We start from the raw sequence: 55,419 nt of genomic DNA, 5'->3' as shown, positions 1-55,419 counted from the left end.
CACACGGGGGTGCGGACCCTGAAACCATTCACCAATAAAATAAATAAATTGGTATCAACAAACTTGGCACACTATTGAGTTCTCAAACAACAGACAGCTCCCGGTTCGGCGTCCGCTTGATTCAAAGGAATCGGTCGGCGTTTCTTCCGGGGTGATGTTTATAATTTATTGTTTGATTGTTACAATGTCAAATCGAACTCTAAGTCGATTTATTTGTAGCAATCAAACAATATTCTTTCAACGATTCAACGTTGTAAAAAATCTGATTTGTCTTTGCGGCTAGAAGCTTTTCGCTTGCCTTGGCCGCGGCGACTTAGAAAACAATACACACGTTTGCTCCTCCCGGCAAATCTCCTGTAACCACCCAGGTCCCCGCTGCGATTCCCGGATTCACGCGGAAAATGGGGGCGAATAGGCCCGGAAGCAGGAAGGGCCGGCGCGGGTAAGTGTCGTGAATCACAGCACTTGCCCGCTCCGGCCCTTCATTCACATCCGATAAACGATGTGGTGAAGCCTTAGTTAGGCGACTTCAACAACAGCCAGGTTCTTCTTGCCTCGGCGAACCAAAAGGTACCGGCCGTGGAGCAGTTCTTCACGGCTGACTACTGCATCCAAATCCGAGTACTTCACGTTGTTGATGTAGGCGCCGCCTTCGCCAACCGTTCGGCGTGCGGCCGACTTGGATTCGGACAGCCCCGAAGCCACCAATACCGAAATGATGTCCAGCTCTTCGCCGTCGACGGTGGTGCTTTTCAGTTCCCCGGTGGCCGCGCGCAGAGTCGCTTCGTCCATGTCGCGCAATTCGCCCTGGCCGAAGAGTGCAGCGGAAGCGGCAATGACCTTTTCGGTTGCTTCGACACCGTGAACCAGCGAGGTCACAAGGTAGGCAAGTTCCTTCTGGGCCTTGCGGGCAAACGGACGCTCTGCGGTTTCCTTTTCCAAGGCTTCGATCTCTGCGCGGCTCAGGAAGGTGAAGACCTTCAAGCGCGAGGCGACGTCGGCATCGGAGGTGTTGAGCCAGAACTGGTAAAACGTGTACGGGCTGCACATCTCGGCGTCCAGCCAAATGGCGTTGCCCTCGGACTTGCCGAACTTGGTTCCGTCCGAGTTGGTGATCAGCGGAGTTCCGTATGCGTAGGCGCTCTTTCCCTCGACCTTGCGGATCAGGTCCGTGCCGCTGGTGAGGTTGCCCCACTGGTCCGAGCCGCCGGTCTGCAGGGTGCAGCCGTAGAGCTTGTGCAGCTGCAGGTAGTCGTAGCCCTGCAGTACCTGGTAGCTGAATTCGGTGTAGCTGATGCCCTCGTCCGAGTTCAGGCGGGCCGCAACGGTTTCCTTCTTGATCATGGTGCCGACGCGGAAGTACTTGCCGACCTCGCGCAGGAAGTCGATCGCGCTCAGCGGCGCCGTCCAGTCAAGGTTGTTGACCATGCGAGCGGCGTTGTCCCCCTCGAAGGAGAGGAAGCGTGCGACCTGGGCCTGCAGCTTGCCGACCCACTCGGCCACGGTCTCCTTGGTGTTAAGGACGCGCTCCGCGGTCTGGCGCGGGTCACCGATCAGACCGGTGGACCCGCCAACCAGGCCGAGGGGCTTGTGGCCGGCCAGCTGCAGGCGGCGCATGTTCAGCAGCTGGACCAGGTTGCCCAGGTGCAGCGATGGAGCGGTGGGGTCGAAACCGCAGTAATAGGTAATGCTCTCCTCGGAGAGGACCTTCTCCAGCTCGGTTTCATCGGTGGAAACGTGGACCAGGCCACGCCACTTCAGCTCCTGCCAGACGTTTTCAAAGGACGGATCATTACTTTGTCCCGACAGCGCGGGATTCTGCTCAATTTCAGACACACTACTAAATTAGCAGTCTCCGGCGATCTTTTCCCTTAGGAGTCGATCCCGGCCGGGAGCGCTCCCTCGGCAAGGATGCGCAGGCGCTGGGTCGTACGCGTCATGGCAACGTACAGGTCGCCGACGCTTCCCTCGACCTCGTCAACCAGTTCCTGGGGCTCCAGGACCACGACAACGTCGAATTCCAGGCCCTTGGATTCACGCGCGCCGAGCACCACGATGTCCTGGCTCAACCCGCCGGAGCCTGTGCCCACGCGGCGTCCGAACTGCTCGACGACCGCCGAACGCACCGAGCGGAGCATGGATTCGGGAACGATCACGGCCAGCAGGCCGCCGTCGGCGATTTCCACCTCGCCGGGCAGGATCTCGCGGAGCTTTTCCAGCATGGTTCCCTGCGGCAGGCGGTCCACGATCGGCGGCCATTCGCCCTCGCGCACGGCCTTGGGCGTGGAGATGGTCAAGCCCGCAGCGTGTGCTACGCGGGTTGCGGCCTCGGCGATCTGCATCGGCGTGCGGTAGTTGACCGTCAGTTCCTCGAGCGTGAAGCGCTCCGCCACGAACGGGCGCATGGCCTGCTCCCAGCTGGTGGCGCCGGAGGCCGAGGAGGTCTGGGCGATGTCGCCGACCACGGTGAAGGACTTCAGCGGGCAGCGGCGCATCAGCAGGCGCCACTGCATCGGGGAAAGCTCCTGAGCCTCGTCGACCACCACGTGCCCGTAGGCCCAGTTGCGGTCCGCGACCGCACGCTCGGCCGCGGTCTGGCGGACCTCGGTCTCCTGGTTCATGTCGGCCAGGTCCTGGGCCTCGACCAGCCCGTCGATGCCGGCGTTGAAGAGCATCTCGTTGACGTTGCGCAGCGTCGCCTCGGCGTTCTCGAGGTCGCGCTTCAGCTGCGCCTCGGCTCCGGCTTCCTTGTTGCCCACCGCGTGGAACTCGCCCAGCAGCTCGGCGGCCTCGTCCAGCAGCGGCACGTCCGCCTCGGTCCACGGCGAACCCGGGGCACGGTACAGGGCCTTGAGCTCCGCCTCGCGCAGCTGCGGCGCCGCGGCAGCCAGCAGGTGCGGCTTGGCGAAGAGTTCCTCGAGGAGGGACTGCGGGGTCATTGGCATCCAGCACAGGTTCAGGGCGATGCGCACGTCGCGGGACTCGCGCACCTCCTGCACCAGGTAGCTGCGGTCCACGGCGTTACCGTTGCCCGCCGATTCCTCAAGCTTTTGCTGCAGCTGCTCGGCCAGCTCGCGCACCAGGGTCTTCACGAAGATGTCTCGGGCCTCGTTGTGCGGCTTGTGGGCCGAACGGGCCCGTTCGCGGGCGTGGCGGACCTGGCCGCGGGTCAGCGTCAGCCTGGTGCCCTCGACCACGACGCGGCGGTCCTCGGCGAGCAGGCGCTGGCGGTTGGACACGGCCTTGGCCACGACCTTGGCCATGAGCTGCTTGCCCTTGACGCGGGCGGTCTCGCGGTTGTGTTCCGGGATGGCGCGCAGGCCGGGGTACAGCTCCCCCACCGAGGACATGACGACGCCGGTCTCGCCCAGGGAGGGCAGCACGCGTTCGATGTAGCGCATGAAGGAGCTGGACGGGCCGACCAGCAGCACGCCGGCGCTCTTGAGGCGTTCGCGGTGTTCGTAGAGCAGGAAGGCGGCGCGGTGCAGCGCCACGGCGGTCTTGCCGGTGCCCGGTCCGCCCTGGACCACCAGCACGCCGGCCAGCGGCGCGCGGATGATGCGGTCCTGTTCGGCCTGGATGGTGCCGACGATGTCGCCCATGCGGCCGGTGCGTTTCTGCGTCAGGGCCGCCATCAGCGCGCCCTCGCCCTGGTGGGTGTCCGCCTCGCCGAAGAGCTCGGTGTCCAGCACCTCGTCGTCGATGCCCAGCACGGTGCGGCCGCGCAGCATCAGGTGGCGGCGGCGGCGCACGCCCTGGCGATGCAGCGCGGTGGCCTGGTAGAAGGCCGCGGCTTCGGGGGCGCGCCAGTCGACCATCAGGCGGGTGAGCTCGTCGTCGGTCATGCCGATGCGGCCGATGTAGCGCGGCGCGCCCGGCTCCTCGCCGGCGCGGTTCACGTTGTCGTCAAGGTCCAGGCGGCCGAAGACCAGTCGGTCCTCCACGGCGTTCAGCTGTGCCAGCCGGTCCTCGTAGAGGGCCGCGAAGGAGTCGCGCTCGGACACGTTCTGCAAGGTGCCCTGCGGCCCGGCCGCCCGGGTGCGGGTCAGCTGTTCCTTCTTTTCGGCGCGCAACTCATCGAGCCGGCTGTAAAGCTTCGCAACGTAGTCGCGCTCCGCTTCAAGCTCCCGGTGAACGGTCGTGGACTCTGACATTCAGCACTCCTGATGGAACGAATTCGTGGACAGACAAGTTTACTCTCTTGCGCGCCGGCCAAATGACGGCCGCGCCGCGGCGCGCCTAGACCAGCTGGAGGGAATGCACCGCGTGGCCGTCGAGCCTCTCGCGCCCGCCCAGCCCGTCGAGCTCCAGCACGACGCCCACGCCGATGACCTCGGCGCCGGCCATCTCGAGCAGGCGCACCGCCGACCCGACGGTTCCGCCGGTGGCCAGCACGTCGTCGAGGATCAGCACGCGGGTTCCCGGTGCCACGTCGTCGCGGTGGATCTCGAGGGTTCCTGTGCCGTACTCGAGGGTGTATTCGTCGCGGAACACCTCGCGCGGCAGCTTGCCGGCCTTGCGGACCGTGATCATCCCGGTTCCGGTGGCGTAGGCGCCGGCGGCCGCCAGCACGAATCCGCGGGCCTCGAGCCCGGCGATGACGTCGAACTGCCCCCGGAAGGGTTCGACCACCGAGTCGACGATGCGGCGCAGGCCCTGCGCGTCGGCGAAGACCGGGGTGAGGTCCTTGAAGGAAATGCCGGCGCTGGGGTAATCGGGAACGATCTCGCTCAGTCGGTCAAGCATTTCGGCTATGGTTTCAGGCTCTGGATTCACCCGTACAGTCTAGTGCCCATTAGATGAGCCGCCGACGCGGCGCGGCGCGGCGGTACGGAGAGACGCTGGGCTCCCCCGGCAGCCAATACCTGTATGGGTAGGCCTCACTGCCGCCGGCTCCGGACACCCCGGTGCGCGGGCCGCTGGAATGGGCCAACGGAAATGTGGCCAGGTTCTCCAATCCGAGCGAGGGGCCGGGCGCCGCCGCGGTGCCCGGCAGGTACATGGTTCCGTTCTCGCGCAGGCCGAGCCCCAGGCCCTGGGCCAGGCGCGCCGGTCCGCTGAGCAGCAGCTGCCTCGGCGCCGTGCTGTCGCCGCGGCGCGCGCGGACGACGTCCTCCCCCTCGAGCACCTCCCCGGCCCGCATCAGCACCGCCGAGGCGGTGCCCTCGGACCCGCAGACCACGTTGGCGCAGTGGTGCATGCCGTAGGTGAAGTAGACGTAGGCGGTGCCGGGAGGCCCGAACAGCGCGGCATTGCGCTTCGTCTTCCCGCGGTAGGCGTGCGAACCGGGATCGAAGGCCCCATTGTAGGCCTCGACCTCGGTCAACCTGACGACCACCAGCCGCCCGTCGATGAAGGACGAGACATGGGCCCCGAGCAGGTGCGGCGCAAGGCTCGGCGACGGCAATCGCAGCAGCCCGTCCCAGCCGCGCCGGCCCATGTCCGTCCGCTCCCGGGCTAGTTCTTGGCCTTCAGCTTCACGAACCACGGACCGAGCTCGGGCAGGGCTGCGCCGTCGGCACCGGCGGTGGCCTGGATGGGCCCCAGCGGCTCGCGGCCGGCCAGCCAGGCGGCCAGGTCGAAGGCGGTGCCGCTGAGCACCGTGGCATCGTCCCCGCTGCCCAGCACGATGCGCTGGGCACCGTGCGGCTGCAGGATGTAGCGGCGGGATTCGGGAACGCGGCCCGCGAGCGCCGCGAAGAGGTGGGCGCAGAAATCAGGGTCCCAATCGGCGACCGAATAGGCCAGGGCCAGGTCCGAGGTGTGGATGACCAGCTCGCGCCAGATCGCGTAGAAGAGGTCCTCCACGCTGCCGCCGTCGCGGAACCCGGTGGGCAGGGTCCACTCCGCGGTGCTGATGCCGCGGATGCTGGCTTCGAGCGCGTCAAGGGCCTCGGAGGTCCGGGCCAACAGCGCGTCGGGGCGCATCAGGGCGGTCAGTTCGATGGCCTCGTGGCGCCTGTCCATTCCGCCGTCGTACATCTCGAACGGCTTCTCCGCCCCGGCGGTGTCCAGCTGCCGCGTGGCGGCACGGCTGAATCCGTCGATGTGGGCCAGCACGTGGGCACGGCTCCAGCCGGGCAGCACGCTGGGTTCGGCGGCGGCCGCGTCCACGGAGGACATCGTTTTCCGAAGGGTCGATACGGCGGCAAGGATCCTGGCGGTCAGGTCCTGTTGCGAAAGCTCAGTCATGCCGATCAGCATATCCGCACCGCGGTCCGGAAATCACGAAGGCGGGGCCCGGTTGAACCGGTCCCCGCCTTCGCCCACATCCGGTGCGGGCCGTTAGCCGGCGAAGTCGCGTACCGGCACCAACGCCGCCTTGAGCGCCTCCAGCTGGGCCGCGACGGCCGACGGCGCGGTGCCGCCCTGTGCCGATCGGGAGTTCAACGACCCCTCGGTGGAAAGCACCGTGCGGACCTCCGGGGTGAGGTGCACGGAGATGCCCGCGTAGTCCTCGTCGCTCAGGTCCCAGAGCTCGACGTCCCGGGACTCGGCGAGCTTCACCGCGGCGCCGGAAAGCTCGTGGGCCTCGCGGAACGGAACGCCCTGGCGGACCAGCCATTCGGCGATGTCCGTGGCCAGCGCGAAGCCCAGCGGCGCGAGCTCGGCCATGCGCGGGGTGTTGAACTTCAGGGTGGCGATCATGCCGGAGACCGCCGGCAGCAGCAGCTCCAGGGTGTCGGTCGCGTCGAAGACCGGTTCCTTGTCTTCCTGCAGGTCGCGGTTGTACGCCAGCGGCAGCGCCTTGAGCGTGGCCAGCAGGCCGGTCAGGTTGCCGATCAGGCGCCCGGCCTTGCCGCGGGCCAGCTCGGCGACGTCCGGGTTCTTCTTCTGCGGCATGATCGAGGACCCCGTGGAGAAGGCGTCGTCCAGGGTGACGAAGGAGAATTCCTTGGTCGCCCACATGATGATTTCCTCCGACACGCGGGAGAGGTCTACGCCGATCATGGCGGCGATCCACGCGTACTCGGCGAAGACGTCGCGGGCGGCGGTGCCGTCGATGGAGTTCCAGGCCGCGGAGTCGAAGCCCAGGTCCGCTGCAACGGCGTTCGGGTCCAGGCCCAGCGAGGAACCGGCGAGCGCGCCGGAACCGTAGGGCGAGACCGCGGCGCGGGCGTCCCAGTCGGCGAGGCGCTGGACGTCGCGCAGCAGCGGCCAGGCGTGGGCCAGCAGGTGGTGGGACAGCAGGATCGGCTGTGCGTGCTGCAGGTGGGTGCGTCCGGGCATCGCGGCGTTGGGGTGGGCCTCGGCCTGTTCGACCAGCGCGTCGATGGTTGCCAGCACTCCGCGGGCGATGATGCGTGCGTGGTCGCGCAGGAACATGCGTCCCAAGGTGGCGATTTGGTCGTTGCGCGAGCGGCCCGCGCGCAGCTTGCCGCCCAGGGCCGTTCCGGCGCGTTCGATCAGGCCGCGCTCGAGGGAGCCGTGGACGTCCTCGTCGGAGTCGGAGGCCACGTAGGCGCCGGAGACGACATCCGCTTCAAGGGCGTCGAGGGCCGCGATCATTCCGGCGAGTTCCCCGGCGTCGAGCAGTCCCGCGGTGTGGAGCACGCGCGCGTGGGCACGGGATCCGGCGATGTCGTAGCGTGCAAGGCGCCAGTCGAAGTGGGTGGACTTGCTCAGCGCGGCCAGTGCGTCGGCCGGCCCGCCGGCAAATCGTCCGCCCCAGAGTGCGCCTTCATTCGTTGACGATCCCATATCTTGTCCTTCCGAGCACCGCCAGGGGCGCCGGTTCGCTAGCTGTCCAAAACCACTGTCCATCCTAGTCCAGCGTGTGTGAGCCAGATCTAGTTTTGCGCAGCTTCCTAATACTTATGCATAAGTCTACATAACTATTCAGCATGGTATGTGCGCAGGGGATTCCGGCGGCGCAAACCGGTACGATTTTCCCATGACTGAAACGAACGCCGACGGCGCATTGACCGATGAAGAACTTGCGTTCCTGCATTCCATCTTCGACTTGGCACGTGAGGGTGCAACCGAGAAGCTCATGGCCATCATCGACCAGGGCATTCCGGTGGACCTCACCGATTCCAAGGGCGACACCCTGATGATCCTCGCCGCCTACAACGGACACGACGAAACCGTTGCTGGCCTGCTGGAGCGCGGCGCAGACATCAACCGCCTGAACGACAAGGGCCAGGGCGCCCTGACCTGCGCGGTCTTCCGCAAGAACGAGCCCCTGACCCGCTTCCTGCTCCAAAACGGCGCGGATCCCAAGCTCGGCGCGCAAAACGCGCTGGCCGTCACCGACATGTTCGGGCTGCCCGAGCTCAGGGCAGTCATCGAAGAGTACATCCAGGCATGAAACGCTGGCCGCGCACCCTGGCACGCCTTGTCCTAGGCTGCGCGGCCGGGCTCTGCCTTGCCGCCTGCACGTACCTCGGCGCCGACAACCCACCACGACTCCCCTCCCCCGGCGCCAAGTCCCCCGCAGCAGATGCATCGATGGATGCAGAAGGGCGAAGGCTTCTCCGGGATTCGATGGACGCGCTCCAGATGGCGACCGAAGTCAAGGTGTCCGCCGAGGGTTCCACGGACGGAGTGCCCTTCAACTACGAAGTCGCTGGTGACTACGACTTCGAATATGCGCAATCCTTCGAAATGTGGGACGGCAAGGGCCACGTTCAGTGGCTCGCGGACGGGATGACCTCGAGCTATTTCGTCAAGGCCAACAAATGGCACGGTGACCTGATTGAGCCCACGGACCATGAAGATTTCCTCAACGCACTGAGTGAGGACCGTTGGTTGAGGCTGCCCGAATCCGAGGTCGCGTCCATGATCGTGGTGTCCGATGAAATTGATCAGCTTCTCGACTTCCTTGAAGATTCAGTCGACTACAAGCACATGAAATACCAGGGCATTCTCGATCTGGATGGCAGCCCCGCCCATCGCTTCAGCTCCCCCGAATCAACGCTGTGGCTCAGCACCGACGAATCCCCGCTGCCCATCCGGCTCGAAACCGTTTCCTACGACCCCTATACCCGCATGACGAGCACCTACAGGGACTGGGATGAGGGGTTCTTCCACGATCTTCCTGCCGAGGGCCAATACGCGACCGTCCCGGAACGCACCAACCGCAAAGCCTGACCGCCTTGGCCCGAATGCCCTGATGTCGATCCGCGGGATCGAACCAAACTCGGAGTCCTTCCCCTCCCCCCGATCTACTGCCGGGAGCCCGATATTCGATGCCCCGCTGCCTGGCCGCGAATGCCGGCTGCGGGAATCCAGTTCCCCGACACGTCGTGCCGGCAGCTCGCCTCTCGGGGTCGCGCAAGCCCGCGCCGGCCCGCGATCCTTGCCGCCCGGGGCGGTCCCGCCGTCATGAACTGTTAATAGGCTGAAGGTCCCTCCCCAAGGGGTAGCCGCGGGCGTATGGTGTTGCTTATCAGGAGATTTCGAACACTGACAGGAGCACCGAAATGCAAATCGACATCGTGCAGGGAGACATCACCACTCTGAAGGTTGATGCGATCGTCAATGCTGCAAATACGTCTCTTCTCGGTGGCGGCGGCGTTGACGGTGCGATTCATGCGGCAGCGGGTCCCGAGCTCTTGGCAGAATGCCGCAAGCTCAGGGCGACGACCTATCCTGACGGTCTTCCCTCCGGGCTGGCGGTCGCCACCGGCGCCGGCAATCTCCCCGCGCGTTGGGTGATCCACACCCCCGGGCCCAACCGCCACGTCGGACAGACGAGCACCCGCGTTCTGGCTAATTGCTTCACCAACAGCCTGTACGTCGCATCCCGCCGGGGTGCCACGAGCATCGCGTTCCCGGCCATCGGTGCGGGGGCCTACGGCTGGGATCCGGACGAGGTCGCAATGGTCGCCGCAGAGGCAATCAAGAACTGGTTCGATACCTACAAGCACGTGACGTCGATCCACCGCGTGGTCCTGGTCGCCTACAACACCGATGTCGAGGCCGCCTTCCACAAGGCATTCGACACCCCGCGCACGGAGAGCGAACTGGTCCACGACCACTGATTCGTCCCGGGCCCGATCCAGGCAAGGCGTTGTTTCCCGCAGCAGGCGGGGAACAACGCCTTGAATTCCTTAACCGTCGATCCGGTGCCGGCTGCCGCGCGCGGCAGGGATCCGTCGAGGCCGAGGCCCGACGGATCCGTCGGCTATTTTCCGTCCAGCTACTTTCCTTCCAAGTGCCGAACGGCGGCCTGCATCTCGACCTTCCACCCGAGCGTCCTGGAGGAAATCATGCGGGCATGCTCCTCGGAGTCGAACCCGGCGAAGCCGCTCTCCATGACCCTCAGGCGGACGCCGCCCGAGTTGATCCGCTCCACCCAGAACTCGATGAGCGTGTTCGGCGCGGGGTCGTCCCAGTCGTCTCCCCCAAGAGATCGAAAGGCCGCATACCGTGGCGGGTCAAGGGTGATCGTCTCGAATTCGAACCGCCCGTAGATTGCGTCGTGGACGACGGAGAACGCGCCGTTCGTTTCAATCCGGTGCTTCCCGATTTCACCGCCGTTGATGAACCATCCCGGCTCCCGGATCAGTTCCCACACTGACGAGGTGCTGGCGTCGATGTCGGCCGACGCTTCTATCCCATCCTGAATTTTTACTTCCATGACTTCCTCCCTCGAAGAGTCATCCCCCTGTGAAACAAGATAGTGGCACGTGGGACGGCTCTTCTCAAGGTTTGTTCGCGACCAAACGCCGGATGCGCCAACCCGGTGCCGAAGACACCGGCGGCGCTCCGGCACCGGGTTGGCCGGTCCGGCGGCCGGACTACTGCGGATCCGCCAGCGCCAGGAAACGCGCCGCGACCTCGGCTCCGCCGTCCACCTCGCGGGTCACCAGCATGACGGTGTCGTCCCCCGCGATGCATCCCAGGATCTGGGGCATCGTCGAGTGGTCGATCGACAGCGCCAGGAAATTCGCCGCTCCCGGAGGGGTCCGCAGGACCACGATGTTTCCCGAGGCCTCGGCCGTGATCAGGAGTTCCGCGCACTGCTTGGCAAGCTTGGCGTCGTGGACCTCCTGGCTGACTCCCGCGCGGGGGCTGCGGTCCCCGCCCTCCTGGCGCATGGCATAGACCAGCCCGCCGTCCACGCCACGGACGCGCACGGCCCCCAGCTCGACCAGGTCGCGGGACAGGGTCGCCTGGGTGACCGCCATGCCCTCCTCGGCGAGCAGGGCCACCAGCTCGGCCTGGGAGCGGACGGTGCTGGTCGACAGGATGGAGCTCACCCGCGCCTGGCGGGCGATCTTCGTGGTGGGCTGGAAGGATGGACTCGAGTTCATCGGTTCCCGGTCACCCCTGCGACCTCTGCGAGGTCCGACTTGGCCATCAGCCAGGCCATGATCGCCTTCTGGGCGTGCACGCGGTTCTCCGCCTCGTCAAAGACGACCGACTGCGGCCCGTCGATGACGTCGGCCGAGATCTCGTAGCCGCGGTAGGCCGGCAGGCAGTGCAGCACGATGGCGTCGTCGGCGGCCTGCGCCATGGCCGGTGCGTCCACCGCGTAGTCGCGGAAGAGCTCCATGCGCTGCGCCTTCTCGTCCTCCTGGCCCATGGAGACCCAGGTGTCGGTGGCGACCACGTCGGCGCCGGCCAGGGCGGCGGCGGCGTCGGTGGTCACGAGCACCGAGCCGCCGGTTTCGGCCGCACGCTGCTCGGCCGCGGCGATGATCTCCGCGGCCGGCAGGTAGCCCTCCGGGCCCGCGATGCGCACGTGCATGCCGGCGGTGACGCCGGCCAGCAGGTAGGAGTTGGCCATGTTGTTGGCCGAGTCCCCCAGGTAGGCCATGGACAGCCCGGCCAGCGTTCCCTTGTGCTCGCGCACGGTGAGCAGGTCCGCCAGCAGCTGGCAGGGGTGGTAGTCGTCGGAAAGCGCGTTGATGACCGGGACGTTGGAGTTCTCGGCCATTTCCTCCAGGCCGGCCTGGGCGTAGGTGCGCCACACGATGGTGGAGACCATGCGCTCGAGGACCTTGGCGGAATCGGAGATCGATTCCTTGTGACCCAGCTGGGATTCGCCGGAGTTGATGATCAGCGGGGACCCGCCGAGCTCGGCGATGCCGGCGGCGAAGGACACGCGGGTGCGGGTCGAGGTCTTGTCAAAGAACACGGCCACGGTCTGCGGTCCGGCGTAGGGCTTGTAGCCGTACTTGTCCTTCTTCATGGCCAGGGCCAGGTCGAGGACCTCGGCCTGCTCGGCCTGGGTCAGGTCGAGGTCGGTCAGGAAGTGGCGAACGTTGTTGGTCATGGGTCTTACTCCTTGGTGCTGGAAACGGCCGCGGCGTAGAGCGCCGGCAGGGCCGCAACGAAGGTGTCGAGCTGTTCGGTGGTGACGATCAGTGGCGGGGCGAGGCGCAGCGTGCGCGGACCCGGGGCGTTGACGATGAACCCGGCATCGAGCGCGGCCTTCACCACGCCGGGGGCGACGTCCTGCGCGAGGTCGAGGCCGATCAGCAGCCCGCGGCCGCGGACCTCGGTGACGAACTCGAGGTCGGCGAGCTTGCCACGTACATCCTCGCCGACCGTGTTGACGTGTGCCAAGAGGTTCTGGGCCTCGATGACGTGCAGGGTGGCCAGGGCCGCGGCGGTTGCCACGGGGTTTCCGCCGAACGTCGTCCCGTGCTGCCCGGGGGTGAGCAGGGCGGTGTTTTCCTCGCCGAAGACGATCATGGCGCCGATCGGGAAGCCGCCGCCCAGGCCCTTGGCCAGGGTCATCGCGTCGGGGAGGACGCCGGCCGAGGCGAACCAGGAGCCGGTGCGCCCGATCCCGGTCTGCACCTCGTCGAAGATGAGCAGCGCGCCGGCCTCGGCGGTGATCTGGCGCGCGGCCTGCAGATACGCGGCACCGAGTTCGATGACGCCGGCCTCGCCCTGGATGGGCTCGATGAAGACCGCCGCGGTGGTCCCGTCGACGGCGGCGCGCAGGGCCTCGATGTCGCCGGCCGGGACCCACTCGACGCCACCGGGAAGCGGTTCGAACGGCTTGCGGTAGGCGGACTTCCAGGTCAGCGCCAGGGCACCCATGGTCCGGCCGTGGAACCCCTGTTCCAGGGCAACGATCTTGGTGCGCGGGGCATCGGCGCTGCCCGCGTTGCGGCGCGCCAGCTTGAAGGCCGCCTCGTTGGCCTCGGTGCCCGAGTTGCTGAAGAAGACCTTGGACCCGGCCGGGGCGTTGCTGAGCTCCAGCAGCTTCTCGGCCAGCGCGATCTGCGTGGGGCTGGTGAAGAAGTTGGAGATGTGCCCGAGGGTGGCCAGCTGCGAGGAGATCACGGAGGTCACCAGCGGGTGGGCGTGGCCCAGCGCGTTCACCGCGATCCCGGCGAGCAGGTCCAGGTATTCCTTGCCGTCGGCGTCCCAGACCAGGCAGCCCGCGCCGCGGACCAGCACCTGCTGCGGGGTGCCGAAGACCCCGAGCAGCGACTTGTTGTAGCGGGCCAGCAGCTCGCTGCCGGCCAGGGAGTTCAGTTCACCGATTTCTTCTGCCATGATCTCGTTCATGCTGCGTCCTTTGGGATGACTTGGGTTCCGACGCCGGCGGAGGTGAAGACCTCCAGCAGCATGGAATGCGGTTGGCGGCCGTCGACGATGTGGGCGCGTTCCACGCCCTCGTCCACCGCCTTGAGGCAGGCTGCCATCTTCGGGATCATTCCCGATTCCAGGCTCGGGAGCAGCGCACGCAGCTCCTCGGTGTCCAGCGAGGTGATCAGCGAGGACTTGTCCGGCCAGGCGGCGTAGAGGCCCTCGACGTCGGTGAGGATGACCAGCTTGGAGGCGTTGAGCGCGCTGGCCAGTGCCGCCGCGGCGGTGTCCGCGTTGACGTTGAGCACCTGCCCGGTGGGTTCGTCGTGGTCGTCGACCTCCGGGGCCACCGTGGAGACCACGGGGATCTTGCCGGCGGCCAGCAGGTCCAGGATCTGGTCGGGCTTCACGCCCGTCACCTCGCCGACCAGGCCCAGGTCCACGTGCCGCCCGTCGATGTAGGTCCCGGTGCGCATGGCGCGCAACAGGGCGCCGTCCTCTCCGGAGAGGCCAACGGCGTAGGGTCCGTGCGAGTTGATCAGGCCGATGAGCTCGCGCTGCACCTGCCCGGTGAGCACCATGCGGACCACGTCCATGGTTTCGGGGGTGGTCACCCGCAGCCCGCCCTTGAACTCGGATTCGATCCCGAGCCGGTTGAGCATCGAGCTGATCTGCGGTCCGCCGCCGTGCACCACCACGGGGTTGATGCCCACGTGGCGCAGGAAGACGATGTCCTCGGCGAAGGCGCGGCGCAGGTCCTCGTTGATCATGGCGTTGCCGCCGTACTTGATGACCATGGTGGTTCCCGCGAAACGCTGGATCCACGGCAGGGCCTCGATCAGGGCCTCGGCCTTGCGCTGGGCGGCATCCATCTGGGTGCGCTGGGTGTCGGGCATGTGGGTGTTCCTCACTGAAACATTGGGGGCCGGGTGGTGGTGCCCCGGATGGTGGCGGGTTCAATCCCCGTTACCCATCTCCGGGACTGCGGCCGGCTAGCTGCTGTAGGCCGAGTTCTCGTGGACGTACGCGTGGGTCAGGTCGTTGGTCCACAGGCTGGCCTCGGCTGCGCCCGCGTTCAGGTCGATCTCCACGAGCACCTGGCGGCCGGCGAGGTCCACGAGGTTGCGGTCGTCGCCCACTCCGCCGTTGCGGCAGACCTGCACGCCGTTGATCGACACGTTCAGCTGGTCGGCCTCGAAGGCGGCCTTGGTGGTGCCGACGGCGGAGAGCACGCGCCCCCAGTTGGGGTCCTGGCCGAAGATCGCGGTCTTGAAGAGGTTCGAGCGCGAGACGGTGCGAGAGACCTCGACGGCGTCGTCCTCCGTGGCGGCGTTGAAGGTGCGGATGGTGATGTCGTGGGCGGCGCCCTCGGCGTCGCCGATCAGCTGCTTGGCCAGGTCCACGCAGATCCCGGTGAGGCCCGCGGAGAACTCCGCGAGGTCCGGGACGGTGCCGCTGGCGCCGGAGGCCATGAGGATGACGGTGTCGTTGGTGGACATGCAGCCGTCGGAGTCGGCGCGGTCGAAGCTGACCCGGGTCGCCTCGCGCAGCGCGGCATCAAGCCGCGCGGAGTCCAGCACGGCGTCGGTCGTGATGACCACCAGCATGGTCGCCAGGCCCGGGGCGAGCATGCCCGCTCCCTTGGCCATGCCGCCGATGGTGTAGCCGTTGCCGGCGAAGCCGACCTGCTTGCTCACGGTGTCGGTGGTCATGATGGCGGTGGCAGCGGCCGCTCCCCCGTCGAACTCGTTGCCGGTGCCCAGGGCCGCGGCCGCGGCGTCGACGCCGGGAAGGATCTTGTCCATCGGCAGCTGCTCGCCGATCAGCCCGGTGGAGCACACCAGCACGTCGCCACTGGAAACGCCCAGCACCCGGGCCGCGTGTTCGGCCGTGGCGTGGGTGTTGGCGAAGCCCTCGGGGCCGGTGCAGGCGTTGGCGCCGCCGGAGTTCAGCACCACCGCGTCGGCGCGGCCGTCGCTGATGACCTGGCGGGACCAGTGCACGGGAGCCGCGGCCACGCGGTTGGAGGTGAAGACCGCCGCCGCGTTGAAGTTCGGGCCGAGGTTCTTGACGATCGCCAGGTCCGGGTTGCCCGAGGCCTTCAGGCCGGCGGTCACGCCGGAGGCGTTGAAGCCTGCCGGTGCGGTGATTCCCAGTGGTGCGTTGCTCACGGTGCTACTCCTTCAAGACCCAGTCCTGCGGTTTCGTTCAGGCCAAGTGCGATGTTCATGGATTGGACGGCACCGCCGGCGGTGCCCTTGGTGAGGTTGTCGATGACCGCCGAGACGATCACGCGGTTGGCGTGCCGGTCGAAGGCAAGCTGGATCTGGGCGTGGTTCGATCCCAGGACCGAGGAGGTCGCGGGCCACTGGCCCTCGGGCAGGACGTGCACGAAGGGCTCGTCGCGGTAGGCGGTTTCCCAGGCGGCGCGCAGTGTTGCCTCGTCGACTCCCGGCTTCACCTTGGCGGTGGCCGTGGTGAGGATGCCGCGCGGCATGGGTGCCAGCATCGGGGTGAAGGAGACCGTGACGGGAACGCCCGCGGCTTTCGAGAGGCCCTGCTCCATTTCGGGGGTGTGGCGGTGCCCGCCGCCGACGCCGTAGGGGTTCATCGAGCCCATGATCTCGGATCCGATGAGATTGACCTTGGCGGTCTTGCCGGCGCCGGAGGTGCCGGTCGCCGAAACGATCACCACGTCGTCGGGCTCAAGCAGGTTGGCCGTGAAGCCGGGGACCAATGCCAGCTGGACGGAGGTCGGGTAGCACCCGGGAACCGCGATCCGCTTGGCTCCGACGAGCTTTTCGCGGGCCCCCGGAAGCTCGGGGAGGCCGTAGGGCCAGGTTCCGGCGTGTGCCGACCCGTAGAATTTTTCCCAGGCCTCGGAAGATTCCAGCCGGTGGTCGGCTCCGGCGTCGATGACCAGGGTGTCGGCCGGCAGCTGCGCGGCGATTTCCGCGCTGGCCCCGTGAGGCAGCGCCAGGAAGACCACGTCGTGTCCGCTGAGCTGCTCTACCGTGGTTTCAACCAGCACCCGGTTCGCGAGCGTGTGGAGGTGCGGCGCGAGTTCCCCCAGTCGCTGTCCGGCGTTGGAGTGCGCGGTGATCGCGCCGATGGTCACGTCGGGGTGGTTGGAAAGCAGGCGCAGGACTTCGCCACCCGCATACCCGCTGGCTCCGGATACAGCTACTGAAATCGTCATGATGAAACCCTACTACGTATTTATACATGATGGCTAATAAATATTCACGAGATGGGGGCGCGGCGTCATCCCGCTTCAAGTCTTGATGGAGGACGGCGCAAAACCTATAGGGTAGCCATGAGTCACCTCGTCACCTAAGGAGTTCGCCCATGAGTCCACATGCAATTATCGCCCCCGAGGCCGGCGGACCCGAAGTTTTTGAGTATGTTTCGACCGAGCCGCCCGTCCCGGGACCCGGCCAGCTGCTCGTCAAGGTTGCGGCCGCCGGAGTGAACTTCATCGAGACCTACCAGCGTTCGGGCGTCTACCGGGTCAGGTACCCGTTCACCCCGGGCTCGGAATGCTCGGGCACCGTCGAGGCCGTCGGCGCCGGCGTCAGCGGCTTCGCCACCGGCGACCGGGTGGCGACGGCTGAGGGATCGGCGACCTATGCCGATTACACGGTCCTCGATGCGGACAAGGCGCTGCCGGTCGCGGACGGCGTCTCCCTCGAGGAAGCGGGCGCACTTCCGCTGCAGGGAATGACCGCTCACTACCTGATCAACAACAGCTACAACGTCAAGCCCGGCGACACCGTGCTGACCTACGCGGGGGCCGGCGGCGTGGGCCTGCTGCTGATCCAGCTGCTCAAGCTTCGCGGCGCAACCGTCATCACCACCACCTCGACCGAGGAAAAGGCCGCGCTGGCGCGGGAAGCCGGGGCCGACCATGTCCTGGCCTACGACGAGGTTCCCGAACGCGTCCGTGAAATCACGCAGGGGCGCGGCGTCGAGGTCGTATACGACGGCATCGGCAAGGACACCTTCGATGATTCACTCAAATCACTGAAGACCCGCGGCACGCTTGTGCTCTTCGGCGGGGCATCGGGCCAGGTGCCGCCCTTCGACCTGCAGCAACTGAACGCACACGGGTCGTTGACCGTCACCCGGCCGAAGCTTGCCGACTTCCTGCTCGATCCGGAGGAACGGCGCTGGCGTTCGGGCGAGCTTTTCGACCTGGTTTCGCAGGGCAAGCTCAAGGTCCGGATCGGCGCTAGCTTCCCGCTCGCCGAGGCCGGCGCGGCCCACACGGCACTGGAATCCCGGGCAACCACCGGAAAGGTGATCCTGGTTCCCTGACCCCGGCCGCAGAGGGGCGACCTCCAACGGCGACGGGTCCGCGATCCTTGGATCGCGGACCCGTCGCTGCGTTGCGTTCCGGCCCACCGCGCGTGGGCACCCCAAACAAAATCCCACGTCCAAGTGCCCTTTATTTGTTCAAGAAAATCTTCCATATAACGAATTTGCGTTAAGTTCTTGACGCCAAGGTGCCTTATCGCACACCCTTCTAAGCATGACCGCAGATCTACACGCCAGGGCCGGAAACCAGAACCCAGGGTCACAGTCAGCCCTTCGCGGGTTCAACGAACAACGTGTCCTCGCTACGCTGCGAACCCACGGAACGCTCACTCAGGCGGCATTGGCACGCTCCACGGGCCTCTCGACCGCTACGATCTCCAACATCGTCAAGTCGCTGGTGTCGGCCGGGCGCGTATCCACGTCGCCGACCACCAGTTCGGGACGCCGCGCACTGGGCGTCACGGTCCTCGACGAGGCCGACGTGGCCGTCGGCATCGATTTCGGCCGCAGCCATGTCAGGGTCGCCCTGGCCCAGGCAGGGTTTCGGCTGCTCGGCGAGGAATACGCCGCACTGGAAGTAGGCCACCTCGCGGCAGCCAGCATCGACGTCGCCGCACGTATGCTCGAAACCCTTTGCGAGCGCACTGGCACCAGCCACAGCCAACTCATCGGCGCCGGCATCGGCATCCCCGGACCCATCGACCACCGCACCAACATGGTGATCCGCGGCGCGATCCTGCCCGAGTGGGTGGACCTCGACATCGACGCACGTCTTCGCCAGGCACTTGACCTGCCGGTATTCATCGACAACGACTCCAACCTGGGAGCATTGGCCCAAATCACCTGGGGCGAACACCAGGAATGCGCCAACCTGTGCTTCCTGAAGATCGGCAGCGGAATCGGAACCGGACTGATCCTCAACGGGTCGCCGTACTACGGAAACCTCGGCATCACCGGAGAAATCGGGCATTCAACGATCTTCGACCAGGGCCTGATCTGTCGTTGCGGCAATCGCGGCTGCCTGGAGACCGTGGCCTCCACGGGCATCATGGTCGAGCTGCTTAGCCGCACCGAAAGCGCACCATTGAGCATCGAGAGCATCATCGAACGGGCCAAGGTCGGAGACTCAGCGACCCTGCGGGTCATCGACGATCTCGGAATGGCGGTGGGCCATGCCCTGGCAAACGTCGCGAACCTGATCAACCCGGAGGTCTTTGTCCTCGGCGGGCCACTGGCCCCGCTGGGCGAAATACTGCTCGCCCCGATCCGCCGGGGCCTCCAGCGACACGCCATTCCCGTCATCGGGGACAACACCACGCTGTGCATGTCCCTGCTGGGCGACCGAGCCGAGGCCCTGGGCGCGGCCGCCCTGGTGCTGCGGCAGAGCGCGGCGCTTCCGTAGCCTGACTAGGCACCACGACAATTGATAACAATTTGCGTTAAGTAGTTGACGGCAATATGTGACGCGAGTAACTATTGACGGGGTTGCAAACACACAACTCGACAGAATCACACATTTTCAAACACTTGTGGAGGTAGATATGCGTCGTCGTCTTACGCTGGTTGCAGCGGCCGCAACACTGGGCTTGACCCTGGCCGGCTGTGGCGGTGCCGCGGACAAGCCAGCCGGATCGGCCGCTCCGCCGAGTGAAGCCACAGGCAAGGTCGGCGTGTTCACCTGGTGGGCCGACGGTTCGGAGAAGGTCGGCCTCGATGCACTCGTCGGCATCTTCAACAAGGACTACCCGAAACTGACCTTCGACAACCTCGCCGTCGCCGGCGGCGCCGGCTCCCAGGCCAAAAGCGTGCTTGCCGCCCAGCTCAAGGCCGGCAACCCGCCAGATTCGTTCCAGGCCCACGCCGGAGCCGAGCTGCAGGACTACATCGACGCGAACCAGCTCGAGGACCTGAGCGGCTTCTACGCCGACAACAAGCTCACCGACCAGTTCCCCAAGGACCTCGTGGATCGCCTCACCGTCGACGGCAAGATCTACTCGGTTCCCTCGAACATCCACCGCGCAAACGTCGTTTGGGCCAACGTGGACGTCTTGAAGAAGGCCGGCCTCGATCCGGCGAAGCCTGCCGAGAACCTCGATGCGTGGTTCGCCGACATGGACAAGATCAAGGCGACGGGCAAGACCCCGTTGGCGGTTGCGGGTTCCTGGACCCAGGTCCAGCTCTTCGAGAACATCCTGCTCTCCAGCCTTGGCGTCGACGGCTACAACGGCCTCTGGGACGGCAAGACCGACTGGAAGGGCGCGGACGTCACCAAGGCCATCGAGGCTTACAAGAAGGCCCTGGGCTACACCAACACCGACCGCGACTCGCTCAGCGACTGGGCACCTGCCACGCAGCTGGTCCAGGACGGCGCGGCTGCCTACAACGTCATGGGCGACTGGGCCGAGGCCAAGTTCGCTCAGGACGGCGACAAGACCGGCGTCGACTACACCTACTTCCCGACTCCGGGCACCCAGGGAGTCTTCGACTTCCTCGCCGACTCCTTCACCCTGCCGGTCGGTGCCCCGAACCCGGACGGCGCCAAGGCATGGCTGACCACCGTTGGCTCGCCTGAGGGCCAGAGCGCCTTCAACAAGGCCAAGGGCTCGATCCCGGCCAACATCACCGCCAAGACCGACGACTTCTCCGAGTACCAGAAGAGCGCCATCAAGGACTTCTCCCAGGACAAGATCGTTTCCTCGCTCGCCCACGGCGCAGCGGTTCCGGTGGCCTGGCTCAACGAGTTGAGCACCGCGGTTAGCAAGTTCGGTGGCGACGGCAACGTGGCGACCCTGCAGGAATCGGCTGCGGCAACCGCAGCCAAGTTCGCCCAGTAATCCACCCATCAGGCATTTGGGGGCGGTCGTAGCCGGCACGGTACGCATCCGCCCCCAAATGTTTTTGGCGCCAACTTCTTCCGGGAGGAAACCATGTTTAGGCGTGTAAAGCACTGGGGTCCGGGGCTGCTGCTTCTGGCCCCGACCATCATCCTGGTGGGCGTATTCGTCTACTGGCTCATCTTCGAGAACTTCCGCGTCAGCCTGACCAACCAGCACACGGCCAAGCCCAGCAACAAGTACGTCGGGTTCGACAACTACGCGAACCTGCTTGCCGACCCGAACTTCCAGCACTCGCTGTCCAACCTGCTGATCCTCACCGTCGTCTTCCTCTCCGGCACCCTGATCTTCGGCTTCCTCTGGGCCTGGCTCCTGGACAAGCCGGCCAAGGGCGAGGGATTCTTCCGCGCCGTGTACCTCTTCCCTATGTCCGTTTCCTTCATCGCCTCCGGCGTCGTCTGGCGCTGGCTGCTTTCCAGCCTGCAGACCGACCAGCCCGGCGGCGAGCGCACCACCGGCCTGAACCGACTGCTGGACTCGGTGGGGCTCGGCTTCATGCAAAACGACTGGTGGTCCAACCCCACCTGGGGCATCGCCGCGATCGCGGTCCCGGCCATCTGGCAGCTTTCCGGCTACGTCATGGCACTGTTCCTTGCCGGCTTCCGCGGTATCCCCGAGGAGCTGCGCGAGGCCGCACGCATCGACGGCTGCAGCGAATGGAAGCTGTACCGCCACGTGATCTTCCCGCAGCTGAACCCGGTCATGCTTTCGGCCGTCATCATCATCGGCCACATGTCCCTGAAGCTCTTCGACCTGATCCGCGCGATCGTCCCGGATGCCAACACGTACGACGTGCAGGTCCCGGCGACCATGATGTGGGTCAAGTACATCGGCAGCGACTACGCGGACGCCGCGGCGATCGGCATGATCCTGCTGGTGCTGGTCGCCCTCGTGGTGGTCCCCTACCTCATGTACACCTCGCGAGCGGAGAAGCGCTAATGGCCACCTCGATCCTTGACCGCGCCATCCCGGACGGTACCGACAAGGCACCCGCGGGCGCCCCGAACAAGGGCAGGCGCCGGATCAACCGGACCCTGAAGTACGCCCTGCTGCTGTTCTTCGTGATCGTCATCCTGATCCCGGCCTACGTCCTGTTCATCACCAGCTTCAAGGGAACCTCCGACGCGGACCCGTCGCGTGCCTGGCTGCTGCCGCAAAGCTGGGAAACCGCGGGCTGGGCCAAGGCCTGGACCACGCTGGCCCCGGCGCTCGGGCGCACCTTCCTGCTGGTGATCCCGGCCGCCGTCATTTCCGCGACGCTGGGTTCCATCAACGGCTACGTGCTTTCCAAGTGGCGCTTCCCCGGCGCGAACGTCGTGTTCACGCTGATCCTCTTCGGCATGTTCATCCCCTACCAGGCCGTGATGATCCCGCTGACCCAGTTGATGAGCAACATCGGCGTCCCGCAGGGCATCCCCTCGCTGATGCTGCTGCACATCGTCTACGGCCTGCCGATCTGCACGCTGATCTTCCGGAACTACTACGAGTCGGTGCCCAGCGAGCTGATCGAGGCGGCCCGCATGGACGGCGCGGGCATCCTGCGCACCTACGCCTCGGTCATCCTGCCGGTCTCCGCCCCGGGCTTCGTGGTGGTGCTGATCTGGCAGTTCACCTCGGCCTGGAACGACTACCTGTTCGCGGCGTTCTTCTCCTCGGGGCGCAACGGTCCGGTGACCATCGCGCTGAGCTTCCTGGCCGGCGGCCAGCTCACCGACTACGCGGCGTCGATGGCCGGGGCCCTGATCGCGTCCGTGCCGACGCTGATCGTCTACATCCTGCTCGGAAAGTACTTCGTCGGCGGCCTGATGAGCGGCTCGGTCAAGGGCTGATCCGGCGCTTTATCGACGTTGAATGGAATGAGCAAGGTGGTGCCGGCCGGCCAGGCCGGCGCCACCACGCTTTTAATCGGGTCGTCAGTTCGGCGCCCAGACGACGCTTCCCACCAGGTTGCCCGGAAGCACGTTGCCCAGCGTGTCTGGGGTTCCCGGCCCCAGGTCCATGGCACGGGTACCGGGGCTGCGCAACAACAGGTGCCGCTTGGGGCCAGCGACCACGGGTATCCCCCCGGCGCCGGCAATCCCCTCGCCGGCGGCCTTCGCCACCGCCTCCTTCAGGGCCCACCACTGGGCCCTGCGGTGCTGCCGCCGGTCCGCCGGCAGGGCATCCAACTCCGCGAGTTCCCCCGGCGCGAAGACAAAGTCCTCGAACTCGCTGTCGCCATCCCCAGGCGCGAACGCCGGATCGTTCAGGTCGGCCAGATCCACGCCGATCCGCCAATTCGCGGGGGCCAGTCCCAGCAGCAGCCAGCCTGCGGTGCGCGCATAGGACAGGGAGAAGGACTGCCCGTTCCTCGGGGCCCGGAGCCGCGGGATCCCGTGCCGGGACGAGGCACACTTCGGGCAGCACTGGGTCAGTTCGAGCTCGTCCGGACGGAACCCGCGGGCCGGGGGCATGGCACGGCCCAACAGTTCCGCCGCCAACGCCCTGACCAGGATCCGTCCCGCCACAAAGTCCTCGCGCGGACGCCCGGGGAGATACCCTCCGGCGCGCTCGATCTCTGGGGGAGCCAACCGGATGTCCGGGTGGCGGGAGGCATCGGCCAACGGCGCAACGGCCCACCAGGGACCGCCCTCCGGCACATCCGTGCCTGGCGTCTTTCCTTGCCTACGGGCCATGTGCCCGCCTCCTTCCGGAATCGTACCGGTTTCCGCGCCCCGTCCGATCATCGGCCCCACCCCACCGGCCGCGAACGCCCGGCAGCTTCAGTGCCAAGGGTATCTCGCGCGCACGGCGGACACGGCATGGACATGGCCGCGATTGTGACGCATGATGTTCGAAAAACGTGTGGTCATCACCGCTTGGACACCTTCCGTTAACCTTCCATGGCTACGGTGAACCCGTACGTGCCGGCCGAGCGGTGGCGGACACCCTGGCGGTGTGCCATCTGCCCGGCGTCGGGCGCCAACGTCCCGGGCCGCCCCGAAGGGGAAGGCCGAGCACCACTTCAAGAAAGCCACAGTGGAATCGATCCCGAGCATTTCCCACCAGGAAGCCACCACCCCCGGCTTCCTGCCGCAATACCCTGGCAGCGACTGGGCTCCGGAGCCACGCACCCTCACGGACATCCTCGAGGCAAGTGCGGCGGCCAACCCAGACGCCCCCGCCCTGGATGACGGCGAGCGCTCGCTGACCTACGCGGAACTGCTTCTAGCGATCGGCGAGACAGCCGGGCGCCTGCGCGCCGCCGGCCTGGGTGCCGGGGACCGGATCGGCATCCGCATCCCCTCGGGCACCCGAGAGCTGTACATCGGCATCCTGGCGACCCTGAAGATCGGTGCCGCCTACGTGCCCGTCGATGCCGACGACCCCGAGGAACGCGCCCGGCTGGTCTTCTCCGAGGCCAAGGTCGCAGCGGTGATCGGCGAAAAGGGGAAAATCACCTTCCTGCGCAACGAGCCGAACCCGGCACCGGCCCGCGAAGCCGCGCTTGGCGACGACGCATGGATCATCTTCACCTCGGGTTCCACGGGCACCCCCAAGGGCGTTGCCATCACCCAGCGCTCGGCCGCCGCGTTCGTCGACGCGGAGGCGCGGATCTTCCTGGCAAGCGAACCGCTGGGTCCCGGGGACCGCGTGCTGGCCGGCCTCTCGGTCGCCTTCGACGCCTCCTGCGAGGAGATGTGGCTGGCTTGGGGCCACGCCGCGTGCCTGGTGCCCGCCCCGCGCGCGCTGGTCCGCTCGGGCATGGACCTGGGACCCTGGCTGGTGACCCGCGGCGTCACCGTGGTCTCCACCGTCCCCACGCTCGCCGCCCTCTGGCCCGCCGAGGCCCTGGAAAACGTGCGCCTGCTGATCTTCGGCGGCGAGGCCTGCCCTCCCGAGCTGGCCGCCCGGCTCGCGGTCCCGGGCCGCGAGGTCTGGAACACCTACGGCCCCACCGAGGCAACGGTCGTGGCCTGCGCCTCCCAGATGGACGGCACCGACCCGGTGCGCATCGGCTTGCCGCTCGACGGATGGGACCTGGCCGTCGTCGATGCCGAGGGCGAGCCGGTGGCCCCGGGGCAAAGCGGGGAACTGATCATCGGCGGCGTCGGGCTCGGGCGCTACCTGGACCCGGACAAGGACGCCGAAAAGTACGCGCCCTTCGAGACCCTGGGCTGGGAGCGCGCCTACCGCTCCGGGGACCTGGTCCAGGCGGACCCGGAAGGGCTGGTCTTCCTGGGCCGGCTGGATGAGCAGGTCAAGCTCGGCGGACGACGCATCGAGCTGGGCGAGATCGATGCCGCGCTGCAGTCCCTGCCCGGGGTCTCCGGCGCCGCGGCGGCCGTGAAGACCACCGCCGCCGGAAACCAGATCCTCGTCGGCTACCTGGCCGCCGACCCCGCATACGACACTTCCGCGGCCCGCGAGCGGCTGGCCGGCATGCTTCCGGCCCCGCTGATCCCGCTGCTGGCCGTGGTGGACACGCTGCCCACCAAGACCAGCGGCAAGGTCGACCGCCATGCCCTGCCCTGGCCGCTGGCCGGCGCCACCGACACCGGCGGGGTCCTGCCGGATCTCGGCGAGGACGCCCGGTGGGTCATCGACCAGTGGACCGGCGTGCTGGGAACCGAGGTCGGGTCCCTGGACGCCGACTTCTTCGCCTCCGGCGGCGGCTCGCTCTCCGCCGCGCAGCTGGTTTCCGCCCTGCGCGCGCGCCACCGCACGGTCGCCGTCGCCGACATCTACTCCCACCCGCGCATCGGTTCCCTGATCGAGGCCCTCGGCGCCGGGTCCGACGAGCCGGTCGAGAAACGCACCGTGGAGCGCACCACCCGCAAGGCCCAGGTCTTCCAGACGCTGATGGGCATCCCCACGTTCATCCTGGTGGGCATGCGCTGGCTCGTGTACCTGGCGGCCGGCAACAACGTGCTCGGCGCCCTGGGCGTGTTCACCGACGCGCCGCGGCTCTCCTGGTGGGCGGTGGCCGCGCTCTGGCTGCTCTTCGTGTCCTCACCCGGACGCATGCTGATTTCCGTCGTCGCGGCCCGGACGCTGCTGCGCAACCTGGAGCCCGGGACCTACCCGCGTTCGGGCAGGGTGCACCTGCGGCTGTGGATGGCCCAGCAGGTCGCCGACCTGGCCGACCCCGTCTCGCTGGCCAGCGCCCACTGGATCCAGTGGTACGCCCGCGCCCTGGGCGCAAGGGTGGGCAGCGATGTGCAGCTGCACTCGATCCCGCCGGTCACCGGGCTGCTGACCGTCGGCCGCGGGGCCAACATCGAACCCGAGGTCGACCTCACCGGATACTGGATCGACGGGGACCGGGTCCATGTCGGTGCCATCGAGGTCGGCGCCGAGGCAAGCGTCGGGGCGCGCAGCACCCTGATGCCCGGCTCCGTGGTCGCCGACGGCGTGGTGCTGGCACCGGGCTCCGCCCTGGCCGGCAGCACCAGGGCGTTCTCCGCCTACTCGGGTTCCCCGGCCACCCGCACCGGCAAGGCCAAGCCGGAGTGGCCCGAGGGACCCGTCGTTGTTGGCCGGGGACGCGGCGCACTGTTTGCCGTCGCCTCCGCGGCGCTCGGCGCCCTCCCCCTGCTCTCGATCGCGGGCGCCCTGTACGTGGCGGCGTTGCTGTTGCGCGGCCAGGAATCCCTGCACGAATCCCTGGGCAGGCTCGGCGTGGTTGTTCCCGTTGCCGCGCTGGTCTGGTTCGGGCTCAACATGCTGCTGATCCTCGCCGCAACCCGGCTGCTGGGCATCGGCCTGCGCGAGGGCTGGCACCGGGTCGACAGCAGGATCGGCTGGCAGGTCTGGGCCACCGAGCGCCTGCTGGACATGGCCCGAGACCTGCTCTTCCCCCTCTACGCTTCGCTCTTCACCCCCGCGTGGCTACGCCTGCTCGGCGCCAAGGTCGGACGCAACGTCGAGGCCTCCACCGTGCTGCTGATCCCCAAGATGACGACCATCGCCTCAGGGGCGTTCCTGGCCGACGACACCATGGTCGCCACCTACGAACTCGGCGGCGGCTGGATGAAGGTGGGCCGGGCCAAGATCGGCAAGCGCGCCTTCCTGGGCAACTCCGGCATCGCCGGGGCCGGGCGCCGCGTGCCGCGCAACGGCCTGGTCGCGGTGCTCTCCGCCACCCCCGCCAAGGCGAAGGCCGGGACGTCCTGGCTGGGCAGCCCCCCGGTGCGCCTGCGCCGCACGGCCGTGGCCGCCGACGACTCGGTGACCTACGACCCGCCGCTGCGCCTGAAGGTTGCCCGCGCCCTGTGGGAGCTGTGCCGGTTCGTTCCGGTCGTGGTCACCGTCGCGGTCGCCACGCTGGTGCTGGTGCTGCTGGACGTCTTGGCCGCCGGCTACGGCTACCTCGTGGCGGCGCTGCTGAGCGGCGCCGTGATGCTGGCCGCCGGGGCCGTCGCCGCAGCCTCCGCGGTGGCCGCCAAGTGGCTGCTGGTCGGCCCCATCCGGCCGGGCGAACACGCCCTGTGGAGCTCCTTCATCTGGCGCAACGAGGTCGTCGACACGTTCATCGAGATGGTCTGCGCCCCGTGGTTCGCCCACTCGGCGGCCGGGTCCCCCGCACTGGTCTGGTGGCTGCGCGCGCTGGGCGCCAAGATCGGCCACGGCGTGTGGTGCGAAAGCTACTGGCTGCCGGAGGCCGACCTGGTCACCCTCGGGGACTCCGCGACCGTCAACCGCGGCACCGTCGTCCAGACCCACCTCTTCCACGACCGGGTCATGGCTATTGATACGGTGGAACTCTCCGCGGGATCCACCATGGGCCCGCACGGGGTCATCCTGCCCGCCGCCTCCCTGGCGGAAGGCGCCACCGTGGGCCCGGGTTCGCTGGTCATGCGCGGAGACTCCGTCCCCCCGTCGAGCTACTGGATGGGCAACCCCGTCCAACCCTGGAGCCGTCCGCTTTCATGAGCCAATCGCCACAACACCACCCCGGCACGCAGGCCTCCTTCCTGCCGGACCCCTACGTGCCCCGGTCCGGCAGCGCCGACTACCGGGTCGTGCACTACGACCTGGACCTCGACTGCAAGCTCGGCGGCAACCGCCTCGACGGGCGCGCGGCGATCACCGCCGTGGCCGCCACCGAGCTGCACCGCATCAGCCTGGACCTCTCCGGGCTGCGTGCCTCCCGCTGCCACGTCAACGGCGCCAAGGTTGCCAGGTTCACGCAGAAGGCCGGCAAGCTGGAACTCCACCTGTCCACCCGCATGCCCGCCGGGGAGCGGTTCACGGTGGAGATCCGCTACAGCGGGAATCCGGGCGTGCGCCAGGGGACCTGGGGAGAGGTCGGCTGGGAGGAACTGATCGACGGGGTGCTCGTGGCGGGCCAGCCCAACGGGGCCGCCACCTGGTTCCCCTGTAACGACCACCCCAGCCAGAAGGCGACCTACCGCATCGCGATCGCCACCGACGCCGGCTACCGCCCGGTCGCCAACGGCCGGCTGGTCGACCGCCACCGGCGCGCCACCCGCGAGACGTGGACCTACGAGGTCGACGAGCCCATGGCCAGCTACCTGGCCACCCTGCAGATCGGCCGCTACGAGCTCCGCGCCCTGTCCGGCACCACTGCCGGCACAGACGCCGGCGGGGTCCCTGCGGGCGGGCGGCACGCCGATTCCCCGCACGCCGTCCCCCAGTGGGTCGCCGCGAGCACCGGGCAGCTGCAGGCCGCGGGGGCCGCACTGGCCGACCAGCCGCGGATGATCGAGACCTTCGCCGAGGCCTTCGGCCCCTACCCGTTCGCCGAGTACACCGTCGTCGTCACCGAGGACGACCTGGAAATCCCGCTGGAGGCGCACGGCATCTCCATCCTGGGCAAGAACCACCTGGCGCCGGGCTGGGAACAGCAGCGGCTGATCGCCCACGAGCTCTCGCACCAGTGGTTCGGCAACTCGCTGACCGTCGGCGCGTGGGAGGATATCTGGCTGCACGAGGGCTTCGCCTGCTACGCCGAATGGATCTGGTCCGAGGCCTCCGGTTCGCTGGGCGCCGATGCACGCGCCCGGGACGCGTGGTCGGGCCTGGCCGCGCTGCCCCAGGACCTCGCGATCGGGAATCCCGGTGCCGCGGACATGTTCGACGACCGGGTCTACAAGCGCGGCGCCCTGGCGCTGCACGCGCTGCGCCTGGCAGCCGGGGACCGGTCCTTCTTCGCGATGCTGCGCTCCTGGAGCGCGGCACGGCGCCACGGGACCGTCACCTACGCCGGATTCCGCGACCACATCGATGCGAGGCTGCCCCTCGGCCGCCCCGCCGGGGAGTTCTTGGCGCCCTGGCTGATTGAAAAGGCCCTGCCGCCATATCCGGAGCGCGTCCCGCACGACGGCTGAAACGACGGCTGAAAACACCGGCCAGGAACCTTTCGGGCCACGTCAGACCCCGGACGGGCACCTTCCGTTCACTTTCCGTTAACCGGGCCGCTGTAGCTTCACACCATGCAACTGCTTGATTTGGCCGCCCACGGCTACTCCGTCCGCGACGACGACGATGACGACCCGGTGCTGCTCACCGCCTCCGGGGAACCCGTGGACACCTGGCGGGAGGACTACCCGTATCCCGCGCGCATGGACCGGGTGCAATACGACCTGGAAAAGCGGCTGCTGCAGATCGAGCTGCTGAAGCTGCAGGTCTGGATCAAGGCAACCGGCCGCCGGCTCGTGGTGCTCTTCGAGGGCCGCGACGCCGCCGGCAAGGGCGGGACCATCAAGCGATTCACCGAGCACCTGAACCCCCGCGGGGCGCGCACCGTCGCACTGGGCAAGCCCAGCGAAAGCGAAACCACCCAGTGGTACTTCCAGCGCTACATCGCCCACCTGCCGGCGGCCGGGGAAATCGTCCTCTTCGACCGCTCCTGGTACAACCGCTCCGGCGTCGAACGCGTCATGCGCTTCTGCACCAAGGAGCAGTTCGACCGCTTCATGCACCAGGCCCCGGCCTTCGAACAGCAGCTGGTCGACGACGGGATCACCCTGGTGAAGTTCTGGTTCTCCGTCTCCCGCCGCGAGCAGCTCACCCGCTTCACGATCCGCCAGATCGACCCGGTGCGGCAGTGGAAGCTCTCCCCCACCGACCTGGCCTCGCTGGACAAGTGGGACGCCTACACGGCGGCCAAGGAGGAAACCTTCCGCAGCACCGACACCGACTGGGCCCCGTGGACCGTGGTGAAGTCCAACGACAAGAAGCGCGCCCGGCTCGGGGCCATGCGCCACGTGCTGAGCCTCTTCGACTACGAGGGCAAGGACCACGAGCTGGTCGGGCTCCCGGACCCGCACATCGTGGGGCCGGCAGCCGCCGTCATCGCCGACGGCGAGGAGTTCTAGCCCGGCCCCCGGACCCGCGTCCAACCCCGCCTCTGGGCGTCCGGCGCGCCCCGGCGCATAATCGTGGCACGGGGCCTGTCCCCGCACGGAACCCAAGAGACGGGAACGGGGACATGGACCGGGAGACATTGCGCAGCGTGCAGCAACCGCTGAAACAGCTCTATCGCGAACGGCCGGAGGCGGGGACCATCCTGCTGAAGGCCAGCGGCACCCTGGGCGAAGAGGGCCTGTCCTGCTCCGTGCAGACGGGCAGGGCCATGGTGGAGGCGGGCCTGCACCCGGCCACCGGCGGCGACGGATCGCTGGCATGCTCGGGCGACCTGCTGCTGCAGGCCCTGGTGGCCTGCGCCGGGGTCACGCTGGCGGCCGTGGCCACCAACCGGTCGATCGCGGTGTCCGGCACGGTGCGGGCGGAGGGCGACCTGGACGTGCGCGGCACCCTGGGCCTGGACCCCGAGGCTCCCGTGGGTTTCCGGAACATCCGCCTGCACTTCGACCTGGCCACCTCCGCGAACGCCGCGGAGCTCAAGGCGCTCATCGACACCACCGAGCAATACTGCGTGGTGCTCCAGACGCTCCAGGCCGGCCTCCACGTCGAGGTTGGTTCCACCGCCACAACCATGGGCTGACCACGGTCGCGGGCCGGCACACCCGGAAATCCCGGAAATCCCGCACGATCGACACGAATCGCTGCTCGTTTTTATTGTTGCGACGTTGCGGGCATCCGTGTTCGGGCCCTGCGAGGCAAACCCTCTTCACGACGGATGACAAGCGCGAATGACACCGCGGTTTCACGGCGGGGCACCGTGGCGGAGCACGCGGGTGATTTGTTGAGTCAGTGCTTCCTCTTGCGGTTGGCGGATGCGGTCATATACTGGTTCCACTTGGGGCCCAAAGACTTAGCGATTCACTCACTTCCATGTTGTTTGGAGGGCAAAGTCTTATGCGAAAAATGAAACTCACGCTTGCCATCGGAGCCTTGGCGTCGCTGCTCCTGACCTCGGGTTCACCAGGGTTGGCGTCCAGTTCCGTCGTGAAACGTTCACTCAATCCTGAGCGCATCTTCAGGATCGATCCTCCCGCGCAGGACCAGGCGATCCAGGCGTTCGACCACGGCGCGGGCAAAGACGTCTACATGGCCCAAGCAGTCGGTCAGGACACCCGGCTCTCGAGGTGCACACGCACGGCAACGGGAACATGTACCCAGAAGGACAGCGTCATGCTGAAAGGCTACGGGCACGGCGAATCGCTCGAGGTGTACACGAAAAACGGCCGGACCTACGTATGGATCGGGAGCACCTCAAACGGAATCCCGCCGTACTACTTCTCGCGGACGATCTCGCTGATCCAGTACAAAAAGGCCCCCTCGGGTTCGAAAAAGGCGAGCTACCACCGTGTCGGCATGCTCAAGAACCTCGCCGCAATCGTCCCGGGAAATTCCGGCAACGCCATCCGCAGCAACATCGCGCTGGCCGACGGAGACGACAGGCTGGCCATCAGCATCACGGTCGGGTCCTCTAACTACTACGCCGTCTACAAGACCGCGGCCCTGACCGGACGCATGCTGAACGCCCCCGGACAGAAACTGTCGATTTCCAAGGCCAAGGACCTGATGGTGTCCCGCTTCAAGGAGCCGGCGCGCCCGCACGGATCCTTTCAGGGCTTCGACATCAAGGGAGTCGGGACCAACAAGAAATTCCTCTACGTCTTCGGCGGGCCGGTGGGAACCTCGCCCACGATCTACCGCTATGCCTACACGAACGGCGGAAAGATCACCCACGACCGGACCTACGTCATCAAGGGCGTTTACCTCGGTTCCCTCGAATCCGAGGGCATCAAGGTGGAAGCCGATCCAACCAGTGGCGGCAAGGTGCGTGTGATGCACAGCCTGAATCCGACCAACCGCGACAGCGCCGGGCGCAAGATCTTCCGCCTGTATAGATTCAAGGAATGACGGGCCTGGCGCCTTAACGCCGCAGGCCGGCCGCTCCCCCGCGTTCGGGAGAGCGGCCGGCCTGCGGCGTTCGGTGCGTGCTAGCGCTGCACGGCCGCGAATCGCTCGGCGGCCAGGGCCACTGCGGCGGCACGCGCCTCCGAGGCCTCGTCGGCGGTCAGCGTGCGGTCCGCGGCGCGGAAGCGCAGGCCGAAGGCCAGCGACTTCTTGCCATCCTCGATGCCGGTGCCGGAGTACACGTCGAAGAGCGCGATGTCCTCGAGCAGCTCGCCGGCGCCCTCGCGCAGGGTCTCCAGCACGTCCGCGGCCACCACGTCGGCGTCGACCACCAGGGCGACGTCCTGCGTGGAGATCGGGAAGGTGGAGATCTCCTTGGCCACGATCACGTCGGCGGATGCCTCGAAGAGCGTGTCCGCGTCGATTTCCATGGCGACGGTGCGCTCCGGCAGGTCCAGCTCGGCCAGCAGCTTCGGGTGCAGCTCGCCGGCGTAGCCCACGGGGGTGCCGTTGCGCAGCGACAGCGCCGCGGTGCGGCCCGGGTGGAAAGCCTGGTGCGCGCCCTGGGAGACGACCACCTCGACGCCCAGCACGTCGGAGACCAGCTTGGCGACATCCAGCGCGTCGGCCCAGTCGTAGACGCGCGGGACGTGCGCTGCGGCAACCGGCGAATCATGCCCGGTGAGCACGGCCGCGATGTGCATCGGCTGGTGCGGCAGGCCGCCGTAGAGGGCGTCCAGTTCAGCGTCGGAGGGCTTGACGCCCAGCGGCGGGATCGTGGCGGTGCCGACGGTCTCGCCCGGCAGGAAGACCAGGCCGGCCTCGTACAGGGCCAGGTCGCGGAAGCCGCGGCCGTGGTTGCGGCGGGCGATGCCCAGCAGGCCCGGCAGGATGGAGGCGCGCATGAAGCCGAACTCGCTGGAGAGCGGGTTGGACAGCTTCACGGCCGCAACCTCGCCGGCAACCGGGGCGCCGAAGGTGTTGTTCTGCACCGCGGAAACGAACGGGTAGGACAGCACCTCGGTGAGGCCCGAGTCGGCCAGCGCGGCCATGACGCGGCGGCGCTGGGACTGGGTGCGGGTCAGGCCGCGGCCCGGAGGGGCCGTCGGGAGCGTCGCCGGGATCAGGTGGTAGCCCACCAGGCGGGCGATCTCCTCGGTCAGGTCCTGCTTGGTGGCCAGGTCCGGGCGCCACGACGGGGCCGTCACCTTGTAGCCGCCGTCGACGACCTCGACCTGCGCGCCGATCTCGGTCAGCGCCCAGGTGATCTGCTCCGGGGTGTAGTCCACGCCGATCAGCTGCGAGGCGAAGTGCCCCGGCAGCTCGATGACCACGCCGGCCGGCGCGGTTCCCACGTCGGTGATGAGCGTGGTGGCGGTGCCGTCGGCGAGCTCCACCAGCAGGTCGACCGCGCGCTGGGCCGCCACGTCGGCGATCTCCCAGTCCACGCCGCGCTCGAAGCGCTTGGACGCCTCGGAGGGCAGCTTGTGGCGGCGGCGCGAGCGGGCGATCGAGATCGGCTCGAAGTGCGCGGCCTCGATCAGCACGTTGGCGGTGGTGTCGGAGACCTCGGTGGCCCCGCCGCCCATGACGCCGGCGATGCCGATGGCACCGGACTCGTCGGTGATCAGCAGGTCCTCGACGTGCAGCTTGCGCTCCTTGCCGTCCAGGGTCTTCAGGGTCTCCCCCGGGTTGGCGCGGCGCACCGTGATCCCGCCGGTGAGCTTGTCCGCGTCGTAGAAGTGCAGCGGCTGGCCGAGCTCGAGCATGACGTAGTTGGAGATGTCCACGACCAGCGAGATCGAGCGCATGCCCGCGAGGCTCAGCCGGCTGGCCATCCACGGCGGGGTCGGCAGCGAGGGGTCGACGCCGGTGACGCTGCGGGTGACAAAGCGGTCGCAGCCGTCCTTGCCGTAGATGCCCGCAGTGTCCGCCAGGTTGACCGGGTGGCCGGCGCCGGTGGCGTCGTCCACGACCACCAGCGAAGCCGGGTCGGTGTACGCGGTGCCCGTGGCGTGCGCGAACTCGCGGGCCACGCCGCGGATCGAGAACGCGTAGGAGCGGTCCGGGGTGACATTGATTTCCGCGGCCTGGTCGTAGAGGCCCAGCAGCTCCATCGCGTCGGTGCCGATCTCCGGGTCCAGGCCCAGGCGGGAGAGCACGATGATGCCGTCGTGGTCGTCGCCAATGCCCAGCTCGCGGGAGGAGGCGATCATGCCGGCCGAGAGGTGGCCGTAGGTCTGGCGGGCGCTGATCCTGAAGTCGCCCGGCAGCACGGCGCCCGGAAGCGTGACGACGACCTTGTCGCCCTCCACGAAGTTGTGCGCGCCGCAGATGATGCCCTGCACGCCGGAGGGGTCGATGCCCTCGTTGGTCAGGGTCTGTGGCTGGCCTTCGGGGACCACGCGGACCTGGCACCAGTTGATGGTCTTGCCGTTGGTCTGCTCCTCCTTGACGATCGAGAGCACCTGGCCCACGACGATCGGGCCGGAAAGCTCGTCGGCGGGACGGTGCACGTCCTCTTCCTCGAGGCCGACCTTGACCAGTTCTGCCATGACGTCTTCGGCCGTTGCATCGGCCGGAACCTGCGCGAACTCGCGCAGCCATGAAAGTGGAATACGCATGTCTTAGATCTCCATCCCGAAGTGCTCGCTGAAGCGGATATCGCCCTCGATCATGTCGCGCATGTCGGGGACCTCGTTGCGGAACATCAGCGTGCGCTCGATGCCCATGCCGAAGGCAAAGCCGGAGTACTCCTCCGGGTCGATGCCCGCGGCACGCAGGACGTTGGGGTTGACCATGCCGCAGCCGCCCCATTCGATCCAGCGGGGGCCGCCCTTGGCGCCGGGGTGCCAGATGTCCAGTTCGGCCGAGGGCTCGGTGAACGGGAAGTAGTTGGGGCGCAGGCGGATGGAGGCGTCCTCGCCGAACATCTGCCGGGCGAAGTGCTCCAGCGTGCCGCGCAGGTCGGCCATGGTCAGGCCCTTGTCGATGGCCAGGCCCTCGAACTGGTGGAAGACCGGGGTGTGCGTCGCGTCGAGCTCGTCGGTGCGGTACACGCGGCCCGGGCACAGCACGTAGATCGGCACCTCGCGCTCGAGCATGGAGCGGACCTGCACAGGGGAGGTGTGGGTGCGCAGCACCAGGTGGGAATCCACCGGGTCGATGAAGAAGGTGTCCTGCATTTCGCGCGCCGGGTGGTCCGGGGCGAAGTTCAGTGCGTCGAAGTTGAACCACTCGGACTCGACCTCGGGGCCCTCGGCGATTTCCCAGCCCATGCCCACGAAGATATCGGACACGCGGTCCTGCAGGGTAGAGAGCGGGTGGCGGGCACCGGCGCGGCGGCGGCGCGGGGCCGCGGTGACGTCGACGGTCTCCTCGACGAGGATGCGTGCGGCGTCCTCTTCCTCGAGGACCGCGGTGCGGTCGGCGAGCGCCTTGTTGACGCGTCCGCGGGAGGCGCCCATGAGCTTGCCGGCGACCGCCTTCTCGCTCTTGTCCAGGCGGCCGATCTCGCGGTTGGCCAGCGAGAGCGGGGACTTCTCCCCGGTGTGGGCCAGGCGTGCGGTCTTCAGCTCGTCCAGGTTGGTCGCTGCGGCAAAGGCGGCCAGTGCCGCTTGCACCGCAATGTTGATGCCAGCCTCGTCGGTGGGGTGCGGGACGACCGGTGATTGGTCGTCGATGACGGCCACTTCCGGACTCGTGGGTTCAGACATGGGGTTCTTTGGCCCTTTTCACTGTTGTTTGCGTCTCTGGTTTTCTCTGTCCATTCTAGGTGCTGGAATGCGGTGGGACTGAATCGCGGCGCGGCCGCGTCGGCGGCGCGGGTCGTGGACATCGCCGTCGGCCGTAGGCAATAGTGGATCCCATGTCTCGTGTTGCAAGAACCTACGCCCTGCCCGCCGCCGCCCTCCTGCTTCTGGGGTCCCTGAGCGCGTGCACGGCCCCGCCCTCCCCCGACGCCACGGCCGGACTCCTGGCCAGCGGACTGGGTTCCCTGGACCTCTCCGCCGTCCCGCTCACCGGCCCGGGTTCCGACACCGCCGCGGCCGACCTCGGCCAGGCCCTGGAACCGATGGGAAAGGTCCCGCGCACGGTTTCCCTGGACTCCGTCGCCGTCGACGCGGACTCGGCAAGCCCCAAGACCGCGACGGCGACCATGAGCACCGTCTGGGACATCGACGCCACCGACACCGACTGGACGTACAAGACCACGGCCAAGCTGGAACTCGACGAGAAGACCAAGACCTGGTTGGTTCGCTACGATCCGGCGATGGCGGTGCCGGGGTTAAAGGCCGGCGAGTACGTGGCGCGAAAGACCGTGGCGGGGAAGCGCGGCGACATCAAGGGCAACGAGGGGCAGACCCTGGTCACCGAACGCCCCGTGATCAACGTGGGCATCAACAAGGAAGGCCTCGACGAGTCGGCGTGGGCCTCCTCCGCCAAGGCCCTGGCCAAGCTCGTGGAGATCGACGCCGATGCCTACGCGAAGCGCCTCGCGGCCGCCGGTCCCCGGGCCTTCGTCCAGGCCATCACACTGCGCAACGACAAGGACCAAAAGATCACCGACGCGCAGTTCGAGGCGATCCCCGGCGTCCTGGTCCAGCCGGGCTCGCTTCCGCTGGCCCCCACGCGCTCCTTTGCCCGGCCGATCCTCGGAAGCGTCGGCGAGGCGACCGCGGAAATGGTCCAGGACTCCAACGGACTCATCAAGGCCGGGGACACGGTCGGGCTCTCGGGCCTGCAGAAGGAATACCAGGAGACGCTCGCCGGAACCCCCGGCTACTCCATCGGCATCTACGACCAGCAGAAGAAGCAGGTCTCCACCCTGCTTGAGGCCGAGCCCGTCGACGGGGCCGACGTGGAGACCACGCTCGACAGGGACACCCAGACCCTTGCGGAGTCGCTGCTGGTGGATGCGGCCAGCGACAGCGCGCTGGTTGCCGTGCGCCCCTCGGACGGCGCCATCCTCGCCGCGGCCAGCGGACCAGCAACGAACGCACAGAACACCGCACTGCTGGGCAAGTACGCCCCGGGCTCCACGTTCAAGGTGGCCACCGCGCTGGCCATGCTGCGTTCCGGGGACACCCCCAAGACGACCGTCGATTGCCTCGCCACGATGAGCGTCGACGGCAAGAGCTTCAAGAACTACGACGGCTACCCCGCCGCAGCGATCGGCAAGATCCCGCTCTCCGAGGCCCTGGCCCAGTCCTGCAACACCGTCTTCCTCCAGGGAGCCCTGGACGTGAAGGCGCCGGCCCTCGCCGATGCGGCTGCATCGCTAGGGCTCAACCTGGATGCCGCAACCGGCGCGGCCTCGTTCCTCGGGTCGGTCCCCGATTCCTCCACCGGCACCGAGCAGGCGGCCAACGGCATCGGGCAGGGCGTGGTCCAGGCATCTCCACTCGGCATGGCCACCGTCGCGGCCTCGGTGGCCCACGGCGCCACCGTAAACCCGCACCTGGTGAACCTGCCCAAGCCCGCCGCGGCACTGGCACCCAAGACCCCGCTGAGCGCCGCGGAGGCCAAGGCCCTGGCCTCCATGATGGCCGAGGTCGTCGACCACGGGACGCTCAAGGACCTGAAGAAGGTCCCGGGCAAGCCGCTCATCGGCAAGAGCGGCACCGCCGAATACGATGCCGAGCGCAATGCCCACGCGTGGACCATCGTGGCCCAGGGCGACCTGGCCGTCGCGGTCTTCGTGGCCGACGGCAGCGGCGGCGCGCAGACGGCGGGCCCGATCGTCGCCAAGTTCCTGACCGGGCTCCGGTAGGTGCAGCGGTAGGACCGGGGTTACGCCCCCAACGCAAAAGGGACAAACGTTTGAAAACGTTTGTCCCTTTCGTTGTGCCTGCCGCCGGTGCCAGCCGGTCCCCCGGTGGGCGCCGGCGGCAGGATTGCCGGCTAGGCGTGGTCGGCGTGGGCCACTGCCTTTTCTGGCTTGCGCATCATGCCGACGGCAACGACCGCACCCACGAGTGCCAGGCCGCCGAACAGCAACGACAGGTAGATCGCGCTGTGGTCGGCCTCCTTGGCGATGGCGGTCATGTTCCCGGTTGCCGTGCGCATGTCGAAGGTCACGGTGTTGCCCTCGATCGTGCCGCCCGCGCTTGCCGCGGTGACCTTGCCCGGGAAGGTGACAGTCATGTTGGCTTCGGTCAGCGTGGCGGTGTCGTTGCCACCCAGGCCCTGGCCAGTGAAGTAGTACAGGCCGTCGCGGTACTCAATGGCCAACTTCGGGCCGAACTTGCCGGCAATGTCGCCGATTTCGGTCAGCGACTTGTCCGTTGCGGTGATGGTGAAACCCTGGAAGCCGTCCTTGTCATAGGGTGCATGCGTGACTCCCTCCGGGGCGCCCTGGAAGATAGCCTCCTCGGATGCGCCGATCTGCGTCAGGGCATCCTTAAAGCTGCGCCCGCCCAGTGCGGCCTTGTCCACTGCTACGGTCATGTTCAGTGTTGCCTTTTCCGGGCTGGAAACGGCGAGATCCACATTCATCTTCACGCAACCGGTCAGGCTCAGCACCAATGCCACCATGACACCAATGACGGATACGATCTTCTTCATAAGTTCTCCTCGATGTGGGGGTCCGATCTGGAAGCTGTTCCCCCGATTGAGTTTCAACTCTATCGGTTGGAGCTGTGAGCAAAATAATTCCGACCAGCCGCCCCACCTGCGCTCTTGCTGTGCGGGGGGCTCTGGCTACACTGGTGCCCATGGGCAAGTGGGAAAGCCTCCGGGCGGGGTTGAACTGGTTGAATCTCAGTACGCTGAGCGGCCTGGCACTGGCCCGTTGCACCGGATGCCGTATCAAACCCGGTCAACAAGGTCTCATCTATGCGTTGAACTACCGGCCCAGGTTGCCCGTTGCCGGTGCATTCACCGTAGGCAACGTGGTCTTCTTTCGCAAGCGTTTTTCCGAACCCTGCGACCACCCGTGCCTGCTGGAGCACGAGGCCGTCCACGCCACCCAGTACGCACTGTGTCTGGGGCTGCCGTTCATACCGCTGTATTTCCTGGCTGCCGGCTATTCGTGGCTCCGCACCGGGGACCCGGCCTCCCGCAATCCGTTCGAGCGGCTGGCCGACCTGCAGGCCGGCGGCTACGTAGAGCGCCCCGTCAGCAAGATCATGCCGCGGCTCCCTCGCGCCCTGCCCCGCGCCACACACCACCCGAAGCATCAACGAAGCCCCTCGAGGAGAACCCCCGCATGAGCACGAAGAACAGCATCACCATGTTTGGCTCGGCAACGGCCGGCGCGGTGCCCGACACGATGAGCGTTTCCCTGGGCATCGAGGCCCGCCACGACCGGGCCGAGGGCGCATACTCCCTTGCCGCCTCCCGGGCCCGGGATCTGGTCGCGGCGTTGGGCCACGCCGTGCCCGGGGTCAAGCTGTCGACCACCGGCATCGGGCTGCGCGCCCGCACGGTGTGGCGCAATGACGAGAATGTCCTGGCCGGCTACGAGGCCGACACGATGCTGCGGTTGACACACGTCGGCATCGAGCAGGTGTCCGAGGTGCTCGGTGCCGCGGTGGCCGCCGGCGGCGACGCCCTGCGCATCCACTCGGTGCAGGCGGAGGTCTCCGACCCCTCCGCCGCATACTCCAAGGCGCGGGACCTGGCATTCGCCGATGCAAGGACCAAGGCCGAGCAGCTTGCTGCCCTGGCCGGCTGCACCCTGGGCAAGGCGCTTCGGGTCAAGGAGGTGACGCAGGGCTCACCCCTGCCGGTGCTCCGGGTCAAGGCCGCGGACATGGCGGCCTCATCGATGCCGGTGGTCGCAGGTGAACAGGAACTTACCGCCAACGTGGAGGTGCGCTGGGAGCTCCTGGACCGCGGCTGACCCCGGGCCAGGGGCTGCTTCCTAGGATTCCCGGCCCGCGCTGAAGACGGGCTCGGGTTCCGCGCCCAGCGCCAGCACCGCGATGTCCGCCACAGCCCGCGCATGGTCCTCGATCCGGGGATCGCTCGCTTCCAGCCACGGCACGTGGATGAATCCGCCGCGCGCTTCGGGGTAGCCGTCGAGCCGGTGCATCAGGGCGTAGAACACCTGGTTGCAGACGAAAGTGCCTGCGGAATATGAAATCTCAGCCCGCACCTTGCTGCCGGCATCCGTTGCCGGTCGAAGGGACAGCAACGCGCCCTTCAACGGCAGGGTGGAGAAGTAGGCGTTTGCCCCGCCGGGCAGCACCTGCCGGTCGATGGGCTGCTCGCCCGCGTTGTCCGGGATCCTGGCATCCACGTGGTTGATCGCCACCTTTTCCAGGCTGAGGGCGTCCCGGCCAGCCGCCAGACCGAGGCTGATCACCACGTCCGGCTCGTGTTCGTCGACCAGCTCGTTGAGCCTCGCCGGCGCCAGGGCGAAGACGCACGGCAATTCCGCGGCCCGCGCCCGGACGGAGCGTTCGGTGAGCATTTCTGCCGCACGGAAGGCTATCGCCCGGGACGGATTGAAGGCGGCGCCGCCGAAGGGCTCGAATCCGGTCAGCAGGATCATCGGGTTGCGCCGGCCCCTGCCTCGGCCAGCACCGCGCGCACGATCGGCAGGTCTGCCGGGATCCATGCCAGCGACTCCAGCGAGGGGCCGTCAAGATCGACCCATTCCAGGAGGTCGTGGTCCTCGAGGGCCTGCGGGGTGCCGTCGGTGATCTCGGCGAACCACACACGCATCGCGGCGTGCTCGTTCAGCTCCCAGCCCTGTTCGAGCGGGCCGAAGACCTCGCTGCCCAGGCGCACCTTGACCCCGAGTTCCTCGAGGATCTCCCGGTGGACCGCATCCCGGCAGTCTTCACCGGTTTCCAGCTTTCCGCCGGGAAACTCCCACATGCCCGCCACCGCTTCGGGGGCGGTGCGTCGTGCGGCGAGCAGCTTCGTGGGCTGCTCCAGCGAGTCGAGGATTGCGGCCGCGACGATTTGCTTCACTGCCATGGCTACTTCTCGACGCTCTCGCTCTGGTTCCCGGCCTGGGCCTGGGAGAAGACGTCCGGCTCGATGTAGATCACGCACTTGAGGTCGACCGCGGAGCGGATCCGTCCCTCGATTTCGTCGATGGCCGCGGCGATCTGGTCGCCCGTCGAGTGTTCCGCCACGGACACCTTCGCCGCGACGAGGATCTCCTCGGGGCCCAGGTGCAGGGTCTTGAGGTGGATCAGCTTGGCGCCGTCGAGCGTGATGGCGTTGCCGATGGCCTCGACGTGTTCGGCCGCGGCGGATTCACCGAGCAGCAGGGACTTGGTTTCCATGGCCAGCACGATCGCGATGAGCACCAGCAGCACGCCGATGCATGCGGTGCCGAGCGCGTCGAAGACGCCGTTGCCGGTGACGAGCGTCAGGCTGACGCCGGCCAGCGCCAGCACCAGGCCGACCAGCGCGCCGAAGTCCTCCAGCAGGATCACCGGAAGCTCGGGCGCCTTGGCGGTGCGGATGAACTTGGACCAGGACTGCTTGCCGCGCACGTGGTTCGATTCGACGATCGCCGTGCGGAAGGAGAACGATTCGGCGACGATTGCACCGATCAGCACCGCCAGCGGCACCCACCACCACTTGCCCTCGATGCCGTGCGGGTGCTGGAACTTCTGCCACGCCTCGTACAGGGCGAAGAGTCCGCCGACGCTGAAGAGGACGATCGAGACGATGAACGAGTACACGTAGCGTTCGCGGCCGTACCCGAAGGGGTGTTGTTCGTCGGCCTCGCGGCGCGCCTTCTTTCCGCCCACCAGGAGAAGCACCTGGTTTCCCGAGTCCGCGACCGAGTGGATCGCTTCGGCAAGCATCGAAGACGATGCCGTGACCGCCCAGGCGATGAACTTGAACACCGCAATGGTGAGGTTTGCCGCCAACGCGGCAACTACCGCTTTTGTTCCTCCGGAGGCCGCCATGGACCTGCCCCTTTCCTCGTGCGCATGGCCCGGCAGTGGCCGGACCGTGGATTCGGTTCCAACGTTATCGTGTGCCGGCGCACCGCGGTGCATCAAAAGGGGTTGTCGCGGTCTCTTTTTGGGTCGGTCAGGGTCGGCAGGGACCCGCGTTCGGGTGCTTGCAGGGTCCCCCGGCGGGCGTTGGCTTCCACCGCCCACCGGGGGACCCCGGTTGCTAGCTGCGTCGCTGCGCGCGTGCCGATGCGTACATGCAAACGGTTGCGGCGGTGCTGACGTTCAGCGATTCGGCGATTCCGTAGAGCGGCACGGCCACACGGTGGTCGGCACGGGACAGCTCGTCCTCGTTCAGGCCCTGGCCCTCGTTGCCGAACAGCCAGGCAGTCGGTTCCTCGAGGACCGGGTCGCCCTCGGCCGACTCGAACTTTCCGCCGGTGCGGCGCGCCGCGCTGGCGTCCTGCAGCGCGTCAAGGTCGGCGGTACCGTACCCGTCGGCGGCCAGGATGGTGCTGCCCTGTCCCTTGAGCGCTGCGATGGCTTCCGAGAGCTCGACGTTTGAGACGATCGGCAGGTGGAAGAGCGAACCGACGGTGGAACGAACGGCCTTGGGGTTGTAGATGTCCACGCTGCCGTTGGTGATGACCACGGCATCGGCGCCCGCTGCGTCGGCGGCGCGCAGGATGGTTCCGGCGTTCCCCGGATCCTGCACGCGGCACAGCACAGCCACCAAGCGCGGCTTGGTGGCCAGGACTTCCTCGAGCTTGACCTCGGGGATCACGCATACCGCGACGATGCCCTGCGGGGTGACGGTGTCGGCCATTGCCGCCAACACCTCGGGGCTCACCAGACGGGCGCGGACGCCGGGGGCCTTGGCCACCATTTCCTCGAACTCCGGGTAGCGGTCCAGGCAGTCGTCGGTGGCGAAGATCGAACGCACCACGGCGTCCTTGCCTTCTGCTTCGCGCGCGATGTGCGCCTTCATTGCTTCGCGGACCGCCTGCGGGCCCTCGGCCAGGAACTCTCCGCTGCGGGCACGACCGGTGCGGGTCGCCAACCGGGCGACCTCGCGAACCTTCTCGGCACGCACGTTTGTCATGGTTTCTTCGTTGTCTGCGGGGAGATTCATGCCTATGACTTTACCGGGGATACGACAATGGGACGGAATCGCGAGGATTCCGTCCCATTGACTTAGAGCATTAGCGGCTCAAAGACTAGGCGTCCTTGATCTGCTGGCGTGCTTCGCCACCTGCAGGCTCGAAGCCTGCAGCCTTGGCATCTTCGATGCCCTTGAACCAGAACTCAGCAACAGTCTGCTCGTACCAGGTCGAGCCCGGTACGTGGTACTTGTTGGACTGAGCATTGCCCTTGACAATGAAGTCGGCCGGAGCCGCTTCGCCATCGACAACCTTGTAAGCACCGGCTGCCACTGCCTTTTCGGCGGGGGTGGAGCCTTCAACGACAGTAGCCTTGGCAGCGGCCTTAGGGGCCTTTGCCTTAGGTGCGGCTGCTACTGCCTCAGATGCTTTTGGGGCGTTGACGTCAGCCGGAAGGGCACCCTTTGCAATCTGAACCAGTGCGGCGAAAGCCTTGGAGTCGGACACGGCCAACTCGGCCAGCATGCGGCGGTCAACCTCGACCGAGGCAGCCTTCAGGCCCTGGATCATGCGGTTGTAGGTCATGCCGTTGGCGCGGGATGCAGCGTTGATGCGCTGGATCCAAAGGCGACGGAAGTCACCCTTGCGCTTGCGACGGTCGTTGAAGCTGTAAACGTACGAGTGGAGCAGCTGCTCCTTGGCCTTGCGGTACAGGCGCGAACGCTGACCGCGGTAGCCCTTGGCGCGTTCAAGAATAACGCGACGCTTCTTATGGGCGTTTACTGCCCGCTTCACACGTGCCACGTGTGTACTCCTTTGGTTCTGTTCCACCTGGCCTCAAATATTGGGCCAGGCAAAATACTTTAAGTGGTCGGGAATCGCAGAATGGATTCCCAAGACGGACTGGTGTTAGAGACCGAGCATCCGCTTGATGGTCTTGACGTCCGCCTTGGCGACCAGCTGGTCCGAGGCCAGGCGACGGGTGATGCGGGAGGACTTGTGCTCCAGGTAGTGGCGGCGGTTAGCCTGCTGGCGCTTGAGCTTGCCGCTACCGGTGAGCTTGAAGCGCTTCTTGGCGCCACTATGGGTCTTGAACTTCGGCATATCCGCCGTTCTCCTTACTTGCTCCCGGGGTCCTTTCGGGCCGGGGATCTTGCGCACTCCCGCGTTTGAGGGAATCCGTTGTTCTAGGTTTGCTCTTGCGAGCGTGCCCTGCTCGGAGCGACCTTACTTGGTCGTCCCGGGCTTGGCTGCGCGGGTTGCGGGCTTGGGACCCGGCTTGCCCGCAGGCTTGGGGGCGGCTACCGGCTTCGGCATGGCCACTGGCTTAGGTGCTGCAACAGGCTTCGCAACGACAGGCTTCGGAGCCGGAGCTGCTACTGCCGGCTTGGCTGCGGCGGCCGGACGAACCGGGGCCTTTGCCGTTGCCGGGCGAGCGGTGTCGCGTGCCGGTGCTGCCTTGGCCGGAGCCTTGGCTGCGACCGGAGCGGTCTTTACCGGGGCTACCTTGGGAGCGAGCAAAGCTGCTGCCTCTTCGGCTGCGGCTTCGGCACGAACCTTGGCAAGCTTCTCCATGATGTCGGATTCAATGACATCGGCCACGGAGCCACCCAGGTCGCCCTGTGGTTCCGAGGTGTCGATCCGGTTCTTGGAGTCGGCCGCCCTGGCCTTGTCGTTTTCGCGCTGTTCCAAGCGGCGGGCTTCAGCCTTGGCTTCTGCCTTGTTCTTGAGCGGTCCAACAACCATGACCATGTTACGGCCATCGATGCGGGGGCTTGACTCAATAACGCCAACCTCTGCAACTGCTGCTGCAAACTTCTCCAGCAGGCGGATGCCCATCTCTGGACGCTGCTGCTCACGACCACGGAACTGGATCATGGCCTTGACCTTGTCGCCCGCTCCGAGGAAGCGCAGCGCGTGGCCGACCTTGGTTTCGTAGTCGTGGGTGTCGATCTTCAGGCGGAAACGAATTTCCTTGAGGACCGTGTTGGTCTGGTTCTTACGCGCTTCGCGCGCCTTGACCGCGGCCTCGTACTTGTACTTTCCGAAGTCCATCAGTTTGCACACGGGAGGCTTTGCGGTAGGCGCAACCTCAACGAGATCAAGATCGGACTCCACGGCAAGACGAAGAGCATCCTCAATACGGACAATGCCAACCTGTTCACCGGCTGGGCCGACGAGCCGCACCTCTGGGACGCGGATTCGATCATTAATGCGTGGATCGCTGATGTGTAGCTCCTGAGTAGTTCGTAGTTTCAGGCCACCACAGCAAAAGGAAAGGCCCTCGGCTGCGGGTGCAGGCGAAGGCCTCGAGATTCGATCGATGATTGCTCATCTTGACCCGCCACGCGAGGTGACAGGTACCGAATGTACCCGGCCGCCTGATTCGGCTGCTGCGGGTGGGAGTGGCCTCCACTTGCTTACTGGATCCAGGCTGTTTGGTCACATTCACCGCTTGGGTGACGCTTCCAAATACACAGATTCAGTCGGTCTATGGAAAGCTTAGCATCATGAGTACTCCTGAAACCAATCCGGACGCCACCAACGAAATTCGCGACATCGCCGAAGTGGCAGCCGTTGAAATCATCACCACCGCCGCCGTCCACCTGATGAGCGCCGCCGCCGTCAAGTGCGGTCTTGCCGCCGGCGACGACGCCGAAGAGCTGAAAGACCTCGACGAGGCACGCAAGTTGATCACCGCCCTGGCCGGACTGGTCGTCTCCGCAGCGCCGGAGATCGGCTCCCAGCACGCAGGACCGTTGCGCGACGGACTGCGCTCCCTGCAGCTGGCCTTCCGTGAAGCGTCCTTCATCCAGGACGAACCGGGCAAGGGCCCGGGCGAAAAGCTCACCGGCCCGGTGAACTAACACTTCAGCTCCATCATCAAGAAAAAGTGCGGGTCCCGTTTCAAGCGAAACGGGACCCGCACTTTTTCTTTGGCCCTGGCGGTGCCAAGCCAGCTTGCGCCTACGCCTCGACGACGAGCGTCCGCACGCGGGCGCGGCGACGTCGGCGCACCTGCTGCGCGACCAATGCCGCAACGCTCACCGCCGCGCCGATGCAGCCCACGGCGACAAATGCGGCAGCAAACCCCAGCGCATCGACCGTCGCGCCGGTAATCGGGGAACCCAACGCGGTGCCGCTGGTCAGTGCCGAGCCGTACCAGCCCATGGCCTCGCCGCGTCGTTTTTCGGCCACCAGGTCGGTGAGCCATTCCGAGGCCGCCGAGAGCACCGGCGCACAGAGCATCCCCGGCGGGATCGAGAGCAATGCCAGCGACCAGGTGTCATTGGCAAAGGCCATCGGCAGGGTCAACACGGCCATGGCCAGCAGCAGCACGATCGGCGAAATCCGCCGGCTGAGGCTTCCGTAGATCAACCCGCCGATCAGCGAAGCGCCGCACCAGAAGAAGAACACGATGCCCAACTGGCCCGAGCTGTTCTTCTCGTCAAGCAGCGCAAGCATGCCCACCTCGGTTCCCGAGAGAACCAGCCCGGCGCCGGAGGCCGCGATGAACACGGCGACCACGGAGGCGCTGACCCAGCCGAACTTGTTGCGGAAGGCCTTACCTCGTGCGGCGATGCGGGCCTGGGTCGACTTGCTGCCGGCCAGGATCAGTTCGCCCTCGACGTTTGCCAGCCCGCCGGGGCCGGAGGCGATCAGCGACGCCTCGGCTGCCAGCCGCTCCTCGTGCGGGTTCGCCTTCTTGGCGACGGCACCGGGCTGGTCGCTGCGGGTGGGCGGGTTCAGGATCATCAGCACCAGGCCGCTGAGCGAGGCCGCCACGGCGATGCCGATCATGCCGATGGTGGTGTTCAGGCTGGTGGCAACGATTCCGGCCGTGGCCGGCCCGACGATGAAGACCAGCTCGGTGCCCATCGCGTCGAGCGCGAAGGCCGAGCGCCGGGTCTCCCCCGTGGTCATCACGCCCAGGGCGGTGCGCACCACGGAGAAGACGGGTAATGAGAACAGCCCGCCGAGGAACACCAGCGGCCGCACCCACATGAACGAGACCTGCGGAACGATGCTCCACACCACCGCCTCGACGATGATCGAGGGCACCAGCGCGCGGCGCAGCCCGTACATGTCGACCACGCGGCCGCGCCAGGGTGCGCCCAGTGCGATGCCGATGGTCATCAACGCCACGACCAGTCCGGCCGATCCCCAGTCGCGGTCCAGCTCGTTGACCAGGTGCAGCAGCAACAGCATGCCGACGGCCGCGTGCGGCAGCCTGGCCACCATGCCGACCAGAAGCAGCGGCGCTACCCCTGGTTGCCGAAGCAGTTCGCCGTAACGACCGAATTTCATGCGTTGGGCCCCGGCTGCGTCGGTGCGCCCGCCTTGAGTGCGACTTCCAGGGAATCGACGTTCTCGGCGAAGTCCGCGTTCGCGGCAAGCGCCGAGTGGATGCGCGTCACGCAGGCGCGGGCCGTTGCCTCGTCCACTCCCGGCTGGAAGGTGAACTCCAGGCGCAGTTCCGGCCCCGGTCCCCCGCCGGGCACGCTGGCGCCCTGCGCGGTGCGGCTTCCCACGCCCTGGCCCGGAACGATGTGGATCGAGGCCAGGGCCTCCTCGGTTCCCGCCTGCCGGGCGACGATGGCCGCGAGTTCCTCGTTGAGGTAGCTGGGCGTCCAGTCCTTTTGCTGGGCCAGGGCCCACATGCCGGGGCGGCGCAACACGAAGGTGAAGTCGGCGCCGGGGTCGAGGACAAGCATCTGGGCTTCCTCGGCGACGGCGGAAAGGGCCGCGCGCGGGGCGTACACGGCAACCGGGCGGGCCTCGCCGTGCCAGGCCTGCAGGCGCTCGACGCTGCTGAAAACCGGTAGCGCCTTGCGGCCGTCGGGCGCGTTGAGCGTCACCAGCGCCATGTCGGCTTCCTTGTCCTCGGTGAAGCCGTGTTCGCCGAGTCCGCCCTCGGCCAGCTGTGCCACCACGGCGATGTAGATGCGCGATTCGGCGAGGGCCGCGTGGACGCCCTGCTCGGTGCCGGTTCCGGCGACCAGTGCGTCCATGGCCGCCGCAAGCCTTGCGTCGATGAGCCCGTTGTCGTTGTCGAAATTGTGCAGGGGGTTCCCCTCCCCGCTGAGGTCGCGACCTTCCCAGGTTTGCCCGGCGGAGTCGGCCGGTGACCCGGCACGGGCCAGCGCCGCGGCAATGTGTCCGGGCAGGTGTCGGGGGCTTTCGGGCGCCCCGTTGGAAGAAGGTGAATTCGCGCTCATACGGAAATGCTATCGTGCGGCATGCACAAGGGCCGGTCACCATTTGCGTGGTGACCGGCCCTGATTCCCTACTGGCGCGCGGAACTGGGCGCGGGCGGCGGGGTGGCTGGTGTGGTGCAACTCGCCCGTGGATGCCGGGCGTGCGGGTGGATGCTAGCGGCGGCCAGCGACATCCAGCGCCTCGGGCATGGTGAACTTGCCCGCGTAGAGCGCCTTGCCCACGATGGCTCCCTCGACGCCCAGCGGGACCAGTTCGCGCAGTACGCGAAGGTCCTCGAGGCTGGAGATGCCGCCGGATGCGATGACGGGCTTCGAGGTGTGTGCGCACATCTCGCGCAGCAATTCCACGTTCGGGCCGCGCAGGGTTCCGTCCTTCGTCACGTCGGTGACGACGTAGCGGGCGCACCCGGCGTCCTCAAGGCGTGCCAGGACCTCCCAGATGTCGCCGCCTTCCTTGGTCCAGCCCCGGCCAGCCAGGGTGGTTCCGCGCACGTCCAGGCCAACCGCGATCTTGTCGCCGTGGCGGGCGATGGCGCGGGCGGTCCACTCCGGGTTCTCCAGGGCGGCGGTGCCCAGGTTCACGCGGGTGGCGCCGAATTCCAGCGCACGCTCGAGCGACTCGTCGTCGCGGATGCCGCCGGAAAGCTCGACCTTGATGGTCAGTTCCTCGGCGACGCGGCGCAGGATCTCGGTGTTGTGGCCGCGGCCGAAGGCTGCGTCCAGGTCCACCAGGTGGATCCACTCGGCGCCGGCGTTCTGCCAGGCAAGCGCGGCCTCCAACGGGTCGCCGTAGCCGGTTTCGGATCCGGCTTCACCCTGGACCAGGCGCACCGCCTGGCCGTCCGCCACGTCGACGGCGGGAAGCAGTTCGAGGATGGGGTTTTGCGTGTTGGTCATGATCAATCCTTAGGTTTTTGCGGGCCGCTGGCCCTGCCGCCACCGCGGGGGTGGCGGCTCAGGGTTCTCAGAAGGTCAGGAGGTATCCGGCGACCAGGGCCATGCCGGCGAGGATCCAGCAGGCGATGATCCAGGAAACGTGCGCCCGCTGCTGGCGCAAGGAAATTGCACCGCCGGCCAGTAGCCCGGCCAACAGCATGAGCAGGATGGTCCACATTTAGAGGGTCTCCAACCAGTTGCGCAGCAACTGCGCGCCGGCTTCGCCGGACTTCTCGGGGTGGAACTGCAGCGCGCACAGCGGGCCATTTTCCACGCCGGCAACGAAGGGGACCCCGTGCTCGGACCAGGTCACCTGCGGCGGGAGCATCTTCGGCTGGGCCACGTCGAAGTTCCACTCCTGCACCGCGTAGGAGTGCACGAAGTAGAAGCGTTCGTTCTCGATGCCCTTGAAGAGCTTGCTGCCCTCCGGCGGCGTGACGGTGTTCCAGCCCATGTGCGGGACGACCGGTGCCTTGAGCAGCTCCACGGTGCCCGGCCATTCGCCCATGCCCGGGGTGCGCACGCCGTGTTCGACGCCCTCTTCAAAGAAGATCTGGTGCCCGACGCAGATGCCCAGGACCGGGCGGCCGCCGGCGATGCGGCGTCCGATCCAGCGGATGGCTCCGACGTCGTTGAGCTGCTGCATGACGGCGGCGTAGGCGCCGACGCCCGGGACAAAGAGCCCGTCGCAGTTGAGGATGTCGTCGGGCTTGGCCGAGAGCGTTACCTCGGCACCGGCCGCCTCGAGTGCGCGCACGGCGGAGCGGACATTGCCGGAACCGTAGTCAAGAACCGTGACCTTCTTGCGATCTGCCATTTACAGCGCACCCTTGGTGGACGGGATGGCGTTGCCGATGCGGGCATCGGGCTCCACGGCCTCGCGCAGTGCGCGGGCGAAGGCCTTGAACTGGGCCTCGACGATGTGGTGCGGGTCCCGGCCGCCGATCACGGTCATGTGCAGGCAGATCTGGGCGTGCAGGGTGAGGGCCTCGAAGATGTGGCGGGTCAGCGAACCGGTGAAGTGGCCGCCGATGAGGTGGTACTCCTGGCCCGCGGGCTCGCCGGTGTGCACCAGGTAGGGGCGTCCGGAGATGTCGACAACGGCGTTTGCCAGTGCCTCGTCGAGCGGAACGGTGGCTTCGCCGAAGCGGCGGATGCCCGCCTTGTTGCCCAGCGCGGTGCGCAGGACCTCGCCGATGGTGATGGCAACGTCCTCAACGGTGTGGTGCACGTCGATGTGGGTGTCGCCGGTGGCACGCACCGTGAGGTCGATCAGCGAATGCTTGGAAAGCGCGGTCAGCATGTGGTCGTAGAACGGAACACTGGTGCTGATCTCTGAGCGGCCGGTGCCGTCCAAATCGAGTTCGACAAAAACGGAGGACTCGCTGGTGGTGCGTTCGAGGCGAGCGCGACGACCCGTGAGTTTTTCGGCAGACATGCACATTCCTTTTGATCAGGCGTTTAGACGAGGATGTGAAACACGGGACTGGGGACACCGATGTGTCCGGCGCAACCCCGCACCTATGAGTTTAGCGTTAGTGCCCGTGCGGACCCTGATTGAGCAGTTCTTCCAGGCGGACCAGGAATGCCGTGGTTTCGGCTTCGGTGCCGGCCGTGACACGCAGGTGGCCGGGGATGCCGACGTCGCGGATGATAACTCCGGCTTCGAGCAGGCCCTCCCAGATGTACCGGGGGTTTTCCAGGCCGCCGAAGAACACGAAGTTCGAGTCGGAGGACGCAGGGTTCAGGCCCATGCGGGTCAGCTCGTTGACGATCCGGTCGCGCTGGGACTTGATGTCCTCGACGTTGGCCAGCAATGCCTCGACGTGCTTGAGCGCGGCGTTGGCCGTTGCCTGGGTCACCGCGGAAAGGTGGTACGGCAGGCGGACCAGGCGGATCGCGTCGGTGACCTCCGGAGCTGCGGCGAGGTAACCGACCCTGGCACCGGCCAGGGCGAATGCCTTGGACATGGTGCGTGAGACGATCAAGCGCTCGCGGCCCGGCAACAGCGACAACGCGGACGGGGTTCCGTTGTGCGCGAATTCCGCATAAGCCTCATCCACGATGACGATGGCGTTGCTGGCAACGCCTGCCTCGTAGACGGCTTCGACCACATCCAGGCCCAGGGCCGTGCCCGTCGGGTTGTTTGGCGAGCAGAGGAAAACGATGTTGGGCGCCGAGGCCCGCACCTGCTCCGCGGCGTCGGCCGCGGTCAGGGCATAGCCCTCGGATCGAACACCGGCAATGTAGGTGGTGTCGGTTCCGCTGGCCAACAGCGGGTACATCGAATAGGTGGGAGGGAATCCCATGACCGTGCGACCCGGCCCGCCGAATGCCTGCAGGATTTGCTGCAACACTTCGTTGGATCCGTTTGCTGCCCAGATGTTCTCAGCGGTCAGGTCGTGGCCGAGGTAGGAGGCCAGGCGCTCGCGCAATTCGGTGAATTCACGGTCCGGGTAGCGGTTGAGTCCCAGCGCGGCTGCGGATACCTCTTCGACGATCGCGCGATGAACGGCCTCTGGCAACGGATGCGTGTTTTCGTTGACGTTCAGCTGGATTGGAACGTCGATTTGCGGTGCGCCGTAAGGTTCAAGACCTTGAAGATTCTCTCGCAGGGGCAATTTTGCCAGGCGATTTAGCCGTTCATTCACCCCATAAGTCTAGGGCGCGCGGTCCACGGCATCAGAATCAGCAATGTGGAACGGGGTAACAATCGGTTTTCAATGACGCGCGGGTCACACCCGCCGTCAGTAGCGCGGCAGTTACCGTGCCGTTGGAACGTAGATCTCGGTCCCCGGGAACAGGACGCTTCCCTCAAGGTTGTTGATTTCGGTGATCTGCCGCACCGCCTCGCGTGGGTCCAGCTGAGGCGCGAACTCGCGAGCGAGCCCCCAAAGCGTATCGCCCTCAATGACGGTGACGCTGACGGCGTCGACACCCAGCGGCACATCGGCCGAGGCCTTGGCCGGCGAAAGGAACAAACCCAGGAGCATGAGAACGCCCAGACTGGCCAGGAAGATCGGCATGGCGATCAATACGAATTTCCCCCGACGGGTCAGCCGCAGCGGCGCCTCCTGCGGGGCGTGGTAGGCGATGGGGTCTGGAACGAGGTGGAGCGGGGCCGAGAGAGCAGTGCTTGCCATGTCTTTGCCTTTCCTTTGAGTACGACGGGCCGGTGCGAGCGGGCCACGAATCGAACAAGCTTCTATTGTTCGAACACGTCTTTCGAATATGTGTTCGTAGTTCGTAAGTTATTTCTAGCACTTTTCAACGACACGTGTCCAGATCGGTTCGAACAAATCTTTGAAAGCGCCGCTTCCGTCCACTAACATGAGTGATGTGGAACGGTGAATTCACTTCATCACTCCGCACCGACAAATTGCGGAACGCGCGGGCCAACCGCCGACGATCGGGATGAGGCACAAAGAATGACGACCGAACAACGAACCCCTCGGCGTGACGCGAAGAGCCTGACCATTCGCCAGAAAAAGGTTCTCGAAACAATCCAGCGTTCGGTCAGTGCCAACGGCTACCCACCTTCCATGCGAGAGATTGGTGACGCGGTGGGCCTGGCCAGCCTCTCGAGCGTGACCCATCAGTTGAGCCAGCTCGAAAAGCTTGGCTACATCCGTCGTGACCCCCGCCGTCCGCGCGCCATGGAAATCCTGCTGCCCTTGCAGCTCAAGACCGACACGAAACTTGAAGTGGTGTCCGGCCAGGCCGAGCTCAAGGCCGCGAACGGCATGAACGTCTCGGAGCTGACGACCTCGTCCGACACGGCAATGGTCCCGCTGGTGGGACGAATCGCCGCAGGCAACCCGATTCTCGCCGATGAGGCCGTGGAGGACGTGTTTGCGCTGCCGCGCCAGCTCGTGGGCCACGGCGAGCTCTTCATGCTTAAGGTCAGCGGTGATTCCATGATCGACGCCGCTATTTGCGATGGCGACTGGGTTGTCGTACGGCGTCAGCAAACGGCAGTCAACGGCGACATCGTTGCGGCGTTGCTCGACGACGAAGCAACGGTGAAAACCTTCCGCCAGCGCGATGGCCACACCTGGCTGCTGCCCCAGAACTCCCGCTACGAACCGATCCTCGGTGATGCGGCAACGGTCATGGGCAAGGTCGTTTCGGTCATGCGCTCCATCTAGCGAAGCCACACGTATTTCAATGAGTCAGGGGCCGGTCGCAACGACCGGCCCCTGACTCATTTAATGTTTCAACTCTTGGACTCCCCGGGGAGCCGCACCGCATTTAGCCTTCGCTGAGGCGTTCGAGCGCAGCCAGCACCGTCGGCTTGTCGGGGGTCGCCCACAACGGCGGCAAGGAGGCCCGCAGGAAGCTTCCGTAGCGTTCCGTCGCCAGACGCGAATCCAGGACGGCCACGACGCCGCGGTCGTTGACAGAACGAATCAAGCGCCCTGCGCCCTGCGCCAGCCTGACAGCTGCATGACTCGCCGCCACTGCCATGAACCCGTTGCCACCGTGCTTGGCGACATCCCGGCTGCGCGCCGAGGAAAGCGGGTCGTCGGGCCGTGGGAACGGGATCTTGTCGATGATCACCAGGCGGCACGCATTGCCCGGCACGTCAACGCCCTGCCACAGGGTCATGGTGCCGAAGAGGCAAGTGTCCGGCTCGGCGGAGAACTGGTCGACCAAGGCCTTCATGCTCGATTCACCCTGGCACAGAATCGGCACGTCAAGCCTGGAACGCAGGATCTCTGCCGCCTCCTCCGCGGCGCGACGCGAAGTGAAGAGCGCCAAGGCCCCTCCCCCGGAAGCCTTGATGAGGTCTTCGATCTCGCCGATCATTTCCTGCGACATCTGGCGCCCGGGCTTGGGCAGGTGCTTGGCGACATACAGGATGCCCTGCTTGGGGTAGTCGAACGGGCTTCCCACATCGACGCCGTTCCAGGTGGGTGCGCCGTCGCCGACCAGTCCCAAGGCACCGGCGACCGGCTCAAAGGCCGCGCCGATGGCCAGGGTCGCGCTGGTCAGGATGACGGTGCGCCCGTCGAAAAGCCCTTCGCGCAACTTGCCGGCAACCGACAGGGGCGCGACATTCAGCGTGGGTTGGCTCGATTCGTCGGGCTGGACGTAGCCCTCCCCCGGGCTGAAGTGCCCCGGGCGCGAAGCCCAGATGACTTCCCGTTCCTCGGTCATTTCAAGCATCTTGGTGCACTGCTCGACCAGATACATGACCTGCGAACGTGCCATCTGCCGACCGCCGTCCGCGGGCGCGTTGGCCTCGGGCTTCGAATCGGAGAGCACCACGCGGGCGGCCTCCGCGATCTGGTTGATCGCGGCTTCCTGCTCCTCGTTGAGGCCGCGGGCCATCAAGCCCGTGGGGACGCCTTCGAGGCTGCGCTGCAGCGCCTTGGCACCCTGGTTCAGCGAGTCGACGCCCACCGCGCAATGTTTGCGGGCCGCCGACGCGGCGGTCTGCACCATGTTGACCGAGAGCGGGCGGGTCACCGAACTTGTCACCCGGTCCTGCAGCTCGTGGGCTTCGTCGATGATGACGGTGTCGAAGTCCGGCAGCACGGCCAGGCCTTCGAACGCCGACACCGCGAGCATTGCGTGGTTGGTGATGATCACATCGGCATCTGCCGCTCGGGCGCGGGCCATCTCGCTGAAGCATTCGGAGGCCATCGGGCACTTCTGGGATCCGAGGCAGTCCATCGCACTGACCGAGACCTGGCGCCACGCCTTGTCGCTGACGCCCGGGGTCAGGTCGTCACGATCGCCGGTTTCCGTGCGCTCGGCCCATTGGCGCAGCCGCACGACTTCCTGCCCGAGCGCGGAGGACGGGCCGTCCGAGTAGCCGCCGGCGGCCGGGGCATCGGATTCGATCGAGAACAGGGTTCCCTCGTCGTCGTCCGGGTAGCCGCCGCCGAGCTTGTACTGGCACACGTAGTTGGAGCGGCCCTTGACCAGGGCAACCTCCATCTCGCGGGGCAAATCGTTCTTCAGCGACTTCAAGAGCCGCGGAACGTCGCGTCCAACGATTTGGGCCTGGAGTGCCAGTGTCGCGGTCGAAATCACGACGGGCTTTTCCGAGTCCAGGGCGTGCGCGAGCGCGGGAACCAGGTAAGCCATCGACTTTCCCGTTCCCGTCCCGGCCTGCACCAAAAGGTGCTCGCCGGTTTCCATGGCGCGCACGACCTGCTTTGCCATCTCGTGCTGGCCCGGCCTGCTTTGCCCGCCCATCGCGGACACCGCAGCGTCCAACAGGGCGATGACTTCTGATTCCTCAGCCATGAATACTAAATTGCTCCACTTCCGCGGCCATGCCTTCGCGCACCTTGACCAT

The 55,419-nt window shown here is 66.9% G+C and carries 52 protein-coding genes (1 of these 52 cut by a window edge); 18 read left to right on the top strand and 34 right to left on the bottom strand.

All coding sequences use genetic code 11. The features are described 5' to 3' along the window. Positions 1–519: 519 nt before the first annotated feature. From tyrS to argH, 6 genes are all read right to left on the bottom strand, one after another. Complete coding sequence (tyrS, locus tag ACFY5D_RS19250) at positions 520–1,836, bottom strand: tyrosine--tRNA ligase (RefSeq protein ID WP_387533648.1); 1,317 nt, start codon at positions 1,834–1,836, stop codon at positions 520–522. A gap of 35 nt (positions 1,837–1,871) precedes the next feature. Then, the gene (locus ACFY5D_RS19245) at positions 1,872–4,154 is read right to left on the bottom strand and encodes a HelD family protein (protein WP_387533646.1); all 2,283 of its coding nucleotides are present in this window, start codon (positions 4,152–4,154) and stop codon (positions 1,872–1,874) included. Between the two features lie 85 nt (positions 4,155–4,239). Then, positions 4,240–4,746 carry an adenine phosphoribosyltransferase gene (locus tag ACFY5D_RS19240; protein WP_387533674.1) on the bottom strand — a complete coding sequence of 169 codons (507 nt, stop codon included), beginning with the start codon at positions 4,744–4,746 and terminating at the stop codon, positions 4,240–4,242. Positions 4,747–4,795: 49 nt separating this feature from the next. Beyond that, positions 4,796–5,440 carry a DNA-3-methyladenine glycosylase gene (locus ACFY5D_RS19235; RefSeq protein WP_387533644.1) on the bottom strand — a complete coding sequence of 215 codons (645 nt, stop codon included), beginning with the start codon at positions 5,438–5,440 and terminating at the stop codon, positions 4,796–4,798. A gap of 17 nt (positions 5,441–5,457) precedes the next feature. Beyond that, positions 5,458–6,192, bottom strand: a complete 735-nt coding sequence (locus ACFY5D_RS19230) for a maleylpyruvate isomerase family mycothiol-dependent enzyme (protein ID WP_387533643.1) — start codon at positions 6,190–6,192, stop codon at positions 5,458–5,460. A gap of 93 nt (positions 6,193–6,285) precedes the next feature. Continuing rightward, the gene (argH, locus tag ACFY5D_RS19225; RefSeq protein ID WP_387533641.1) at positions 6,286–7,701 is read right to left on the bottom strand and encodes an argininosuccinate lyase; all 1,416 of its coding nucleotides are present in this window, start codon (positions 7,699–7,701) and stop codon (positions 6,286–6,288) included. 193 nt (positions 7,702–7,894) lie between these two features. Here argH and ACFY5D_RS19220 point away from each other — a divergent pair, with 193 nt between their 5' ends. From ACFY5D_RS19220 to ACFY5D_RS19210, 3 genes are all read left to right on the top strand, one after another. After that, entirely contained in the window at positions 7,895–8,311 is a 417-nt protein-coding gene (locus ACFY5D_RS19220) for an ankyrin repeat domain-containing protein (RefSeq protein WP_387533639.1), read from the top strand. Then, on the top strand, positions 8,308–9,093 hold the full coding sequence (locus ACFY5D_RS19215) for a hypothetical protein (RefSeq protein ID WP_387533637.1): 786 nt from the start codon (positions 8,308–8,310) through the stop codon (positions 9,091–9,093). Before ACFY5D_RS19220 ends, ACFY5D_RS19215 begins: the two co-directional genes overlap by 4 nt. Before the next feature lie 332 nt (positions 9,094–9,425). Continuing rightward, positions 9,426–9,986, top strand: coding sequence for an O-acetyl-ADP-ribose deacetylase (locus tag ACFY5D_RS19210; protein ID WP_387533635.1), 561 nt, complete (start codon positions 9,426–9,428; stop codon positions 9,984–9,986). 158 nt (positions 9,987–10,144) lie between these two features. Here the strand turns inward: ACFY5D_RS19210 and ACFY5D_RS19205 are convergent, their stop codons facing one another. From ACFY5D_RS19205 to argC, 7 genes are all read right to left on the bottom strand, one after another. Beyond that, positions 10,145–10,585 carry an ATPase gene (locus ACFY5D_RS19205; protein ID WP_387533633.1) on the bottom strand — a complete coding sequence of 147 codons (441 nt, stop codon included), beginning with the start codon at positions 10,583–10,585 and terminating at the stop codon, positions 10,145–10,147. 160 nt (positions 10,586–10,745) lie between these two features. Then, on the bottom strand, positions 10,746–11,261 hold the full coding sequence (locus ACFY5D_RS19200; protein ID WP_387533631.1) for an arginine repressor: 516 nt from the start codon (positions 11,259–11,261) through the stop codon (positions 10,746–10,748). After that, positions 11,258–12,226, bottom strand: a complete 969-nt coding sequence (gene argF / locus ACFY5D_RS19195; RefSeq protein ID WP_387533629.1) for an ornithine carbamoyltransferase — start codon at positions 12,224–12,226, stop codon at positions 11,258–11,260. The genes ACFY5D_RS19200 and argF overlap by 4 nt, the downstream gene beginning before the upstream one ends. Positions 12,227–12,231: 5 nt before the next feature. Continuing rightward, the gene (locus ACFY5D_RS19190; protein ID WP_387533627.1) at positions 12,232–13,476 is read right to left on the bottom strand and encodes an acetylornithine transaminase; all 1,245 of its coding nucleotides are present in this window, start codon (positions 13,474–13,476) and stop codon (positions 12,232–12,234) included. Further along, on the bottom strand, positions 13,473–14,393 hold the full coding sequence (gene argB, locus ACFY5D_RS19185) for an acetylglutamate kinase (protein WP_387533625.1): 921 nt from the start codon (positions 14,391–14,393) through the stop codon (positions 13,473–13,475). Before argB ends, ACFY5D_RS19190 begins: the two co-directional genes overlap by 4 nt. A gap of 96 nt (positions 14,394–14,489) precedes the next feature. Then, positions 14,490–15,653: a bifunctional glutamate N-acetyltransferase/amino-acid acetyltransferase ArgJ gene (gene argJ / locus ACFY5D_RS19180; protein ID WP_387533672.1), complete on the bottom strand. Its 1,164-nt coding sequence runs from the start codon at positions 15,651–15,653 to the stop codon at positions 14,490–14,492. A gap of 11 nt (positions 15,654–15,664) precedes the next feature. Further along, a complete protein-coding gene (gene argC / locus ACFY5D_RS19175) occupies positions 15,665–16,696 on the bottom strand; it encodes an N-acetyl-gamma-glutamyl-phosphate reductase (RefSeq protein ID WP_387533623.1) in 1,032 nt (343 codons plus the stop codon). Positions 16,697–16,845: 149 nt separating this feature from the next. Between argC and ACFY5D_RS19170 the strand changes: the two genes are divergently transcribed. The 5 genes from ACFY5D_RS19170 (at position 16,846) to ACFY5D_RS19150 (ending at position 22,537) form a co-directional block, all read left to right on the top strand. Then, positions 16,846–17,814 (top strand): quinone oxidoreductase family protein, encoded by a 969-nt coding sequence (locus ACFY5D_RS19170; protein ID WP_387533621.1) that lies wholly within the window; start codon positions 16,846–16,848, stop codon positions 17,812–17,814. 214 nt (positions 17,815–18,028) lie between these two features. Continuing rightward, a complete protein-coding gene (locus ACFY5D_RS19165; protein ID WP_387533619.1) occupies positions 18,029–19,216 on the top strand; it encodes an ROK family protein in 1,188 nt (395 codons plus the stop codon). A 139-nt stretch (positions 19,217–19,355) separates the two neighbouring features. Then, positions 19,356–20,648, top strand: coding sequence for an ABC transporter substrate-binding protein (locus ACFY5D_RS19160; protein ID WP_387533617.1), 1,293 nt, complete (start codon positions 19,356–19,358; stop codon positions 20,646–20,648). Positions 20,649–20,741: 93 nt separating this feature from the next. Further along, a complete protein-coding gene (locus ACFY5D_RS19155; RefSeq protein WP_387533615.1) occupies positions 20,742–21,647 on the top strand; it encodes a carbohydrate ABC transporter permease in 906 nt (301 codons plus the stop codon). Further along, the gene (locus ACFY5D_RS19150; RefSeq protein WP_387533613.1) at positions 21,647–22,537 is read left to right on the top strand and encodes a carbohydrate ABC transporter permease; all 891 of its coding nucleotides are present in this window, start codon (positions 21,647–21,649) and stop codon (positions 22,535–22,537) included. The genes ACFY5D_RS19155 and ACFY5D_RS19150 overlap by 1 nt, the downstream gene beginning before the upstream one ends. Before the next feature lie 84 nt (positions 22,538–22,621). Here the strand turns inward: ACFY5D_RS19150 and ACFY5D_RS19145 are convergent, their stop codons facing one another. Next, entirely contained in the window at positions 22,622–23,383 is a 762-nt protein-coding gene (locus ACFY5D_RS19145; protein WP_387533612.1) for a 4'-phosphopantetheinyl transferase family protein, read from the bottom strand. 343 nt (positions 23,384–23,726) lie between these two features. Between ACFY5D_RS19145 and ACFY5D_RS19140 the strand changes: the two genes are divergently transcribed. From ACFY5D_RS19140 to ACFY5D_RS19120, 5 genes are all read left to right on the top strand, one after another. Next, positions 23,727–27,623, top strand: a complete 3,897-nt coding sequence (locus ACFY5D_RS19140; RefSeq protein WP_387533610.1) for a Pls/PosA family non-ribosomal peptide synthetase — start codon at positions 23,727–23,729, stop codon at positions 27,621–27,623. Next, a complete protein-coding gene (locus tag ACFY5D_RS19135) occupies positions 27,620–29,041 on the top strand; it encodes a M1 family metallopeptidase (protein WP_387533608.1) in 1,422 nt (473 codons plus the stop codon). The genes ACFY5D_RS19140 and ACFY5D_RS19135 overlap by 4 nt, the downstream gene beginning before the upstream one ends. Before the next feature lie 105 nt (positions 29,042–29,146). Further along, on the top strand, positions 29,147–30,031 hold the full coding sequence (ppk2, locus tag ACFY5D_RS19130) for a polyphosphate kinase 2 (protein ID WP_387533606.1): 885 nt from the start codon (positions 29,147–29,149) through the stop codon (positions 30,029–30,031). A gap of 113 nt (positions 30,032–30,144) precedes the next feature. Continuing rightward, a complete protein-coding gene (locus ACFY5D_RS19125) occupies positions 30,145–30,660 on the top strand; it encodes an OsmC family protein (protein ID WP_387533604.1) in 516 nt (171 codons plus the stop codon). 323 nt (positions 30,661–30,983) lie between these two features. Next, positions 30,984–31,985: a hypothetical protein gene (locus tag ACFY5D_RS19120; RefSeq protein WP_387533602.1), complete on the top strand. Its 1,002-nt coding sequence runs from the start codon at positions 30,984–30,986 to the stop codon at positions 31,983–31,985. Positions 31,986–32,065: 80 nt separating this feature from the next. Here ACFY5D_RS19120 and pheT read toward each other — a convergent pair whose 3' ends face one another. Beyond that, a complete protein-coding gene (gene pheT, locus ACFY5D_RS19115; RefSeq protein WP_387533600.1) occupies positions 32,066–34,606 on the bottom strand; it encodes a phenylalanine--tRNA ligase subunit beta in 2,541 nt (846 codons plus the stop codon). Positions 34,607–34,609: 3 nt separating this feature from the next. After that, positions 34,610–35,698 (bottom strand): phenylalanine--tRNA ligase subunit alpha, encoded by a 1,089-nt coding sequence (pheS, locus tag ACFY5D_RS19110; RefSeq protein WP_387533598.1) that lies wholly within the window; start codon positions 35,696–35,698, stop codon positions 34,610–34,612. 152 nt (positions 35,699–35,850) lie between these two features. Between pheS and ACFY5D_RS19105 the strand changes: the two genes are divergently transcribed. After that, complete coding sequence (locus tag ACFY5D_RS19105; protein ID WP_387533596.1) at positions 35,851–37,755, top strand: penicillin-binding transpeptidase domain-containing protein; 1,905 nt, start codon at positions 35,851–35,853, stop codon at positions 37,753–37,755. A gap of 131 nt (positions 37,756–37,886) precedes the next feature. Here the strand turns inward: ACFY5D_RS19105 and ACFY5D_RS19100 are convergent, their stop codons facing one another. Continuing rightward, the gene (locus ACFY5D_RS19100) at positions 37,887–38,549 is read right to left on the bottom strand and encodes an LppM family (lipo)protein (RefSeq protein WP_387533594.1); all 663 of its coding nucleotides are present in this window, start codon (positions 38,547–38,549) and stop codon (positions 37,887–37,889) included. A 149-nt stretch (positions 38,550–38,698) separates the two neighbouring features. Here ACFY5D_RS19100 and ACFY5D_RS19095 point away from each other — a divergent pair, with 149 nt between their 5' ends. Both ACFY5D_RS19095 and ACFY5D_RS19090 read left to right on the top strand, forming a co-directional pair. Beyond that, complete coding sequence (locus tag ACFY5D_RS19095; RefSeq protein ID WP_387533592.1) at positions 38,699–39,196, top strand: hypothetical protein; 498 nt, start codon at positions 38,699–38,701, stop codon at positions 39,194–39,196. Next, entirely contained in the window at positions 39,193–39,828 is a 636-nt protein-coding gene (locus ACFY5D_RS19090; RefSeq protein ID WP_387533590.1) for an SIMPL domain-containing protein, read from the top strand. Before ACFY5D_RS19095 ends, ACFY5D_RS19090 begins: the two co-directional genes overlap by 4 nt. A gap of 21 nt (positions 39,829–39,849) precedes the next feature. On the opposite strand, the gene ACFY5D_RS19085 is transcribed toward ACFY5D_RS19090, so the two are convergent. The 7 genes from ACFY5D_RS19085 to infC form a co-directional block, all read right to left on the bottom strand. Beyond that, entirely contained in the window at positions 39,850–40,482 is a 633-nt protein-coding gene (locus ACFY5D_RS19085) for a pyroglutamyl-peptidase I (protein WP_387533587.1), read from the bottom strand. Next, positions 40,479–40,913 carry a (deoxy)nucleoside triphosphate pyrophosphohydrolase gene (locus ACFY5D_RS19080; RefSeq protein ID WP_387533584.1) on the bottom strand — a complete coding sequence of 145 codons (435 nt, stop codon included), beginning with the start codon at positions 40,911–40,913 and terminating at the stop codon, positions 40,479–40,481. Before ACFY5D_RS19080 ends, ACFY5D_RS19085 begins: the two co-directional genes overlap by 4 nt. Before the next feature lie 2 nt (positions 40,914–40,915). Beyond that, positions 40,916–41,863, bottom strand: a complete 948-nt coding sequence (locus tag ACFY5D_RS19075; RefSeq protein WP_387533581.1) for a cation diffusion facilitator family transporter — start codon at positions 41,861–41,863, stop codon at positions 40,916–40,918. A gap of 214 nt (positions 41,864–42,077) precedes the next feature. Next, on the bottom strand, positions 42,078–42,986 hold the full coding sequence (locus ACFY5D_RS19070) for a TrmH family RNA methyltransferase (protein ID WP_387533578.1): 909 nt from the start codon (positions 42,984–42,986) through the stop codon (positions 42,078–42,080). Positions 42,987–43,071: 85 nt separating this feature from the next. Next, the gene (rplT, locus tag ACFY5D_RS19065) at positions 43,072–43,758 is read right to left on the bottom strand and encodes a 50S ribosomal protein L20 (RefSeq protein ID WP_387533575.1); all 687 of its coding nucleotides are present in this window, start codon (positions 43,756–43,758) and stop codon (positions 43,072–43,074) included. Between the two features lie 105 nt (positions 43,759–43,863). Beyond that, the gene (rpmI, locus tag ACFY5D_RS19060; RefSeq protein ID WP_209996038.1) at positions 43,864–44,058 is read right to left on the bottom strand and encodes a 50S ribosomal protein L35; all 195 of its coding nucleotides are present in this window, start codon (positions 44,056–44,058) and stop codon (positions 43,864–43,866) included. 123 nt (positions 44,059–44,181) lie between these two features. Beyond that, positions 44,182–45,141 (bottom strand): translation initiation factor IF-3, encoded by a 960-nt coding sequence (gene infC / locus ACFY5D_RS19055; protein ID WP_387533571.1) that lies wholly within the window; start codon positions 45,139–45,141, stop codon positions 44,182–44,184. Positions 45,142–45,464: 323 nt separating this feature from the next. Between infC and ACFY5D_RS19050 the strand changes: the two genes are divergently transcribed. Then, positions 45,465–45,821: a DUF1844 domain-containing protein gene (locus ACFY5D_RS19050; RefSeq protein ID WP_209996036.1), complete on the top strand. Its 357-nt coding sequence runs from the start codon at positions 45,465–45,467 to the stop codon at positions 45,819–45,821. A 100-nt stretch (positions 45,822–45,921) separates the two neighbouring features. On the opposite strand, the gene ACFY5D_RS19045 is transcribed toward ACFY5D_RS19050, so the two are convergent. From ACFY5D_RS19045 to ACFY5D_RS19010, 8 genes are all read right to left on the bottom strand, one after another. Then, positions 45,922–47,262, bottom strand: coding sequence for an MFS transporter (locus ACFY5D_RS19045; protein WP_387533568.1), 1,341 nt, complete (start codon positions 47,260–47,262; stop codon positions 45,922–45,924). Beyond that, positions 47,259–48,173: an SseB family protein gene (locus ACFY5D_RS19040; RefSeq protein ID WP_387533565.1), complete on the bottom strand. Its 915-nt coding sequence runs from the start codon at positions 48,171–48,173 to the stop codon at positions 47,259–47,261. Before ACFY5D_RS19040 ends, ACFY5D_RS19045 begins: the two co-directional genes overlap by 4 nt. Before the next feature lie 153 nt (positions 48,174–48,326). Continuing rightward, positions 48,327–49,070, bottom strand: a complete 744-nt coding sequence (priA, locus tag ACFY5D_RS19035) for a bifunctional 1-(5-phosphoribosyl)-5-((5-phosphoribosylamino)methylideneamino)imidazole-4-carboxamide isomerase/phosphoribosylanthranilate isomerase PriA (RefSeq protein WP_387533562.1) — start codon at positions 49,068–49,070, stop codon at positions 48,327–48,329. A 67-nt stretch (positions 49,071–49,137) separates the two neighbouring features. Further along, entirely contained in the window at positions 49,138–49,287 is a 150-nt protein-coding gene (locus tag ACFY5D_RS19030) for a hypothetical protein (protein WP_387533559.1), read from the bottom strand. Beyond that, the gene (hisH, locus tag ACFY5D_RS19025) at positions 49,288–49,926 is read right to left on the bottom strand and encodes an imidazole glycerol phosphate synthase subunit HisH (protein ID WP_387533556.1); all 639 of its coding nucleotides are present in this window, start codon (positions 49,924–49,926) and stop codon (positions 49,288–49,290) included. Beyond that, positions 49,927–50,547 (bottom strand): imidazoleglycerol-phosphate dehydratase HisB, encoded by a 621-nt coding sequence (gene hisB, locus ACFY5D_RS19020; RefSeq protein ID WP_387533554.1) that lies wholly within the window; start codon positions 50,545–50,547, stop codon positions 49,927–49,929. It abuts the gene before it with no gap. A gap of 97 nt (positions 50,548–50,644) precedes the next feature. Then, entirely contained in the window at positions 50,645–51,760 is a 1,116-nt protein-coding gene (locus tag ACFY5D_RS19015; RefSeq protein ID WP_387533551.1) for a histidinol-phosphate transaminase, read from the bottom strand. A 111-nt stretch (positions 51,761–51,871) separates the two neighbouring features. Further along, complete coding sequence (locus ACFY5D_RS19010; protein ID WP_387533548.1) at positions 51,872–52,252, bottom strand: LysM peptidoglycan-binding domain-containing protein; 381 nt, start codon at positions 52,250–52,252, stop codon at positions 51,872–51,874. Between the two features lie 285 nt (positions 52,253–52,537). Between ACFY5D_RS19010 and lexA the strand changes: the two genes are divergently transcribed. Beyond that, complete coding sequence (lexA, locus tag ACFY5D_RS19005) at positions 52,538–53,257, top strand: transcriptional repressor LexA (protein ID WP_387533545.1); 720 nt, start codon at positions 52,538–52,540, stop codon at positions 53,255–53,257. 103 nt (positions 53,258–53,360) lie between these two features. Here the strand turns inward: lexA and ACFY5D_RS19000 are convergent, their stop codons facing one another. Beyond that, positions 53,361–55,367: an ATP-dependent DNA helicase gene (locus tag ACFY5D_RS19000; RefSeq protein ID WP_387533543.1), complete on the bottom strand. Its 2,007-nt coding sequence runs from the start codon at positions 55,365–55,367 to the stop codon at positions 53,361–53,363. Next, positions 55,360–55,419 carry the end of a GTPase HflX gene (gene hflX, locus ACFY5D_RS18995; protein ID WP_387533540.1) on the bottom strand. Its footprint extends 1,512 nt past the window's final position, so 60 of the gene's 1,572 nt are visible here — the last part of the coding sequence; the start codon falls outside the window, past its right edge — the gene reads right to left on this strand; its stop codon occupies positions 55,360–55,362. Before hflX ends, ACFY5D_RS19000 begins: the two co-directional genes overlap by 8 nt.

The sequence above is a fragment of the Paeniglutamicibacter sp. NPDC012692 genome (genome assembly GCF_042901625.1).
GTDB lineage: Bacteria > Actinomycetota > Actinomycetes > Actinomycetales > Micrococcaceae > Paeniglutamicibacter.
This window is presented reverse-complemented; position numbering and strand designations above follow the sequence as displayed.

Bases quoted from the DNA above. Each gene is read 5' to 3' on its own strand.
- argH (WP_387533641.1), bottom strand. From the start codon at position 7,701: ATGGGATCGTCAACGAATGAAGGCGCACTCTGGGGCGGACGATTTGCC.
- ACFY5D_RS19010 (WP_387533548.1), bottom strand. From the start codon at position 52,252: ATGGCAAGCACTGCTCTCTCGGCCCCGCTCCACCTCGTTCCAGACCCC.
- ACFY5D_RS19155 (WP_387533615.1), top strand. From the start codon at position 20,742: ATGTTTAGGCGTGTAAAGCACTGGGGTCCGGGGCTGCTGCTTCTGGCC.
- ACFY5D_RS19070 (WP_387533578.1), bottom strand. From the start codon at position 42,986: ATGAATCTCCCCGCAGACAACGAAGAAACCATGACAAACGTGCGTGCC.
- rpmI (WP_209996038.1), bottom strand. From the start codon at position 44,058: ATGCCGAAGTTCAAGACCCATAGTGGCGCCAAGAAGCGCTTCAAGCTC.
- ACFY5D_RS19145 (WP_387533612.1), bottom strand. From the start codon at position 23,383: ATGGCCCGTAGGCAAGGAAAGACGCCAGGCACGGATGTGCCGGAGGGC.
- hisB (WP_387533554.1), bottom strand. From the start codon at position 50,547: ATGTCTGCCGAAAAACTCACGGGTCGTCGCGCTCGCCTCGAACGCACC.
- ACFY5D_RS19135 (WP_387533608.1), top strand. From the start codon at position 27,620: ATGAGCCAATCGCCACAACACCACCCCGGCACGCAGGCCTCCTTCCTG.
- ACFY5D_RS19220 (WP_387533639.1), top strand. From the start codon at position 7,895: ATGACTGAAACGAACGCCGACGGCGCATTGACCGATGAAGAACTTGCG.
- pheT (WP_387533600.1), bottom strand. From the start codon at position 34,606: ATGCGTATTCCACTTTCATGGCTGCGCGAGTTCGCGCAGGTTCCGGCC.
- ACFY5D_RS19100 (WP_387533594.1), bottom strand. From the start codon at position 38,549: ATGAAGAAGATCGTATCCGTCATTGGTGTCATGGTGGCATTGGTGCTG.
- ACFY5D_RS19120 (WP_387533602.1), top strand. From the start codon at position 30,984: ATGAAACTCACGCTTGCCATCGGAGCCTTGGCGTCGCTGCTCCTGACC.
- ACFY5D_RS19030 (WP_387533559.1), bottom strand. From the start codon at position 49,287: ATGTGGACCATCCTGCTCATGCTGTTGGCCGGGCTACTGGCCGGCGGT.
- ACFY5D_RS19040 (WP_387533565.1), bottom strand. From the start codon at position 48,173: ATGAGCGCGAATTCACCTTCTTCCAACGGGGCGCCCGAAAGCCCCCGA.
- ACFY5D_RS19230 (WP_387533643.1), bottom strand. From the start codon at position 6,192: ATGACTGAGCTTTCGCAACAGGACCTGACCGCCAGGATCCTTGCCGCC.
- ACFY5D_RS19245 (WP_387533646.1), bottom strand. From the start codon at position 4,154: ATGTCAGAGTCCACGACCGTTCACCGGGAGCTTGAAGCGGAGCGCGAC.
- argB (WP_387533625.1), bottom strand. From the start codon at position 14,393: ATGCCCGACACCCAGCGCACCCAGATGGATGCCGCCCAGCGCAAGGCC.
- argF (WP_387533629.1), bottom strand. From the start codon at position 12,226: ATGACCAACAACGTTCGCCACTTCCTGACCGACCTCGACCTGACCCAG.
- ACFY5D_RS19000 (WP_387533543.1), bottom strand. From the start codon at position 55,367: ATGGCTGAGGAATCAGAAGTCATCGCCCTGTTGGACGCTGCGGTGTCC.
- ACFY5D_RS19240 (WP_387533674.1), bottom strand. From the start codon at position 4,746: ATGCTTGACCGACTGAGCGAGATCGTTCCCGATTACCCCAGCGCCGGC.
- ACFY5D_RS19205 (WP_387533633.1), bottom strand. From the start codon at position 10,585: ATGGAAGTAAAAATTCAGGATGGGATAGAAGCGTCGGCCGACATCGAC.
- pheS (WP_387533598.1), bottom strand. From the start codon at position 35,698: ATGTCTGAACCCACGAGTCCGGAAGTGGCCGTCATCGACGACCAATCA.
- ACFY5D_RS19190 (WP_387533627.1), bottom strand. From the start codon at position 13,476: ATGAACGAGATCATGGCAGAAGAAATCGGTGAACTGAACTCCCTGGCC.
- ACFY5D_RS19165 (WP_387533619.1), top strand. From the start codon at position 18,029: ATGACCGCAGATCTACACGCCAGGGCCGGAAACCAGAACCCAGGGTCA.
- ACFY5D_RS19080 (WP_387533584.1), bottom strand. From the start codon at position 40,913: ATGGCAGTGAAGCAAATCGTCGCGGCCGCAATCCTCGACTCGCTGGAG.
- ACFY5D_RS19095 (WP_387533592.1), top strand. From the start codon at position 38,699: ATGGGCAAGTGGGAAAGCCTCCGGGCGGGGTTGAACTGGTTGAATCTC.
- argC (WP_387533623.1), bottom strand. From the start codon at position 16,696: ATGACGATTTCAGTAGCTGTATCCGGAGCCAGCGGGTATGCGGGTGGC.
- ACFY5D_RS19210 (WP_387533635.1), top strand. From the start codon at position 9,426: ATGCAAATCGACATCGTGCAGGGAGACATCACCACTCTGAAGGTTGAT.
- priA (WP_387533562.1), bottom strand. From the start codon at position 49,070: ATGACCAACACGCAAAACCCCATCCTCGAACTGCTTCCCGCCGTCGAC.
- lexA (WP_387533545.1), top strand. From the start codon at position 52,538: ATGACGACCGAACAACGAACCCCTCGGCGTGACGCGAAGAGCCTGACC.
- ACFY5D_RS19170 (WP_387533621.1), top strand. From the start codon at position 16,846: ATGAGTCCACATGCAATTATCGCCCCCGAGGCCGGCGGACCCGAAGTT.
- ppk2 (WP_387533606.1), top strand. From the start codon at position 29,147: ATGCAACTGCTTGATTTGGCCGCCCACGGCTACTCCGTCCGCGACGAC.
- ACFY5D_RS19045 (WP_387533568.1), bottom strand. From the start codon at position 47,262: ATGAAATTCGGTCGTTACGGCGAACTGCTTCGGCAACCAGGGGTAGCG.
- ACFY5D_RS19050 (WP_209996036.1), top strand. From the start codon at position 45,465: ATGAGTACTCCTGAAACCAATCCGGACGCCACCAACGAAATTCGCGAC.
- ACFY5D_RS19125 (WP_387533604.1), top strand. From the start codon at position 30,145: ATGGACCGGGAGACATTGCGCAGCGTGCAGCAACCGCTGAAACAGCTC.
- ACFY5D_RS19150 (WP_387533613.1), top strand. From the start codon at position 21,647: ATGGCCACCTCGATCCTTGACCGCGCCATCCCGGACGGTACCGACAAG.
- ACFY5D_RS19235 (WP_387533644.1), bottom strand. From the start codon at position 5,440: ATGGGCCGGCGCGGCTGGGACGGGCTGCTGCGATTGCCGTCGCCGAGC.
- ACFY5D_RS19160 (WP_387533617.1), top strand. From the start codon at position 19,356: ATGCGTCGTCGTCTTACGCTGGTTGCAGCGGCCGCAACACTGGGCTTG.
- hisH (WP_387533556.1), bottom strand. From the start codon at position 49,926: ATGGCAGATCGCAAGAAGGTCACGGTTCTTGACTACGGTTCCGGCAAT.
- ACFY5D_RS19200 (WP_387533631.1), bottom strand. From the start codon at position 11,261: ATGAACTCGAGTCCATCCTTCCAGCCCACCACGAAGATCGCCCGCCAG.
- ACFY5D_RS19105 (WP_387533596.1), top strand. From the start codon at position 35,851: ATGTCTCGTGTTGCAAGAACCTACGCCCTGCCCGCCGCCGCCCTCCTG.
- ACFY5D_RS19075 (WP_387533581.1), bottom strand. From the start codon at position 41,863: ATGGCGGCCTCCGGAGGAACAAAAGCGGTAGTTGCCGCGTTGGCGGCA.
- ACFY5D_RS19215 (WP_387533637.1), top strand. From the start codon at position 8,308: ATGAAACGCTGGCCGCGCACCCTGGCACGCCTTGTCCTAGGCTGCGCG.
- ACFY5D_RS19090 (WP_387533590.1), top strand. From the start codon at position 39,193: ATGAGCACGAAGAACAGCATCACCATGTTTGGCTCGGCAACGGCCGGC.
- ACFY5D_RS19085 (WP_387533587.1), bottom strand. From the start codon at position 40,482: ATGATCCTGCTGACCGGATTCGAGCCCTTCGGCGGCGCCGCCTTCAAT.